Below are 57671 nucleotides of genomic sequence, written 5' to 3' on the forward strand. Positions count from 1 at the left end.
GGGCTGGGTTGGCCGCCGATCGCACCCACGCAACCCATTCACCTGGGCTGGGTTGGCCGCCGATCGCACCCACGCAACCCATTCACCTGGGCTGGGTTGGCCGCCGATCGCACCCACGCAACCCATTCACCTGGGCTGGGGTTGGCCACCGATCGCACCAGTCCAACCCACTCACCTGCAAACTCACCCGGGCTGGGTTGGCCACCGATCGCACCGCGGGGTCCGGGGGCTCGGCCCCCGGGCAACACATCGCCCCTTCCGAGGGAGCACGAAGTGCGAACAGGAAGGCCAGAAGGGGCGACCCGCTCAACCAGCCTGGGGGTCACTGGGAGCGGGTCGCCGACTCCAAGCTTAGGTAATAACTCGGGAGTTCGCTCCCCGGGGTGTTCAACTGACCTCGATTACTTCTTCACCGGGTGAGCCCGCAACCGGTGAAGAAGCACGTTCAGATTCGTGAAACCCCTCGTCAAGCCGAGTGCGTCCGCTCGGTGGGTGCCGTTGAGCGGGATGGCGGACGTGACGAAGGTCGCTCTCGTCGATCGGGTTCGTTCGGCCGTTCGGCCCCAACTCTTGCTGGCGTCCGGCCAAGAGGGCGGGCTGCGCGACGGGCCCGGAAACACGAAGGGCCTCCGCGTGGTCGCGGAGGCCCCTCGGTTCGCCGGGTGGTTCAGGAGGTCACGCCAGTGCGGTCGCGAGCGGCGTGTGCGGCAGGCCGTGCGCCACGGCGACCGGCTCGTTGGTCAGGGCGCCGTTGTGGGTGTTGAGGCCCTTGGCGAGCGACGCGTCGGCGTTGAGGGCCGCGTGCCAGCCGCGCTCGGCGAGCTGGACGGCGTAGGGCAGCGTCACGTTGGTGAGGCCGTACGTCGAGGTCCGGGGTACCGCGCCGGGCATGTTCGCGACGCAGTAGAAGACCGATTCGTGCACGCGGTAGGTCGGGTCGTCGTGCGTGGTCGGGCGTGAGTCGGCGAAGCAGCCGCCCTGGTCGATGGCGATGTCGACGAGCACGGAGCCCGGCTTCATGCGCGAGACGAGGTCGTTGGAGACGAGCTTGGGGGCTTTCGCGCCGGGCACCAGCACCGCGCCGATCACGAGGTCGGCCTGCAGCACCGACTCCTCGACCGACAGGCGGTTGGAGGTGACCGTGCGGATGCGGCCGCCGAAGTCGTTGTCGATCTGGCGCAGGCGGTCGACGTTGGTGTCCAGGATCTCGACGTCCGAGCCGAGGCCCAGGGCCACGCGGGCCGCGTTGAGGCCCGCGACGCCGCCGCCGATCACCACGACCCGCGCCGGGTGCACGCCGGGGATGCCGCCGGGCAGCACGCCGCGGCCGCCGCTGGGCTTCATCAGCGAGTACGCGCCCACCTGCGGCGCCAGCCGGCCCGCCACCTCGGACATCGGCGCCAGCAGGGGCAGCGCGCCGGTGGCGGTCTGCACCGTCTCGTACGCGATCGCCGTGGTGCCCGCCGCCAGCAGGGCGTCGGTCAGCGGCCGGTCGGCCGCGATGTGCAGGTAGGTGAACAGCACCAGGTCCTTGCGCAGGCGCGGGTACTCCGCGGCGATGGGCTCCTTCACCTTGAGCACGAGCTCGCCCTCAGCCCACGTCTCGTCGGCGGTGGCGAGGATCTTCGCGCCGGCGGCCACGTACTCCTCGTCGGCGATCGACGAGCCGACACCGGCACCGGTCTCGACGAACACGTCGTGACCGCGCCCCACCAGCTCGTGCACACCGGCCGGGGTCAGCGCGACCCGGTACTCGTGCTTCTTGATCTCCCGGGGAACGGCGATACGCACGGCGGCCTCCTGGCGGCGGTTCGGTTCGAGGTGCTGCCACTCACGGTGATGCACCCGGACAGCGGTGTCATCATGCTCCCAGCACATTCTTTCGACCTTTTCATGGTGCCACGGGAACAAACCGGTTGACCTCGACCGCGCTCGAGGTTGTTGGCTGTCGCCTTCGGTCGTCGAGGAAGGGTGCTCATGCGCGCGGTGTGGTTGAGGGAGTTCGGCGGACCCGAGGTGCTCGTGGCGGGGGAGGCGCCCGATCCGGTGCCGGGACCGGGACAAGTGCTGGTCGAGGTGGCGTTCGTGAACGTGACGTTCGTGGAGACGCAGTTCCGCGCGTCCGGGACCGGTCCGTTCGCGGGCGCGCTGCCGATGATCCCGGGCAACGGTGTCGGTGGCGTGATCAGCAAGGTCGGGGAGGGGGTGGACCTGGCGCTCGTGGGCCGGCGCGTCGTGACGTCCACGGGCGGCAGCGGCGGTTACGCCCAGCGAGCGGTGGTCGACGCGTCGCTCGTCTTCGGCGTGCCCGACGCGTTGAGCCTCGACGCGGCGGTCGCCCTGCTCGCCGACGGCCGGACGGCGACCGGGCTCGTCCGCGCGGTCGCGGTGGCGCTGGGGGAGCGCGTGCTCGTCGAGGCGGCGGCCGGGGGTGTCGGCAGCTTGCTGGTGCAGCTCGCGAAGGCCGCGGGCGCGGAGGTCGTCGCGGCGGCCGGCAGCGCGGAGAAGCTCGAGCGCGCTCGAGAGCTGGGGGCGGCGGTGGCGGTCGACTACACCACGCCCGGCTGGGCCGACCGGGTCGGTCCCGTGGACGTGGTCTTCGACGGCGTCGGCGGTGCGATCGGCACCACGGCCTTCTCGTTGCTCCGCCCCGGCGGCCGCATGGCCGTCTACGGGCTGTCGAGCGGCACGTGGGCCGAAGTGTCCGAAGAGGACGCTCGCGAGCGCGGCGTGACGCTCGTCCGCTCGATCGGCGACGCGGCCGCGCTGCGGGAGTACACGGAGTCGGCGCTCACCGCGGCGTCGATCGGCAAGCTGACGCCCGTGATCGGCCAGCGCTTCCCGCTCGAAGCCGCCGCCGACGCGCACGCGGCGATCGAGGCGCGCGGCACCTTCGGCAAGACGTTGCTCGTCGCGTGAGCGGCTTCGACGTCGACGAGTTCCTCGCGCAGCCGTTGACCGCGCGGGTCGCCACGAGCGGTCCCACCGTGCGCCCCACCTGGTACCTGTGGGAGGAGCGCGCGTTCTGGATCCTCAGCGGACCGTGGTCGCGCCTGCCCGATCACGTCCGGTCGTCGCCGGGCCTCGCGCTCACCGTCGACGTGTGCGACGTGGCCACGGGCCTCGTGCGCGCGGTGACCGCGACCGGCCGTGGTGACGTGCTGCCGTTCGACGTGCCGCGCGGGCGGCGCAAGCTGACGCGGTACCTCGGTCCGGACGAGGAGCGGTGGGACCCGCGGTTCCGCGCTTACCTCCACGATCCGGTCCGCGGCACCGTCTGGATCCGCCTGAAGCCCGGGAAGCTGCGCACCCAGGACCTCTCCTACGAGGTCAGCTCCACCGAAGCGCCACCAGCTGGGTGAGCAGGGCCAGCCGGACGTCGGGGTCGTCGAGGTCGAGCGGGACGAGCTCCAGGAGCCGTTTCATGCGGTACCGCAGGGTGTTCGGGTGGATGCGCAGCTCGCTCGCGGCGGCGCGCGGGTCGCCGGGGTGGCGCAGCCACTCGTAGAGCGTGTCGACGTAGCCGGCCTTCGTGGTGTCGTCGTGCGCGCGCAGGACTCCGAGCGGACCGAGTTCCGCGACGCGCGCGGCGACGGCGCCGGTGGCCGCGCGGTGGAGCACGAGCGAAGTCCACGCGTCCTCGTACGCGACGACGCGGCCGGGCACCAGTCCGGCGCGCAGCAAGCCGAGCGCTTCGTCGGCCTGGGCCCGCGACGTGGCGAGCGCGGCGATCGGCACGGGCGCCCCCGCGGCGGCGCGGGGCGCCCCACCGCGGCGGGACGCGGGCTGGGCCGCGAGCGCGTCCCGGAGTTCGGCCCAGGAGGGACCGTCGGGGACGACCGCGTAGAGCACCCCGCCGAGTTCGGTGGCGACCGGGCGACGGCCGATGCCCTGCGAGATGCGTTCGAGCAGCGCGAGCCGCAGCCCCTCGGCGTCGCGGCCGTCGCCACCGGTCACCTCGATCACGACGACGCGGTGGGGTTCGTCGGACAGGTCCAGCTCGGCCACCACGCGCCGCGGGCCGGCGTGGCCTTCGAGCACGGCGCGCAGCAGTTCCGCGGATGCGCGCCGCTGCGCGTCCGTGTGGGCGCGGCGGCGCATCAGGTGCAACGCGACCACGGGGGCGGCGTCGGCGAACGCGGCGGCGCGCTCCTCCGAGACCGGTCCCGCCACCACCGCCCACATCGAGCCCAGCAGCTCGCCGCCCATCCGGATCGGCACGATCAGGCGCGGCAGCGTGCCGTCGCGCTGGGCCGGCACGAAGATCGTCTGCCGGCCGCGGGACAGCTCGCGGAACACGCCGCGGGAGCGGAAGCGCGCGAGCACGTCGTCGGGGATCCGGCGGCCCATGATCGTGGCGACGCGCGCGGGGTCGGTGAGGTCCTGGCGCGCGGAGTACGCGAGCACGCGCGAGTTCGTGTCCTCGATCGTCACCGGCGCGTCCACGACGGACGCCACCGCGTCGGCGAGCCGGAACAGGTCACCCGAACCCGGGTCGCCACCGTCGTCGGGGGAGTCCGACTCGTCGTCGAGCGCGTCGAGCACCGTCCGCAGGAGCCACACGAGCTGCGCCCACGACGTGGCCGAGTGCACCTGGATCAACGCGATCCCGGCCGTTTTCGCGGCGCGTTTCACCGCCGGTTTGGCCGCCAGCGGCGGTTTCAGCAGTACGGCGGCCGCGCCCTGGTCCGCGCTCACGCGCACGAGCTCGGCCGCGCCGGTCGCGTCCGCGGTGGCCACACCCAGTACGAGGTCGCCGGCCGCGACGCCCGCCGGCACCCCGGGTTCGGCGATCACCACGTCGCCCGCGGCCGGGCAGTCGTCGGGCAGCTGGAGCGCGTGGAGCAACGTCGGCCCCACTCGGTCGACCACACTGCGCACCGAGACCACGGGTACATCCTCGCCGAGGCGCGACGGGACCGCTCGGTGCGGGTGGTTTCCCGCGACCCCGCGGCGGCCCGACGCCCTGGTGAAGATCTCCCGGGCGCCCGCGGCCGGGAGATCTTCACCGACTCCGCGGCCAGCCGGTTCCCGCCGCGGCGCGCCGGCACCCGAGCCGCAGTGTCCGCAGTGGACGGTCACCGGAACGGTGGTACCGGCCACCTTTTCGAGTGATCGGGTTTCACGGTACGTTGGTCGGGAACTCCCAGCCCTTGGGAACCCTTGGGTGGTCCGTTCAGGGGAGCTAGCTTCGTCCGCGGAGCCGATCCCTTTGAGCCGCAAGGAGAACCTGATGCCGGAAGACATCTCGGGCTGGTCCTTCGAGACCAAGCAGATCCACGCCGGTGCGGCACCGGACCCCGCGACGGGTGCCCGCGCGACGCCGATCTACCAGACCACGTCGTACGTCTTCCGCGACACGCAGCATGGTGCAGACCTCTTCAGCCTCGCCGAGCCCGGCAACATCTACACGCGCATCATGAACCCGACGCAGGACGTGCTGGAGCAGCGCCTGGCCGCGCTCGAAGGCGGCGTCGCGGCGCTCGCGTTCGCCTCCGGCTCGGCTGCCACCACCGCGGCGATCCTCACGATCGCCGGCGCGGGTGACCACTTCGTCTCCAGCCCGTCGCTCTACGGTGGTACGTACAACCTGTTCCACTACACGCTGCCGAAGCTGGGCATCGAGGTCACGTTCGTCGACGACCAGGACGACCCGGAGCAGTGGCGCGCCGCCGTGCGGCCCGACACCAAGCTGTTCTTCGCCGAGACGCTGGCCAACCCGGGCAGCAACGTCCTCGACATCCGCACGGTCGCGAACGTCGCGCACGAAGCCGGCGTGCCGCTGATCGTCGACAACACCGTGCCCACGCCGTACCTGGTCCGCCCGATCGAGCACGGCGCCGACGTCGTCGTGCACTCGGCGACGAAGTACCTCGGCGGCCACGGCACGACCGTCGCCGGGGTGCTCGTGGACGGCGGCACGTTCGACTTCGGCAAGGACCCGGAGCGGTTCCCCGGCTTTTCCGAGCCGGACCCGAGCTACCACGGCCTGAAGTACTGGGAAGCCCTCGGCCCGGGCGCGTACGCGGCGAAGGCGCGCGTGCAGATCCTGCGCGACACCGGTGCGGCGATCTCGCCGCTCAACAGCTTCCTGATCCTGCAGGGCATCGAGACGCTGTCGCTGCGCCTCGAGCGCCACGTCGCCAACGCGCAGGCGCTCGCGGAGTGGCTCGAGCAGCGCGACGAGGTCGAGAAGGTCTACTACGCCGGCCTGCCGTCGAGCCCGTTCCACGCCAACGCGCAGAAGTACCTGCCGCGCGGCGCGGGCGCGGTGCTCTCGTTCGACCTGCGCGGCGGTGTCGAGGCCGGCCGCAAGTTCGTGGACGGCACCGAATTGCACAGCCAGCTGGTGAACATCGGCGACGTGCGCAGCCTGATCGTGCACCCGGCGTCGACCACCCACAGCCAGCTCTCACCGGAGGAGCAGCGCGCCAGCGGCGTCACGCCGGGCCTCGTGCGGCTCGCCGTGGGGCTCGAGGGCATCGAAGACCTCAAGGCCGACCTGGAGGCGGGTTTCCGCGCCGCCAAGGCGGACCTGTGACGGGTTCCGGTGCGCATCTCCCGCCCGCCACCGGCGCGTGGCGGGCGGGAGACCCACCCGGCGGACGGCGGTGGTTCACCGGCCCCGGCGCGCTCGCGCTGGAGGCCGGTGGCTCGCTGCCGTCCTACACCCTCGCGTACGAGACGTGGGGGCAGCTGAACTCCGACGGCTCCAACGCGGTCCTCGTCGAACACGCGCTGACCGGCGACAGCCACGTCGCGGGCGAAGCCGGGCCCGGTCACCCCAGCGCGGGCTGGTGGGACGGGCTCGTCGGGCCCGGCAAGGCGTTCGACACGGACTCGATGTTCGTCGTGGTCCCCAACGTCCTCGGCGGGTGCCAGGGCTCCACGGGCCCGTCGTCACCTGACCCCGGCGGACGGCCGTGGGGCAGCCGGTTCCCGGTCGTGACCGTGCGGGACCAGGTGACGACCGAGGCCGCGCTCGCCGACGCCCTGGGCATCGACCGCTGGGCCGCCGTGGCCGGCGGTTCCATGGGCGGCATGCGGGCCCTCGAATGGGCGGTCTCGCTGCCCGACCGGGTGGCTTCCGTCCTCGTGCTGGCCTCGACCGCCCGTGCGTCGGCCGAGCAGATCGCCTGGGCCGCGCCGCAGTTGCACGCCATCCGGGCTGACCCGGGCTGGCACGGCGGTGACTACCACTCCCTCGGGCCCGGGGAAGGTCCGCACCGCGGACTGGGGGTGGCGCGGCGGATCGCGCACGTGACTTACCGCAGTGAACCCGAGCTGTCCCAACGGTTCGGGCGGTCGTACCAGGGCGCCGAGGACCCGTTGCGCGGCGGGCGCTTCGCCGTGGAGTCCTATTTGGACCACCACGCGGACAAGCTGGTGCACCGCTTCGACGCGGGGTCGTACGTGGTGCTCACGGAGTCGATGAACACCCACGACGTCGGCCGCGACCGAGGTGGCGTCGCCGCGGCTCTCGGGCGGGTTCGCGCGCGCACGGTGGTCGCCGGCGTCGACAGCGACCGGCTGTACCCGGTGTACCAGTCGCGGGAGATCGCCGCCGGCGTCGGCGGCGAAACGGCGGTCGTCTCGTCGCCGTACGGCCACGATTCGTTCTTGATCGAGACGGAACAGATCGCCGCCTTGGTGAAATCGCTCCTCGGTTAGCCCGTGACGAACGAAAAGGGCGCCGCGGACAAACCGGGACGCCCCTTCCGGGTCAGGAAATTCAGCCGATCGCGGCAGTCAGCGGCGTGTAGTAGCCGCCCCGCTGACCGGCGGCCGTCGGGTGGTAGGACTCGTCCACCGGCCACGTGAGGCTGTGCAGGTAGTCGCTCGCGGACGAGCAGATGTTGTGGCCCACGAAGGCCGAGCGGACGTCCACGAAGGTCGCGCCGGCGGCCGACGCGCGCGAAGCGATCACGGAAGCCAGCGTGTCCGCGCCCGAGTTGATCGCCGAACGCTTCGTGTCGCTGAGGCCGACGTTGCACGAACCCGGCACCGTGTAGAAGCGCGGGTACGACAGCACGACGAGGTGCGCGTTCGGGGCCTTCGTCTTCACCGCGCGGTACACGTTGTCGAGCAGGCTCGGCAGGGTGTTCTGCACGTACGACTTCGCCGTGTTCACCCGGTCCACGCACGTCTGGTCGCTGTTGAGCGTGCAGGTCGTGATCACGTCGGTGAAGCCGGCGTCGTTGCCGCCCACGGTGAGCGTCACCAGCGTGGCGCTCGACGGCATCGAGTTGATCTGGGTCAGCACGTCACCGGTCTTCGCGCCGGAGCACGCGAGGAAGGTGAACGAGGTGCCGGAGTGGGCGTTGGCCCAGAGCTGACCGTAGGCGTTGGCGCTGCGTTTGCAGGCGCCCGAACTGCCGTAGCTCCCGGCGCCCACCCCGGAGGAGTAGGAATCGCCGAGTGCGGTGTAGCTGGTGGCAGCGCTGGCGGTGCCCGCCAGGCCGAGTGAAGCGAGTAGAGCGACCCCCAGGGCCGCGCACATCCGGAGGATCGATCGAGAGGGTTGACGGCTCATAAAGTCACTCCTGTCGTGACGGCTCGACGAGAAGAACAAATACCAGGTGGAATCCCCACGGGACACCCCAGAAATCGCAGGTGACCCCACTTGGCTCAGGCAGGAAGTAGGACGGAAGTTAGCGCTCGCTAACCGGCGGCCCTACTATGAGCGGATGCCGGCGAACCCCACCCCACTCGTGAACGGCGAGAAGGCGAACAGGCGTGAACAGATCATGGCTGCTGCCGCCGAGCTGTTCGCCCACCACGGCTTCCACGGTGTCGGCATCGACGACATCGGCGCGGCGGTCGGCATCTCCGGCCCAGCGCTCTACCGCCACTTCCGCAGCAAGGACGCCATCCTCGGCGAGATGCTGAACTCGATCAGCCACTACCTGCTCGAAGGCGGCACCGCACGCGCCGAGACCGGCGGTACCCCGCCGGAGCTGCTCGAAGCGCTCGTGCGGTTCCACGTCGGCTTCGCGCTCGATCACCCGGCGCTGATCACCGTGCAGGAGCGCAACCTCGCGAACCTCACCGACAGTGACCGCAAGCAGGTGCGCGCGCTCCAGCGCCAATACGTCGAGGTGTGGGTGCGCGCGATCCGCACCGCGATCCCGGGCCTCGGGGAACGCGAGGCCCGCTCGGCGGCACACGCCGTGTTCGGCTTGATCAACTCGACGCCGTACAACCGCCATCTCGGTGACGCCGAGCTGTCCGATCTGCTCTGCCGGCTCGCTCTCGGCGCACTTTCCGCGGCGGGCTGATCCCCCGGATTCGGGGTATCCCCACGGAAGCCGGTGCTGGTGTTTGATGGGCACGTGACCCCGGACCGGAGCGAGGACGAGCAGCGGCTCGTGGAGAAGGCGCAACGCGCGCTCGTCGCCATCAGCCTCGGCGAGGACGCCGAGGCGCTCGAACAACTCACGCCCTCGTCCGAAGAGCCGCAGCAGCGCTCCGACGAGACGAAGGCGCTGATGCTCCTGCTCTTCGGCGAGTGCAGTGCGATGGTGTCCACGCTCGGTGACGGCGGCACGGCGCCCGTCAAGGTCCAGGTCTTCGACGAAGACGGCGAAGAGGTCTCCATCGACCAGGCCGACCCGCCCGTGCGCACCGCCGTGCGCACGCTGCTGGCCGAAGTCCACGGCAACACCGCAGCCGCGCAGGAACAGGTCGAGATCGCGCTGGCGAGCGCCGCGCCCGACGAGGTCGACAGCCTCGTGCTGCAGGCCCTGCGCTGGACGATCCGGCTGTCGGTCGAGTGCCTCGACCGCGATCTTCCCGTGGCGGACTGGATCTCCGACGCCGTCACCGGCTGAGGCCTGGCAGGAAAACGTCTCACGTCCCGAGCGTTCGCCGGGGTTCGCGGGGTGCGCTGAAGGCCACATCACCCCTCGTCGAACCCGGCTGGACACTCCCGTTAGTGGTCGCTAACATCCGAAGTGGAGTTAACGACCGCTAACGTCTCGACGAGGAGCCATGGACACGCCGGTACTGAGCAGCTCCGCGGATCCGCGGAGCGAAACGTTCACCCGCAGCGTCACTTCTCACCACGAGCTCGTCGAGGACCTGCGCAAGCGCCTCGGCACCGCCCGCCTCGGCGGGCCCGAGAAGTCCCGCACCCGGCACGTGGAACGCGGCAAGCTGCTGCCGCGCGACCGCGTCGACACGCTGCTCGACCCGGGGTCGCCGTTCCTCGAGCTCTCGCCGCTGGCCGCCAACGGCCTCTACGACGACGAAGCGCCGAGCGCCGGGATCATCGCCGGTGTCGGGCGCGTGTCGGGCCGCGAATGCGTGGTCGTCGCGAACGACGCCACGGTCAAGGGCGGCACGTACTACCCGATGACGGTCAAGAAGCACCTGCGCGCCCAGGAAGTGGCGCTGCACAACAACCTGCCGTGCATCTACCTCGTCGACTCCGGTGGCGCGTTCCTCCCGCACCAGGACGACGTGTTCCCCGACCGCGAGCACTTCGGGCGCATCTTCTACAACCAGGCCACGATGTCCGCGCGCGGCATCCCGCAGATCGCCGCCGTGCTCGGCTCGTGCACCGCGGGCGGCGCGTACGTGCCGGCCATGAGCGACGAAGCGGTCATCGTGCGCAACCAGGGCACGATCTTCCTCGGCGGCCCGCCGCTCGTGAAGGCCGCGACCGGTGAGGTCGTCACGGCCGAGGAGCTGGGCGGCGGCGACGTGCACGCGCGCCAGTCGGGCGTCACCGACCACCTCGCCGACGACGACGCCCACGCGCTGCGCATCGTCCGCGACATCGTTTCGACGCTCGGCCCGCGCACGCCACGCCCGTGGGACGTCGTGCCCGTCGAGGAGCCGGTCGTCGAGCCGCGGGAGCTCTACGGGGTGGTGCCGACGGATTCGCGCACGCCCTACGACGTGCGCGAGGTGATCGCCCGCGTGGTCGACGGCAGCAAGTTCGCCGAGTTCAAGAAGGAGTACGGCAGCACGCTCGTCACCGGCTTCGCGCGCATCCACGGCCACCCGGTGGGCATCATCGCCAACAACGGCGTGCTGTTCGCCGAGTCGGCCATGAAGGGCGCGCACTTCATCGAGCTGTGCGATCGCCGCTCGATCCCGCTGGTGTTCCTGCAGAACATCACCGGCTTCATGGTCGGCAAGGCGTACGAGGCCGGCGGCATCGCCAAGCACGGGGCGAAGATGGTCACGGCCGTCGCGTGCGCCCGGGTGCCGAAGTTCACCGTGATCATCGGCGGCTCGTTCGGCGCCGGGAACTACTCGATGTGCGGGCGGGCGTACTCGCCGCGGTTCCTGTGGATGTGGCCCAACGCGCGGATTTCCGTGATGGGCGGCGAGCAGGCCGCGTCGGTGCTGTCGACCGTGCGCCGCGACGCGATCGAGGCCCGCGGCGGCGAGTGGTCGGCCGAGGACGAAGAGGCGTTCAAGGATCCGATCCGCGAACAGTACGAGCACCAGGGCAGCCCGTACTACTCCACCGCGCGGCTGTGGGACGACGGCGTGATCGACCCGGCGGACACCCGCACGGTGCTCGGGCTCGCGCTGTCGGCGGCGGCCAACGCACCCCTGCCCGAGGTCAACTACGGCGTCTTCCGGATGTGATGAGCGTGTTCCTGTTCGACACGGTCCTGGTGGCCAATCGCGGCGAGATCGCGGTCCGCGTGATCCGGTCGCTGCGCGAGCTGGGCATCCGCTCGGTCGCGGTGTACAGCGACGCGGACGCCGATGCACGCCACGTGCGCGAAGCCGACACCGCGGTGCGCCTCGGTCCGGCCGAGGCGGCGAAGAGCTACCTGTCCATCCCGGCGATCCTCGCCGCCGCGCGCGAAACGGGCGCGCAGGCCGTGCACCCGGGTTACGGCTTCCTCGCGGAGAACGCGGCGTTCGCGCGGGCGTGCGAGGAGGCCGGGCTGGTGTTCATCGGCCCGCCCGTGACGGCCATCGAGAAGATGGGCGACAAGATCCGCGCCAAGGCCACGGTTTCCGAGGCCGGGGTGCCGGTGGTGCCGGGCGCGTCCGATGTGGACATTCCTGAAGGCGGGTTCGCCGAGGCGGCCGCGCGCGTGGGGTATCCGTTGCTGCTGAAGCCGTCCGCCGGTGGCGGCGGCAAGGGCATGCGGCTCGTGCACGCCGAGGACGAGCTGGCGCCGGCGATCGAATCCGCGCGGCGCGAGGCGAAGAGCTCGTTCGGCGACGACACGCTGCTGCTGGAGCGGTTCGTGACCACGCCGCGGCACATCGAGATCCAGGTGCTCGCCGACGCGCACGGTACCGTGCTGCACCTCGGCGAACGCGAGTGCAGCCTGCAGCGGCGGCACCAGAAGATCGTCGAAGAGGCGCCGTCGGTGCTGCTCGACGAGGCCACGCGGCAGAAGATGGGTTCCGCGGCGGCCGAAGCGGCGCGGTCGGTGGGCTACGTCGGCGCGGGCACCGTGGAGTTCATCATGTCCGCGCACGACCCGGACGAGTTCTTCTTCATGGAGATGAACACCCGCCTGCAGGTCGAGCACCCCGTCACGGAGATGGTGACCGGGCTGGACCTCGTGGCGTGGCAGGTGCGCATCGCCGCCGGCGAGCCGTTGTCGCTGACGCAGGAGGAGGTGCGGCTCGACGGGCACGCCATCGAGGCCCGCGTCTACGCCGAGGACCCGGCGCGCGGGTTCATCCCGACCGGCGGCACGGTGCTCGCCGTGCACGAGCCGTCGGGCGACGGCGTGCGCGTGGACTCGTGGATGACCGAGGGCGCGGTCGTCGGTTCGAACTACGACCCGATGCTGGCCAAGGTGATCGCCTACGGCCCGGACCGCGAGTCGGCGCTGCGCAAGCTCGACCGCGCGCTGGGTGACACGGCGTTGCTGGGGCTGGGCACGAACGTCGCGTTCCTGCGCAGCCTGCTCGCCGACGAGGACGTGCGCGCGGGCCGGCTCGACACGGAGCTCGTGGACCGGCGCCTGGCCGACCTCGTGTCGGCCGAGGTGCCCGCCGGGTTCTTCGTGGCCGCGGCGCTGGACCGGCTGGTTTCGCTGCAGCCGACGGGGTCCGTTGTGGATCCGTGGGACGTGCCGAGCGGCTGGCGCGTCGGCGGCGGGGGCGGGGTGACGTTCCGGCTGCGCGCCGGCGAGGTGCTGGCGAAGGTGCGGGTTTCCGGCACCCCGGCCGACGCCGCGGTGCAGGTGGACGACGCCGAGCCCGTGCGAGCGTCGGTGAGCCGCCGTGGCGACGTGCTGGAAGTGCGGCGGGCCGGCGGGCTCGAGCGGTACCGGCGGGCGGACGGTCCTGATCGGACGGTGTGGCTCGCGCGGGACGGGTACGGCTTCGCGTTCGCGGACCAGGAAGTCGTGCTCTCGCACCGTGGTGAGGTGGCGGGTGCGGGGCCGGTGAAGAGCCCGATGCCGGGCACGGTGCTCGTGGTGAAGGTCGCCGAGGGCGACGTGGTCGCGGCCGGCACGCCGTTGCTGGTCGTGGAGGCGATGAAGATGGAACACACCGTTACCGCGCCGATCGACGGCGTGGTGAGTGAGCTCGCGGTGCGGGCCGGGCAGCAGGTGGCGCTCGACGAAACGCTGGCCGTGGTGAGCCCGGAGGAGGAGGACCGATGATCGACTTCCGCTTGGACGAAGAGTACGAGGCTCTCCGCAAGACGGTTGAGGACTTCGCGCACAACGAGGTCGCGCCCGTGATCGGCCCGCTGTACGAGAAGGAGCAGTTCCCGTACGCGCTCGTGGCCAAGATGGGCGACATGGGCCTGTTCGGCCTGCCGTTCTCCGAGGAGTTCGGCGGCATGGGCGGCGACTACTTCGCGCTGTGCCTGGCGCTGGAGGAGCTGGCGCGCGTCGACTCGTCGGTCGCGATCACGCTCGAGGCCGGCGTTTCGCTCGGCGCGATGCCGATCTACCGCTTCGGCACCCAGGAGCAGAAGGAGAAGTGGCTGCCGGCCCTGTGCTCCGGCGAGGCCCTCGGCGGGTTCGGCCTCACGGAACCGGGCGGCGGCTCGGACGCGGGCGCCACTCGCACCCGCGCCAAGCTCGACGGCGACGAGTGGGTGATCAACGGCAGCAAGGCGTTCATCACCAACTCCGGCACGGACATCACCCGGCTGGTGACGGTCACGGCCGTCACCGACGTGATGGAGAACGGCCGCAAGGAGATCTCGGCGATCATCGTGCCCTCGGGCACCCCGGGCTTCGCCGTGGCGCCCAAGTACTCCAAGGTCGGCTGGAACTGCTCGGACACGCACGAACTCTCGTTCGCCGACGTCCGCGTGCCGGCGGCCAACCTGGTCGGCACGCGCGGCCGCGGCTACGCCCAGTTCCTGTCCATCTTGGACGAAGGCCGCGTCGCGATCGCCTCCCTGAGCGTCGGCCTGGCCCAGGGTTGCGTCGACGAGTGCCTCAAGTACGCCAAGGACCGCGTCGCCTTCGGCCACCGCATCGGTGAGTACCAGGCGATCCAGTTCAAGATCGCGGACATGGAGGTCCGCACCCACACCGCGCGGCTCGCCTATTACCAGGCCGCTTCGAAGATGCTGCGCGGCGAGCCGTTCAAGAAGGAAGCCTCGATCGCGAAGCTCGTCGCGTCCAACGCCGCGATGGACAACGCGCGTGACGCGACGCAGATCTTCGGCGGGTACGGGTTCATGAACGAGTTCCCGGTCAGCCGGTTCTACCGGGACGCCAAGATCCTGGAGATCGGCGAGGGGACGAGCGAGGTGCAGCGGATGCTGATCGCGCGGCACCTGGGGATCGCGAGCTAGCCACCGGCTCACCGCATGATCGCCGCAGCGAGCGACGCGGGATCCGACACCATCGCGAAGTGCTGCTGCCCCTCCAGCACCTGCACTTCGGCGCCCACCCGGGCGGCGTACCGACGGACCCCCGCCGCCATCGGGGGTGCGCTCGCGCCGCCGAGCAGAACACCGCGCGCGCCGACCGGCGACGGCAACCCCTCCTCGACGATCGCCGCGTCGTCGGGGGACCGTGTGTGCGAGGCGCAGTTCCTCCTGCCACTGCGGCGAATCGCGCGGCGCACGCGTTCAACCGCCGCTGGAAGATCGTGGCCGTCCACTGTGGATACGGCGGCGAGTCCCTTCTGGACACCTACTCGCGCGAGCCCGTGGCTCCGGTGCCGGGCTGGCTCGCGACCCACGTCGTCGACGAACCGACGGCCGCGGACCTGAACCTGGCCGAGGGCTGGCTCCTGGTGCGGCCGGACGGTTACCTCGCCGCCCGCGGCACGGGTGCGGTGCCCGTCCCGGCGGGCTACTGCGGCGGATAGAAATACCGGTATAGTTATCCGCATGGTGGAGCTGAAGACGCCGGCGGAGATCGTGGCGATGCGGGAGGCGGGCCGGGTGGTGGCCCGAGCGCTCGCGGCCGTGCGGGAAGCCGCGGGCACCGGCGTTTCCCTACTCGAGCTGGACGCCGTCGCGGCGCAGGTGATGGCGGAGGCCGGCGCGAAGCCGTCGTTCCTCGGGTACCACCCGCGCTGGGCGCCGACGCCGTACCCGGGCGTGATCTGCGCGAGCGTGAACGACGCGATCGTCCACGGCATCCCCGGCCGCTACCGGCTGCGCGACGGCGACCTGCTGAGCATCGATTGCGGTGCCGCCGTCGACGGCTGGCACGGCGACGCGGCCGTCAGTTTCGTCGTCGGCGGGGCCGACCCGGCCGACCTCGCGCTGATCGCCGCGACGGAAGAAGCGCTCGCCGCCGGCATCGCGGCCGCCCAGCCCGGCGCGAAGATGGGCGACATCTCCGCCGCGATCGGCGCGGTCGGCCGCGCTTCGGGCTACGGCGTGACCGAAGGCCACGGCGGCCACGGCATCGGCCACGCGATGCACGAAGACCCGCCGGTGCCCAACGACGGCCGCCCGGGCCGCGGCCTGCGCCTGCGGCCGGGCCTGGTCCTCGCGATCGAGCCGATGTTCACGCGCGGTGGACTCGACCACTACCGGCACGACCCCGACGGCTGGACCGTGCGCACCACCGACGGCACCCGCGCGTCGCACTCGGAGCACACCGTCGCCATCACCGAAGCCGGCCCAGTGGTGCTGACGCTGCCGTAGCGGTAGAACGTCGGCATGGCCCTCTTCGTCATCCGGCCCGGGCGCAAGGACGACGTGGCGACGCTGCTGCGCTTCTTCGACGAAGCCGTCGAGTGGCTGGTGGCGCGCGGCAGCGCCGGCCAGTGGGGTGACCAGCCGTGGAGCAGCATCCCGCACCGGGCGTCGCGCGTGGCCGACATGACGGACGAGCCCGGCTTGCGCATCGCGGAGGTCGACGGGGAACCGGCCGGGGCGCTGATCGTCAGCGAGAAGTGCCCGGACCACGTGCCGCCGGCCGGCGAGCCGGAGCTGTACATCGGGCTGCTCATCACGTCGCGGCGCTTCGCCGGCCACCGCGTGGGCGCGCAGCTGATCGAGTACACGCTGGCCGAGGCGAAACGCCGCGGGATCGGGCTCGTGCGCGTCGACTGCTGGGCCGGCGGCGACGGCGAACTCCAGCGCTACTACCAGGGGCAGGGGTTCCGCCCGACCGTGCGCTTCGACGTGGGCGGCTGGATCGGTCAGGTCTTCGAACAGCGCCCCTGATCGGGGCAGCCGACTGGCGCGAGCGGCCCGGGCGGGGCACCATATTGACACAACGCCAACAGTGTCCCGTCGACGCAGGAGGAGGCCGTCATGGCCAAGCAGCCCCGAACGCTGTCCGGCAAGGTCATCGTCATCACCGGCGGCGCGCAGGGCATCGGCGCGGCGACGGCCACGGCGCTCAAACGCCTCGGCGCGCGGGTGGTGCTCGGCGACCTCGACCACGTCCGCGCGGAGAAAACTGCTGGTGAGCTTGGCCCGGAGGCCGTCGCGCTGCCGCTCGACGTGACCGACACGCGCGCGTTCACCGAATTCCTCGACGAGGTCGAACGCCGCGTCGGGCCCATCGACGTGCTGATCAACAACGCCGGCATCATGCCGCTCGCCCCGCTCGACGAAGAGGACGACGCGGCCACGCGGCGCATGCTGGAGATCAACCTGCACGCCGTCATCCACGGCACGCGCGAGGCCGTGAAGCGGATGAAGCCGCGGGGGACCGGGCACATCGTGAACGTCGCGTCGATGGCGGGCAAGTCCGGGTTCCCGGGTGCGGCCACGTATTGCGCGACCAAGCACGCGGTCGTCGGGCTGTCGGAGGCCGTGCACCTCGAGCTGCGGGGCACGGGGGTGTCCGTGTCGTGCGTGATGCCGGCGGTGGTGCGCACGGAGCTGGCGTCGGGGCTCGGTGAAGCGAAGTTCATCAAGTCCGTGGCGCCGGAAGATGTGGCCGCGGCCATCGCGGATGCCCTGAAATACCCGAAGTTCGACGTGTTCGTGCCGAAATCGCTGGATTTCACGGGCCGGATCACGCGGCTGTTCCCGCGCGCGTTTGGCGAGTGGTTCGTTCGCTCGCTCGGCGGCGACCAGCTGCTGGCGTCGGCCGCGCACTCGCCGGCGCGGGCCGAGTACGAGTCCCGCGCAGCTCAGAGCGCACCCGCGGCCGACGCGGGGCAGTAGTCGTCCCGGTCAGCGGCACCGTCCGAAATGGACGTGCTTGCGGGGTGCTTGCAAGTGTGGCGGTGTTGAAGCCGCTTGCGCGCGCGGGCAAGATTGCCACCCTGAGGGTCTATCTCCGGGAGGCGGGACATGGTTTCACCCACGGCACGGCTGGCTGCCGCGGCGTCGAACGTCGTGGGGAAGGTGTTCCACGGCGGCGTCGCCGATCTGCGCCCGATGCCCCGCGTCCTCATCGACCAGGGGCCGAACCGCTCGCTGTACCGCATGACCCACAGCGGCGCGCCGGTGTCCGGGCCGCCGATCCTGCTGGTGCCGCCGCTGGCCGCGCCCGCGCTGTGCTTCGACCTGCGCCGCGGCTGCAGCCTCATCGAGCACCTCGTGGACGCCGGGCGCAACACCTACCTCGTGGACTACGGCAACGTCGCGTTCTCCGACCGGCGCCTCGGCATCGAGCACTGGATCGACGAGGTGCTGCCGCGCGCGATCCGGAAGGTGAGCGAGGACGCCGGCGGCGCGGGTGTGCACCTCGTGTCGTGGTCGCTGGGCGGGATCTTCTCGCTGCTGGTGAACGCCGACCAGCCCGACCTGCCGGTCGAGTCCATCACGGCCATCGGGTCGCCGGTGGACTTCACGGCGATCCCGATCGTCGCGCCGTTCCGCCCGCTCGTCGACCTCACCGGCGGCCACCTGCTCACGCCGGTCTACCGCGCGTTCGGCGGCGCACCGTCCTATTTGGTCAGCCGCGTGTTCCGCGCGACGGGCATCAGCAAGGAGATCACGAAACCCATCGCGATCCTCTCGCACCTCGACGACCGCGACTACCTCGCCCAGATCGAGGCCGTCGACCACTTCATGGACAACATGTACGCCTATCCCGGCCGCACGTTCGGGCAGCTCTACCACCGGCTCTTCCGCACCAACGACCTCGCCGAGGGTACCGTCGACCTCGGTGGCCGCAAGATCAGCCTGGCCGACGTGAAGGCGCCGGTGCTGGTCGTCGCGGGGGAGAACGACACGATCGCGCCGCAGCCATCGGTGGAACGCGTGGTGCGCCTGCTGGAAAACGCGCCGGAAGTGCGCTTCCGCACCGCGCCCGGCGGACACCTCGGCGTGCTGACCGGCCGCCGCGCCCGCGGCACGACGTGGAAGTACCTGGACGAGTTCCTCGACGAGCGAGCGTGAAAACTCTCCCATGGTAGTCGAACGGTCACTAATAGTATTCACCTGAATGCATCTTGAAAGGCTCTCGATCATCGACAGAGACTTGAAACTCTGCATATCGAGGGGTTGGCTGCATGGTTTCGCATATCGCAATGACGAGAGCGCGGTTGTATGTCCTTATCGATGCATTCGAGGCGGACATGCGTCAAATTCTGGACAGCTACATACTTGATCACTTAGAGGAAGAAGAAGCTGTCGGCAATAGTTTTGATCGAGCCAGTCAAAGGCGAGCCGATGATCCGCTAGGTGATAATACCAGCATTACCGCCTTCTTGGATCTTCAAGAATGCTATGATATTTTGAATAAGAATCGCGATAGTCTCCCCGCGGATGTCGGGAGAGAGCTGAAAGATAATACGATCGCCGTCAATTCAATGGTCCCCGTTCGAAACAGGGTAATGCATGGAAGGCCGCTCGTCGTTGGGGATCCAGAGACGGCCTTGTCTGCCTGTCGTGCGTTTGTTACCCGTTACTGGTCTCGAGTAAAGGAAGTAATTCGGCAGCTCGAGGTCGATTCAGCATGGCAACCTGTAATAAAAGAGCAGGATCGAACAGCCGATCGCGTTCTGCACAATCTCCCACTTCCTGAGTATGATGAGACCGGCCTGATTGGCCGAAGTGATCTGTCGAAAGATGTAAAGCGGCGTTTGATGCGACGGCGCGAACCCATCGTAACGCTAGTCGGCGAAGGTGGAATCGGGAAGACCGCACTGGCTCTCGACGTGGCGTATCAGTTGGTGGAGGATCCAGAATGCCCTTACGAGTGTATACTGTGGGTTTCGCTCAAAACTGAGAGGCTGACGGCTTCAGGTGTTGTGAGCATTGCTGGAGCAGTTCGTGATCTCACCGGAGCTGCGGGTCTCCTAGGGGGTGCGTTAGATTCCAGCTTCACGGGTGGTGTGAAAGAATTAGCGGAGGCAATTGAAGGAATTCCAACTCTTTTGATAGTTGACAACCTAGAGACGGTCACGGGAGATGAGGTCAGCACGCTTTACGATAGTCTGCCTGACTCAGTCAATTTTTTGTTTACTAGCAGAGTGGGGATAGGGCAGCTTGAGAGGCGAGTTACTGTTGGGCCTCTAGCTGGCAAGGATGCCAATTTCCTGTTCCGGAACTTCGCTAAGGCGCGCGGGGTTCAGCGACTAGCGCGGTCTCAAGAGCGTACAATTTCTGACACCGTAAAACGCCTTCGCAGTAGTCCGCTAGCTATCCGTTGGTACATTATGGCTGTAGAGGCAGGCCAGCAGCCGAATCTCGCACTAGCTGATCAGTCGGTTCTACTCGACTTTTGTATTCGATCAGTGTACGATAAGATGTCGCAGGAAGCGCGTCAAATTTTAGCCATGCTGTACGCTCTAGATCGGGTAGTTTTATTTGATGAGCTTGCAATATTGGCAGATACGCCAGTTGATTCGTTGAGGGGGTCTGTTCAGCAGCTGTTGCGCGGCTCTATGGTTGTTGAGGAGACAGACGGATCGGATCCGCTTATATCTAGAATTACTCTCACGGAGTCCGCCAGGAACTTTCTTCGCGCCGTGAGCCCACCTCAGTCGACATTGGTGGAATCGACCTTGCGCCGTGAGAGGGAATTTCGTCGTTCTGATGAGCGGAGGCGGGCGGATGCGAAAAGCCGCCAGCTGGCACCGAACGTCGTCCGCGTGCGAGGTTCTGCGGACGTCCCGGTGGCTCACTTGCTGAGGGAGGCGCTTTCCGCTTCAAAACGTGATAGTTTTAAAGTTGCGACGGAAATCACGGCACGTGCCCGATCTCTCAACCCAGAGTATTGGGAAGTCGATCGAGTAGAGGCGTTTATATTCTCCGCTGCTGGCTACGTTGATAAAGCTACAGCAATGTACAGAAACGCGCTACGCAACGCACGTAATGCCGGAGATGAAGAAGGTATAGCTGTAGTTTCTTACTTCTTTTCGGGTCACTTGTCGCGACGGGCGAATGAGCCCGAGCAGGCCCTTGATTACGCGAATGACGCGCACAAGCACTTCAATTCTCCGGAGACCGGTCAGGAGCTCGGTAAACTTCTATTTTGGCTGGGAAGATTTGAAGAATCGCAACATTTATTGGAGGATGCTATTGAGAAATCTGCGGGTCGTACAAGGTTGATTGCGATGACCGCGTTAGTTGATTCATGGAAGCGATGGTCAGAGGAACTCCTGTCGAATCAGCGAAGGCCGATGGAAGCCTTAGATAAGGCATACACCGGGTTTCATATCGGGATGAGGGAGATATCGCTCGGGACATATGATAAGCGTCTATGCGATGGTGTTTTAGACGCTGCAACTCAAGTATTGCGTAGCGCTGAATCGCAATTAATTGAGCCAAAATTTGCTAACTCTAGAATAGATGGAATGCTAAAGTCTATTGATGGCAAGAAAGCGATGTTCGCAACGCTCCGAGGTTATCGACCTTTTTCTCATAGTCTTCTTAACTTGTCTAAGAGGCGAAATCTGCCAGCGTATGCTCAGGTTCTCCTCGGCGTAGATTCAAAGGTGCCTGGATTGACTCAGGAAGGCGACCCTCATACGGGAATCGCGATAGGGCAAGTTCGTGGATGGCGGGGTACGTACGGGTTTATAACTCATGTGAGCTACCCTGACGATGTCTTCTTCCCAGCCTCGGCTGTGAAGAACCTCAGGGAGCGTGGTGAAGATGTCGACCTGGTCGGATATTCGGTGAGGTTCACCGCGCAAGCAGGCGACGGTCCTCGCCCGAAGGCGAACCACGTAGAGATAATGTGGTAGATAGGTCTCTAGCGGTATAGTTGTGTCGAATCAATCTGCGGCGGAAGTCGGTAGAAATTCACTACTTCAGCCGCGGCGGCGTGGGCGAGGTCGTCGACGGACGGATGTGAAGAGGGGTCGCCCAGGTGCTCCCGGGCGACCCCTCTGTTTCGTCAGGAGTCAGACCACGGGTGCCTGACCGCCGCGCTGGGCGGTGACCCACGCGCGGACGTCCTTGTGCAGCAGGCCGCGCAACGCGAGGGCGGCGAAGACCAGCGGCAGGATGCCGGTGGCGCCCTCGCTGATCAGCGTCACGATCCCGTTGATGACGATGACCGCCTCGACCACGATCGCGGTCACCCACGGCCACTGCTGGCCCGACGGCAGCTTCACCGCGCACACCGCGAGCGCGACGGCCATCACGAAGTTGATGACGCCGATCACGACCAGCAAGCCCGTTCCCTCGGCACCGTTGCTGCTCGCGGCAGCGGCGAGGACCAGGATGAGGATCGCGGCCAGCACGCTGAACGCGACCTGGATCCACATGAAGATCCGAGCCTGACCCAGGCCCCTCGGCGGGCCGTAAACCCCAGGATTCGTCATGCCGGGAAGGTTAGGGCAAAGGTGTGGAAATCGATCCTTCGGAGATCAATCCGATATTCCGCACCTTAGCCGCGAATTGCCTGGTGTGTTGGGGAAAAACTCACTTGCTTCGCGAGGGTCGTCTGGCTGAGCATCCCGGCCGAGACTGGCCTGCTTGCTCGTGTGACGCTTCCCGCGGGTGTCGAACCGACCCCCGCCCGGCCGTGGTGGAGCTCCGCGGCCGGGCGGGGGTGACGGGCAAGCTACTTCAACTGCGCGCTGGTCTTTCCCAGCACCCTTCGGGCCACGATCAGCTGCTGGATCTGTTGCGTCCCTTCAAAAATGTCCAGGATCTTGGCGTCCCGAGCCCACTTCTCCAGCAGCGATTCCTCCGTGTACCCATACGCGCCGGCCAATTCGACGCACTTCAGGGTCACCTCCACGACCGTGCGGCCGGCCTTGGCTTTCGCCATGGAGGCGGGCAGGGAGTTGGGCTTGCGGTTGTCCGCCATCCACGCGGATTCGAGCGTCAGGAGGTACGCGGATTCGTAGTCGGCTTCCAGTTGGAGGAAGGTGGCGGCCGCGGCGGGTTGGAGGTGGGCCGGGCGGTCGTAGTCGACGGTGACGCCGGCCGTGGACAGCAGGTGGCGGGTCTCGTCGAGGGCCGCGCGGGCGAGGCCGACGGCCATGGCGGCGACCAGCGGGCGCGTGTTGTCGAACGTCTGCATGACGCCCGCGAAGCCCTTGGCCGTGTCGACGTCCGGGGTGCCCAGCAGGTTTTCGCGCGGGACGCGGCAGTTCTCGAAGCGCAGCACGGCCGTGTCGGACGCGCGGATGCCCAGCTTGTGCTCCACGCGCACGACTTCGAAGCCCGGCGTGCCCTTCTCGACCACGAAGGACTTGATGGCCGCGCGGCCTTTTGACCGGTCCAAAGTGGCCCAGACGACCACGGCGTCGGCGCGTTGGCCCGAGGTCACGAAGATCTTCTCGCCGTTGAGCACGTAGTCGTCGCCGTCGAGGATGGCCGTGGTGGTGATGGCGGCGGAGTCCGAGCCGCAGTCGGGCTCGGTGATGGCCATGGCGGCCCACAAGCCGGCGAACCGCTCGAGCTGCTCGTCGGTCGCGACCGAGCTGATGGCGGCGTTGCCCAATCCCTGACGCGGCATGGAAAGCAGCAGGCCGACGTCGCCCCAGCACATCTCGATGGTGCCGAGCACCACGTTGAGGTTGGCACCGTTGCGGTTCCCGCCGGACCCGGAATCGCGCGAACGGCGCACCCCCGCCGCTCCCGCGCCGCCCTCACCGGAGGAGTTCAAACCGTCGAGCAGCGCGGCGAACATGTCCAATTCGGACGGATACGTGTGCTCCGCGCGGTCGTACTTGCGCGAGATCGGCCGGAACACTTCGGCCGCGGCCTGGTACGCCTGGTTGACCAGCGCGCCGGCCTTCTTCGGAACCTCGAGGTTGATCATCGGAACTCAAAGCCTTTCTAGAGGAGGACGGCGCCTTCCATCACGCCGATCGCCCGCAGGTCGCGGTACCAGCGCTCAACCGGGTGCTCCTTCACGAAGCCGTGCCCGCCCAGCAGTTGCACCCCGGCGTTGCCGATCTGCATGCCCTTGTCGACGGCCAGCCGGCGCGCAAGCGCGGCCTCCCGCGCGTACTCCTTGCCCTGCTCGGCCCGCGCGGCGGCGCGCAGCGTCACCAGGCGCAGGCCCTCCAGTTCGATCGCGATGTCGGCGACGGAGAACGCCACCGCCTGCCGGTGGCTGATCGGCTCGCCGAACGCGGTGCGCTCGTTCACGTACGGCACCACGTAGTCGAGCACGGCCTTCGCCGTCCCTGCCGCCAGCGCGGCCCAGCCCAGCCGCGACAGGCGCACGACCTCGGTGAACACGTCGGCCTTGCCGCCGCCGAGCAGCGCGCCCGCGGGCAGCGCCACCTTCTCCAGGTGCAGCTTGCCGGTCGCGGCGCCGCGCAGGCCCATCGCGGGCTCGGCCTCGACCGTGAGCCCCACCGCCGACGACTCGACGAGGAACAACGCCGGCCCGCGGCCTTCGAGGTCGGCCGAGACGATGAACAGCTCGGCCTGCGCCGCGCGCGGCACCAGCGACTTCACGCCGTCGAGCTGGTAACCCTTCGGCGTGCGCTTCGCCTTCGTGGCGGGCTTGAACGGGTCGGCGAGCGGGGTGCGTTCCAGCAGCGCCAGCGCCGCGGCCGGCACCTGCTCGCCGGCGAACGCGGGCACGTAGTCGGCCTGCTGCTGCTCGTCGCCCCACGCCACGAGCGCCGTGCTGACCGCGGACGGCGCCAGCACCGCGACGGCCAGCCCCAGATCACCGTGGGCCAGAGCTTCGGCGACGAGCGCGTTGGTGACCACCGAACGCTCCGTGCCCGCTCCGCCGAGTTCCTCCGGGATGCCGACGAGGCTGATCCCCAGCTCCGCGGCCCGCGTGAGCAGGCCTTCGGGTGCGGCGAGCTTGGCGTCGGCGTCCGCGGCGGCCGGGCGCAGCTGCTCGGCGGCGAACTCGGTCACCGTCTCCGTGATGAGCTGCTGGTCCTCGCTGGGCGTGACGTCGAACAGACCGGTGTCGCCGGCCGGCGCCAGCCGTGCGGGCTTGCCGAGCCGCGGCGCGGATTTGAACGACCGCGTGGCCGCCCCCACCGCGCGGAAACCGCTGCGGGTGCCCGCCTTGACCAGGTTCTGCACGGGCCCGCGCAGCCCGGCCTTGTCGATCGCGCTGCTCCCGGCCAACCGGGTGAGCGCGGCCAGGCCGAAGCCCATCGCGTCTCGTTTCCTTGGCGCAGCCATGTGGCCTCTCCCTCGCGTTACCTACTGACGAGTAGGTTAGCGCGGTGCGGCAGAGATCGCCAGTCGTCCCGGACGGTGCACCGCCGGCGACGCGCTCGTCACCGCGACGCCAGGTGCACCTGCCGTCGTGCCCAAGGGAGCCGTTCGAACGTGATCAGCCCGAGTACCGCGACCGCGGCCACGACCACGGACACGGCGGCCGGCGCGTGCTCCAGCAGTGGCGTCACGGCCAGCAGCACGGCGGCGAGCACCAGCCGCTGCGTGTTCCAGCTGCCGAGGTTGCGCCGTCGCAACGAACTCAGCGCCACGAGGTACAGCGCGAGACCGCCGGTGAGTGTCCACATCGGTACGCCGTGCAGCGCTTCGCCCGGCAGGTGGTGAGCCGTGTCGGACAGGTACAGGAACGCCTTCTTCAGCCCCAGCGCGACCAGCACGATGCCGGCGATGAGCGGCAGGTGCAGGAACGTGTACGAGTCCGTCGCGAGCTTCGTGCGCTCCAGCCCCTTCGCGTTCGCCAGCCGGTGCTCCGCGACGTGCGCGACGACGTCGAAGTACGTCCACCACATCCCGGCCGCCAGTGCGATGCCGCAGATCGCGCAGCCGGCGATGAGCCACGTCATGGCCACCGGCCCGATGCCGATCCCGATCGCCACGATCGATTCGCCCAGCGCGATGATCACGATCAGCCCGAACCGCTCCGCGAAGTGCCCCGGCGAGTTGAGCCGCCAGCCGGCGGGGCCGGAGAAGTACACGTTCACGTAGTCGACCGCCAGTGCCACCACCCACAGCACCAGCTGCCACGGCTGCGGCACGAACGCCGCGACGACCAGCAGCGCGATGCTCGGCACCAGCCCGCGCAACATCCGCAACAGCACGCGCCGCAGCTCCGGGTCGTGCCGCGCCGCGCCCAGGTACGCGACCTCGTGCAACACTCGCACGACGCTGTAACACGCGACGAGCAGCAGCGGCCCGTACAGCCCGCCCGGCCGGTCCGTGAACGCTTCCGGGACCGTGAGCGACAGCAGGAACATCACGGCCATCGCTGCGAACATCGCCAGCCGCGCGATGCCGTGGTCCACGTGGATCGTCGTACCGAGCCACGCGTAGCAACACCAGCACCACCACAGCACCGCCAGCACCAGCAACCCCTCGACGACGCCGAGCGGGCTCAGGTGGTCGGCCATCAGCTGGGTCGTCTGCGTGATCGCGTAGACGAACACGAGGTCGAAGAACAACTCGAGCGTGGAGACCCGGTGGTCCTCGTCCGTCGTGACCAGGTGCAGTCTTCGTCCGGTGGGCACCCGGAATGCTTGCACGCCCAGACGTTGATCGGGAGCGATTTCGCGGAGGACGGATTTTCAGGGGAGCTGCAGGATCCGCCGCGTCCCAGGCGGCGGTACGAGCCCTCGGCCCTCCGGTGTAGGCGGGTGCCTGCGCGGCTCCCGGTCGGTCGGAGCCGTGGACGTTGGGTTTCAGTCAGTCGCCATCAGCACGGTTCCCTTGCCAGTTCGGGAAATACCGCCTCAGCAGCCCTCGACGGGACACTCCAGCACCGTCCGCAGCAATGCCGTCAGCTCCGCCTCCAGATTCGGCCGCCCGTTGACGCGGCGCGTGCGGGTCAGGTCGTTCGCGATCGTCAGGGCGGCGTGGACGCGGATCTTCGCCTCGCGTGCGGGCAGCGACGGGAAGATCGCGGCCAGCAGGGTCACCCACTGGGCCACGTAATCGCGCTGGACGCGGAGCAAGCCGGCCTTTTCGCGGTCCGGCATGGTGACCCGGTCGGCCGTGAAGGAGACCAGTAGTTTCGGCGTGTGGAGCAACGTGTGCACGTACGAAGCCGACAGCCGGCGCAGGGCGGTCAGCTCGTCGGGTGCCCGCAGGGCCTGCTCGGCGGCCAGCGCGAGGCGGTCGGCGGCGCGGTGGCCGATGGCGGCCATCAGGGCCGCCTTGCTGGGGAAGTGGCGGTAGACGCTGGGGCCGGCGATGCCCGCCGCCGCGCCGATGTCTTCCATGCTGACCGCGTGGAAGCCGCGTTCGCCGAACAGGGTGGTGGCGGCGGAGAGGATCTGTTCGCGGCGGGAAGGGGTGCCGAGGCCGTTCGGGATGTCGGGCGCGGCCGAGACCGGGCCCGGCAGTGTGGTGTTCAGCACAGCGGAGGCCAGTTCGACGAGCAGCGGCACGAACCGGCGGCGCGCGACCGTCGTGTGGTGCACCGCCACGCTGCCGAACACCGACAGCGCGCCCCAGCACAGGAACTCGGCGTCGTCGGCCGCCAGGTCGGTGCGGGCGGCCAGCAGGGCCTTCGTCCACGCGTCCAGCACCGCGCTCGAGCGGCGGCGGATCTCGCGCCGCTCTTCGCGCGGCAGGTGGGGGCCTTCCCAGCGCCACAGTGCCGCGATCTCGCGCCGCTCGACGGCCTGCGTCGCGAGGCCCGTGAGCAGGGTGTCCAGCTGGTCGGGAGCGCCGGACAGCGCCGCGGAGGTCGCGGCCTCCATGTCGTCGATGCCGGCGAGCACGACGTAGGCCAGGATCGCCTGCTTGTCCGCGAAGTGGCGGTACAGGGCGGGCCCCGTGACGCCCGCCGCGGCGGCGATGTCGTTGATGCCGACTCCGTGGAAGCCGCGGGCGCGGAACAGCTCCGCGGCGACCGCGGCGAGCTGGGCCTTGCGGTCGCGCAGTCGCGACGGGCGATCCGGAGTCTTCATGGTGAACCGACGATAGCGCCTTTCGGAACACGGGCAACCCATTGACACCATCGGGTTCCGGAGGCTTATGTTAATGGGCATTAGCGTCAGCCGGACAGTACGATCGACGGCGAGATACACCGAAGTGTCCAACCACGCCGCTGCGCGGAGGAGTGTTCAGTGAGTAGCGAGGCCTACATCTACGAGGCGATGCGCACGCCTCGGGGCAAGAACAAGGGCGGTGCCCTCCACGGCACCAAGCCGCTCGACCTGGTGGTCGGGCTGATCGAAGAGCTCAAGGTCCGCCACCCGAACCTCGACCCGCAGGCGATCGACGACATCGTGCTCGGCGTCGTCTCCCCGGTGGGTGAGCAGGGCGCCGACATCGCGCGCACGGCCGCCCTCGTGGCCGGCCTGCCCGAGACGGTCGCGGGTGTGCAGCTCAACCGCTTCTGCGCGTCGGGCCTCGAGGCCACCAACGTCGCGGCGCAGAAGGTGCGCTCGGGCTGGGACCAGCTGATCATCGCGGGCGGCGTGGAATCCATGTCGCGCGTGCCGATGGGGTCCGACGGCGGCGCGCTGTTCATGGACCCGACCACGGCGTACGACGAGTACATCGTGCCGCAGGGCATCGGCGCCGACCTGATCGCGACGATGGAGGGCTTCAGCCGCGAGGACGTCGACCGGTTCGCGGTCCGCTCGCAGGAGAAGGCCGAGGCGGCCTGGGCCGGCGGCTACTTCGCGAAGTCCGTGGTGCCGGTGAAGGACATCAACGGCGTCACGATCCTCGACCACGACGAGCACCGCCGCCCCGGCTCCACCGTCGAGGGCCTGGCCAAGCTCAAGCCGGCGTTCACCGCCATCGGCGAGATGGGCGGCTTCGACGCCGTCGCGCTGCAGAAGTACCACCAGGTCGAGAAGATCGACCACGTCCACACGGGCGGCAACTCCTCGGGCATCGTCGACGGCGCGGCCATCGTGCTCGTCGGCAGCGAAGAGGTCGGCAAGCGCTTCGGCCTCACGCCGCGAGCGCGCATCGTCGCCACCGCCTCCATCGGCTCCGAGCCGACGATCATGCTCACCGGCCCCACGCCGGCCACCAAGAAGGTGCTCAAAACCGCGGGCCTGACCCCGGACGACATCGACCTGTGGGAGCTCAACGAGGCGTTCGCGTCCGTCGTGCTCAAGTGGCAGAAGGACCTGCACCTGCCGGACGAGAAGGTGAACGTCAACGGCGGCGCGATCGCCATGGGCCACCCGCTCGGCGCCACCGGCGCGATGATCCTCGGGACCATGGTCGACGAGCTCGAACGCCGCCAGGCGCGCCGCGCCCTGGTGACCCTGTGCATCGGCGGCGGCATGGGCGTCGCGACCATCATCGAGCGGGTGTGAGGACAAATGGCTGAGAGCAAGACCATCCGCTGGGAGAAGGACGCGGACGGCATCGTCACGCTGACCCTCGACGACCCGAACCAGTCGGCCAACACGATGAACGCCGACTTCCGCGAGTCGCTCGCCGCGACAGTCGAGCGGCTGGAGGCGGAGAAGGACGACCTCACCGGTGTGGTGATCACGTCGGCCAAGAAGACGTTCTTCGCCGGCGGCGACCTGCGTGACCTGATCAAGGCGAAGCCGGAGCACGCCGAGGCCTTCGCCGCGTCGAGCACGCAGATGAAGGACCACATGCGGCGCATCGAGCTGCTCGGCAAGCCGGTGGTCGCGGCCATCAACGGCGCCGCGCTCGGCGGCGGTCTCGAGATCGCGCTCGCGACGCACCGACGCATCGCGGCCGACGCGAAAGGCAGCCAGATCGGCCTGCCCGAGGTCACGCTGGGCCTGCTGCCCGGCGGTGGCGGCGTCGTGCGCACCGTGCGGCTGCTGGGCATCCAGAACGCGCTGCTCAACGTGCTGCTGCAGGGCACGCGCCACAAGCCGCGCAAGGCGCTGGAGCTGGGCCTGGTGCACGAGGTCGTCGACACCGTCGAGGAGCTGGTGCCCGCCGCCAAGGCGTGGATCAAGGCCAACCCCGAGGGCGGCGTGCAGCCGTGGGACGTCAAGGGCTACAAGATCCCGGGCGGCACCCCGTCGAACCCGAGCTTCGCGGCGAACCTGCCCGCGTTCCCGGCGAACCTGCGCAAGCAGCTGAAGGGTGCGCCGATGCCGGCGCCGCGCGCGATCCTGGCCGCGGCCATCGAGGGCGCGCAGGTCGACTTCGACACCGCGATCAAGGTCGAGTCGCGCTACTTCGTGAGCCTCGCCATCGGGCAGGTCTCGAAGAACATGACGAAGGCGTTCTTCTTCGACCTGCAGACGATCAACTCGGGCGGCTCGCGTCCGGACGGCTTCGAGAAGTACACCGCCCGCAAGGTGGGTGTGCTCGGCGCCGGGATGATGGGCGCCGCGATCGCGTACGTGTCGGCGAAGGCCGGCATCGACGTGGTGCTCAAGGACGTCTCGCAGGAAGCCGCCGACAAGGGCAAGGGCTACGCGGTCAAGCTCGAGGAGAAGGCTCTCTCCCGGGGCAAGACCACGAAGGAGAAGTCCGACGAGCTGCTGGCCCGCATCAAGCCGACCGCCGACGCGGCCGACTTCGCGGGGGTCGACTTCGTGATCGAGGCCGTGTTCGAGAGCGTCGAGCTGAAGCACAAGGTGTTCGGCGAGATCGAGGGCGTCGTGAACTCCGACGCGGTGCTGGGTTCCAACACCTCGACCCTGCCGATCACCACGCTCGCCGAGGGCGTGCAGCGGACCGAGGACTTCATCGGGATCCACTTCTTCTCGCCGGTGGACAAGATGCCGCTGGTCGAGATCATCTGCGGTGAGAAGACGGCGCCCGCGACGCTGGCGAAGGTCTTCGACTACACCCTGCAGATCAAGAAGACCCCGATCGTCGTCAACGACAGCCGCGGCTTCTTCACCTCGCGCGTGATCGGCACGTTCATCAACGAGGCCGTCGCCGCGCTGGGCGAGGGCGTCGAGCCGGCGTCGATCGAGCAGGCGGGTTCGCAGGCCGGCTACCCGGCGCCGCCGCTGCAGCTGATGGACGAGCTGACGCTCACGCTGCCGCGCAAGATCCGCCTCGAGACCAAGGCGGCCGTCGAGGCGGCCGGCGGCACCTGGACGCCGCACGCGTCCGAGGCCGTCATCGACCGCATGGTGGACGAGTACGACCGCAAGGGCCGCAGCACCGGCGCGGGCTTCTACGAGTACGACGAGAACGGCAAGCGCACCGGCCTGTGGCCCGGCCTGCGCGACGCCTTCAAGTCCGGCACCGGCGACGTGCCCTTCGAGGACCTCAAGGAGCGCATGCTCTTCGCCGAGGCGCTCGAGACCGTGAAGTGCTTCGACGAGGGCGTGCTGACGTCCGTCGCCGACGCCAACATCGGCTCGATCTTCGGCATCGGGTTCCCGGCGTGGACCGGTGGTGTCATCCAGTACATCAACCAGTACAAGGGCGGCCTGCAGGGCTTCGTCGACCGCTCCCGCGAACTCGCGGCCCGCTACGGCGACCACTTCCTGCCGCCGGAATCGCTGGTGGCGAAGGCCGCCAAGGGCGAGATCTACGAATAGGCAGCGCAGTCCGGGCCGCCCCCGTGGGAGCTTTCCCGCGGGGGCGGCCCGCGTTCGTCTCGGCGCCGAGGGCACGCTCGTCGTCATGCCTCCCGCCTCCGCCGCGCTCGCCCGGGCAACTCGCCTCGCCGGCCCGTCCGCTACCTTGGCCGACGTCCGGCCCCTCGCTGGCGGCTCCCACGCCACGACGTACGCGGTGCGAACCGCCAACCCGCGGCGCGACCTGATCCTGCGCGAGTTCCCCGCCGGCGACCCTGCGGCCCTCGACGAGGAACGCGTCCTCACCGCGCTCGACTCCTTGGGCGGTCTCGCCCCGATTTTCCTCGCCCGCGGCGAATCCTGGGTCCTCATCAGCCGGCTCCCCGGCTCGGCCGACATCCACCCGGCCGACCCGCACACCTGCGCGACGCAGCTCGGGCAGACGCTGGCCCGCGTTCACACGGCCGCCGCGCCCGCGCACTTCGCCCCCGTGTTCGACCGCCGCGGCTACCGGTCCCGGCTGTCCGGTCCCGCCGCACCGTTCGTCGACGCCGCCTGGGAAAACCCCATCCTGACCACCCCGCATGTCCTGACCCACGGCGACTACCAGTCCGGCAACGTCCTCTGGCTCGACGGCACCCTCACCGGCGTCGTCGACTGGGAGGGCGCCGCCCGCGGGCCCGCCGGCTACGACGTCGGCTGGTGCCGCCTCGACCTCTACCTCCTCCACGGCGAAGCCCTGGCCGACGTTTTCCTCGCGGCGTATGAGAACGCCATCGGCTTTCGCCTCGCCGACCCGCGGCTCTGGGACCTGTGGACGCTCGCCCGTTCGCACCGCTCCGTCGAAACCTGGGTCCCGAACTACCGCGACCTCGGCCGCGCCGACCTCACGGCAACCGAGCTACGCCGCCGGCACACGACCTGGACTGAGGAACTGCTGCGTCGCCACGGCTGAACTCAGGACCGACGGCGGAGGTGCTCAAAGGCCCGGACGCGGCGACGACGATTTGAGCTGCGGCCCCTTTCCTCCGAGCGGGCGCAGAGCCATCACGGCGCCGTCGCCGTCGATGGTCGCGATCCCGTCCCAGTCGGCTTGAATCGCCGGGAGGCGCCTCTTCCAATCGGCGACGGCACCCGCGACCTGGTCGGCGTAGTTCCGTGTTCCGCCATCCCGCGTGAGCAACTCGTATAGGTCCTTCGGTATCCCCGAGAAGACTTCCACACGCTGGCCCTCGAATCTGAAAACGTGATCGGTCCCGACGAGTTCGACCCCGCCGAGTGTCACACTGACGTCGCACTCGGCGTTCACCGCATACGGCGCGTGGTCCTTGCCTAGCCGCAATTGTTGTCGCTCCGTCAGGTATTGGGCTGCGCTCTGGCGATCGCCGACGAAGGTCAGCAGGGACGCGGCACGTGCACGTACGAGCACCCGAGAAAACCACTCGAACCTGTCCGGGGTGAGGTGGAACCCGGGCCGGCTCACCGTTCGGCCCTGTTCGGTCCATTGGATGTCCGGGAAGTTGTTCACTTGGGCGACCGCGCCGTGAACATCAGCGCTCGGTCCACCGGGGCTGGCGAGCACACCGTCACCTGCGGGGTCCAGCATACGCATCTCGATGCCTGCTTCTGCGGCGAATGCTGTCGTCATCAGCAGGCTCGGTACCGGCTTCGGCTGACCATGCCGGTCGCCGAGAGCTATCACTTCGACTCGTTCGGCAGACGTCCTCAGCTGTTGGTGCTGGTAGTTGCGGTCGCCGTGTGAGCCCCGTCCGTCCACGAGGACGATCCGGAGCGGCTCGCCGGGCTTCCTCCCGACCAGGAACTGCCCAGGCCGGTAGCCGCGCGCAGGTCGAATTCCCTGGGTACCGGCGCCGCGCAATGCCCAGCCGGCGTCGAGTGCCAGGTCGACATCGACCGCCTCGAAGCGATAGCCGGGATGTCTGCACTCGAGGATTTTCCGTGCCGCGGTCAGGGCGAAAGCTATTCCGAGCTCTTGAGCCTGCACGCCTTTGTTGTAGTACCTGGGGTTCTGCCGCGCTTCGGTCGAGAGCGTCATGCGACCGCCTCGAGCTTCGAGTGTTGTCAAGTACCGCAGGCAGTTCCAATGCTGGGACAGACCGCGCGAGGGGCTGTGCCCGGACAAAGTGGTTGCGCGGCCGAACGTTTGAAGTATCTCCCAGGGAGTGATCCTGAATCCATGCTGGTGTTCCGCGCTGCGTACCGGTTTCAGATCATGTTTCCGCGGCAAATCGGGTTGTCCGATTTCGCGCCGCTTCTTGTCCTCTTTCGCAGCTTGTTGAGCCACCGCGCCGGCGAGCTCCGCGGTTGAGTGAATCGCTACGTGAGAACTGGTCGAGAGCTGATCCAGCGCGTCTTTCAACGCCACAGTCGTCCGCCTCCCCTTCGTCGGTCATTCCTGACCGCTCTCCAACACACCGCATTTCTCAAGCGTTGTCTGCCGCCCAGGGGAGGGTGATTTGCATTCATGCGGTGACTCTTCGTATTGGTTGGCGATTGACCAGCGAAGATCGTCGGCTGGTGGTCCCAACGCCACTCGTTCGGCTCAGTGAGCGCCGAGCGAGAGCAGATCTTGTCCGGCGTTGGCTGGTTCGCGCGCGAGTTCCAGGCGCACGGTGTAGCCGAGAAGCCGTGCGTACATCAGGAAATCGCACAGCGCCGAATCGTGCACCGACGGGCTGTGCTCGAGCCGCCAGATGTGGATCACGCTCGTTTCGAGCGCTGTGGCAAGGTCGGCGCGGGACTTGCCGGCGGCTATTCGGGCTTGGCGCAGTTCGGTTTGCAGCCGCCACGGTTCGGCCATCGCGCCGGCGTCGGGGTCGGCCATGAGCGGGTGGTCGGAGTGCGGCATCCGTTCGCGCCACGGCAAGAGGCGCTGCGCGGGGTCGTCTTCGACGAGCAGTAGGCGGATGGTGCAGCCCAGCTCGTGGGCGTAGCGGCCCAGCGCGTGCAAACCGTGCGAATTCGGCGCGCGGTACCACCAGCGCGCCGCCGTGACGCGGCTGGGCATGCCGGTCATCTCCTGGATGTTGGCCAACGTCCAGCGACGGGCTTCGCGGACTTCCTCCAGGCGGGTTCTGGCCATCGCCACTTGAGCCGACAGCGCTTCGTGCGCGTCCATTGTTACCACCAACTTGTCAGGATGAGTTGATGGCCTACGGTTCCACAGGTGGTCCAACTGGTCAAGACAAGCTGATGAGTGCAAGAATGCTCGCATGGTGAACCGCCGAAGTGGCATTCCTGCGTTCCGGCAGGTTGCCGGCGACTTGCGCGAGAAGATCGCGGCCGGCCACTACGCGCCGGGTGAGCAGTTGCCGAGCGAACGCGAACTGGTCGAGACCTACGGCGTTTCACGTCCGACCGTTCGGGAAGCCGTGAACATGTTGCGGTCCGAGGGATTGGTGACTTCGGAACACGGTCGCGGGGTCTTCGTCCGGCCGCCGGCGATCGTGCAGGAGCGGGTGGCGGCTACCCGGTTGTCCCGTGCTGCACGGCAGAGCGACCGCGGTGCGTTTCGCGCCGATGCCGAGGCCCGGGGTTTCGTCCCTTCGGCGTCGGTCGAGGTGCGGTTCGAAGCCGCGGATTCCCGGGTGGCGAACCGGCTCGCGATCGCGGACGCAACCGAGGTAACCGTTCGGGATCGAGTGATGCGGGCCGACGACCAGGTGGTTCAGCTTGCGGTGTCGAGGCTTCCTCGCGTGTTCACACGAGGCACGGCCATCGAGCAACCCGACACCGGACCCGGTGGCACCTACGCGCGGCTTGAAGAAGCAGGGCACACGCTCGGCTCGTTCACCGAGCAAGTCGGGGCCAGAATGCCGTCGCCGGAGGAAACGGCGTTGTTGCAGCTCGCCGACGGTGTCCCGGTCATCACCGTCACCCGGGTGGCCTACGGGACCGACGGTACGCCGCTCGAGATGAACGACATGGTCCTCGCCGGCGATCGGTACGAGTTGTCGTACGAGTGGCCCGCCGACTGAGCATCCGCAGGTGGGACGGCAGAAATGCCGGGCCCCCTCCCGCCGCTGGCATGTGAAACTGGTTCATGGACCAGACCACGACACCGACCGAGGAGCACCAGCGCGACTCCCTCGCCTTCACGGGGTCCGACAAGCTGGTGAAGCTCATCGGCGCGCTCTACCAGCGGCCGCGGATGGGGGATCTGCCCCGGTCTCTGCACCAGGCGAACGTCGAGTGGGAGCCGGGGTACCAGCAGGAACGCGCCGGGCGCAAGGGGTTGCCCATGGTGTGCCTGGTCCGGTCGGATGCGTGCGAGGGGGTGCTCGGGGAGCTCGCGAAGCGGTTGCGCAGCGCCCGCCCCAGCGGTGGGGTCCGCTACGCCCACCTCCCGCTCGGCGACCGGGCCGCGACCGACACCGACGGGCTAGCGACCGAGCAGAGTGTCGAGGCGATCCGGGACATCCTGTGGGACGCGCGCAAGGAATTGCTGCGCAGCCCGCGATCCCGCGGCAGCGGCCTGCGGTTCGGGCTGTTCACGCTCGTCGTGCAGCTGATGGGCGAGAAACTGTCCGACAGTGATCCGACGCCCCCGGAGCGGATGTTGCTGCGGCGGTTGCGGCAGAACGGCGTGACGGCGCGGTTCGACGCGGCGATCGAGGACGTCGGCACGAAGCTGGTGCCGGACAACTTCACGTGGAAGTTCTCGTTGCTGGTGTTGCGGTTGCTGACGATCGCGACGTTCCGGCTCGCCGTCACCGGGCGAGTGCCGCTGCTGTCGGGCCGGTACCGGTGGTTCCTGAAGCAGCCGCACCTCGCGCCGGAGATGTCGGGCAGCTTCGTGCGGTTCGCGCTGCGGCTCACCGAGACCGAGCGGACCAAGGAGTCTCCCGAGTTCGTCGGCCGGCTGCTGGTCAACGCGTTTCTCGAAGATCTCCGCCGCGGCTACCGGATGCGGTTCTTCCGCCGTCGGCGCATGACTTACCCCGTGCTGCTGCTCGATCACGTCACCAAGACCAACGGCGGCTACCGGCTGCTGAAGCTGATCAACGACGTCCGCAACCAGACCGGCTTGTTCGACCCGCTGCTGGTGGTCAGCGCGAGCGACGCCCCGCCACCCGACGCGGAGCCGAGCAAGGACCGTCCCAAGTGGACGGCGGTCAAGGCGGGCAGCGCCTACCGGGCCTGGCAGCACGCGCTGCTCAACGACCGCCGCGCGCGCAAGGACTCGGCCTGGTACCTGCCGATCGGGCTCGACCACGTCGGCTCGCCCGAACAGCAGACCGAAGCGCGCAAGGACCTCCAGGCGCTCGGTGGCACGTACGTGCTGCGGCGCCGGCAGTCACGGCCGCCGTGGTGGGCGACGCGGTGGATGCGCATCGGGGTGCCGGCCGCGGTGGTGCTGCTCGTGGCGGGGTTCGTCGCGGTGCGGTACGACGACTTCCGCACGAGCCACTGCGGCACGTCGAGCGAGTGGCTCACGTGGACGGGTACGGAGTGCGTCGGCGTGTCCGACGGCGCGGTCACGGTCTTCCAGCCCGTCGACGACACGATCCGCCAGGTCGCGGCGGTGATCGCGGACCAGAACCGGCGCGCGGCCGAACTGCACGCCGCGCACCCGGAGCGGCCGTACATCACGCTCGTCGACCTCGAGGCGCTCACGTCGTCCAACGGCACGGCCGACGGCCTGACCGCGGAGCGCGAGTCACTGGAGGGCGTCGCGGTGGCGCAGCTGCGGCAGCTCACCGCGACGGCCACGGCCGAGCCGATCGTGCGCGTGCTCGTCGCGAACGCCGGGCTCGGCATGCTCCACGGTGTGGAGGTCGCGCGTCAGCTGAGCCGGATGGCCGAGCAGGACCGCAGCATCGTCGGCGTGGTCGGACTGGACATGAGCAGCCGGCCGACCATGGACACGATCCGCGCGCTCGGCGACGCCGGGCTGCCTGTGGTGGCGTCGACGCTGTCGGCCGACGGGCTCGCCGACCAGAACCCCGTGTACTTCCAGGTGGCGCCGCAGAACCGGCGCGAGGCGGCCGTCGCCGCGGCGTTCGTGGCGCAGCAGCCGGGCCCGCGCACGCTGCGTGTGTACTACTCCGACGACGACTCCGACACCTACAGCACCAACCTGCGCGACGACCTCCTGAAGTCCTTCCGGGGCAAGGGGATCACGGTCGAGGCGCGGGCGTTCGAGCCGGACGGCACGACGCCCGGCTCCGCGTCGCACGACCGCTACGGCGAACGCGTCGTGGGCAACGCCGCGGCGGCGGGCCGGGACACGTGCTCGTACCCGGGGTTCGTCGTGTTCGCCGGTCGCGGCGTGCCCGACTTCGGCGACTTCGTGGCCGGCGCCGCCCAGTGCGGCAGCACCGCGACGATCATCGGCGACGACGACGTGTCCCGCTACGTCGCCGATCAGGTGGCGCGCGAGCAGAACCGTGCTCTGCCGTACTACTACTTGTCCTTCGCGAGTGAGCCGGCCACCACCCCGGAGGGCCTCGCGCGGGACTTCTACACCACGCTCAACCACACGCTGTTCCCGTTCGAACAGACCGAACGCGGCCGCTCCTACGACGGTCACGCCGCCCTGTCCTACGACGCGGCGCTGGTGATGATCACGGCCACCGCCTACCTGCGCGAGACGTCCGCGAACATCCCGGTCACCCCGGGCGCGGTGTGGCGCGAGATCACGGCCATCCACACCTCACGTCCGGACGAGAGCCAGACCAACAAGTACATCGAAGGCGTCACCGGCACCATCGACTACGGCGGCGACATCGCCCGCCACGTCCCGGAAGCGAAGCCGGTCTCGGTGCTGCGCGTCGAAGGCGGCGAGGTGGACCGCGCGCTGCACGGCTTCTGCGGGATGGCGGCGGGGCGGACGTCCGATCCGTGGTGCCCGGTGGATTCCTGAGCCGGCGATCGGGACGACCTGCCGTACGAGTGGCCCGCCGACTGAGCCTCCGCCGAAGCGAGGGCACGGACGGCGGGCCGCGCTCAACGGTGGTGCGTGGGCGTGGTGTGGTGGCTGGTCGAGTGGGTGGTCGACACCGAATGCGACGAGCTGGTGCTGTGGCCGCGGATCGCGACGAAGTAGACGATCGCGGCGATGACGATGAGGGCGAGGATGGCCGCGATGGCGATCTTGACCTTGCTGTAGGGCCGTTCACCCTGCACTTCGCCGGTGCGGCCGTTGACGAGGATCCGCCAGTTCTTGCCGCCGTAGACGTAGGTGGCGACCCAGACCGGGAGGAGCATCAGTTTGAAGGTGACGTCGCGGTGCTGGGTGTTCATCGACTGCACGCGCTGCTCGTCGCCGCCGATGTCGTGGCGGCAGTCGTCCTCGATGACCGTTGCCATTCGGCGCTTGGCTTCCTCGAAGCCGGTTTCGGCCTCGATGTCGTAGCGCAGGGCGAAATGCCCGGCGAGGAACTGCGGCTGGTACGGCTCGGCCTGCTCCAGCGGCCACGGGGCGAGCCGGTCGAGCTCCTTCGGTGGCAGCTGAGTGCTGCCCGGCACCAGCACGTCGTCGAAGAAGCGGTCCACCCGGCCGCCCGCCGGGTACCAGCGCGTGCGCCGCACCTGGCGGGTCTTGCGCTGCCCGTTGTCGTAGTAGGTCTCGGTGACCCAGTAGTGCTCACCGCGCTGTCCGGAGTAGACGGTGTCCGTCTGCGAATCGTAGGTCCAGTGCGGGATGTAGGTGCTCTTGGTGGACTCGGCGGTGCCGACCTTCTTCAGCGCGTTCGGAGCGAACCACCGCGAATTGGTCCACTTCTTCAGGTGCGTGCTCACCGCGCCCTTGTCGAACTGGAACGGCAGCACGCCTTCGGGCACGAGCTGCCCGGACGCGTTCGCGTCGATCACCAAGGGGGCGCCGCAGAATTGGCACAGACTGGCCGTTTCGTTCGTCTCGGTGGTGGCGCCGCAGCGCTGGCACTTGAAGACGTACTGGCCGATCGTGGCGATCGGCTTGCGGGCCAGGTTGGTCAGGTCGGCGAACGCGATCTCGTGGATCTGCCGGTCGCCCGCCGTGATCTCCTGGCGGTACCCGCAATACGGGCACTGCATCGCGGTCGACCCCGGCGCGAACTCCAGGCGGGCGCCGCAGCCGCCGCACGGGTAGGTGGTCGCGGCCGTGTTGTCCGGTGCGAAAGCGGGCGGCGGCCCGGACTGCGCCGGGCCACCAGGCATGGGTCCGCCCGGCATGGGGCCACCAGGCATCGGCGCGCCCGGCATCGGGCCACCCGGCATCGGGCCGCCGGGCATGGGGCCACCCGCCATCGGGCCGCCGGGCAACGTGCCACCGGGCACGGGCGCGCCCGGCATCGGGCCACCAGGCACGGGTCCGGGTCCGGTCGGCATCGGGCCGTTGTGCGGATAGTTCGGGTTGGTCATGGCGGCTCCCCCCGCTGGATGAGTCTGGACGGCTCAGGACTGCGGCGGCAGCGGCGGCGGGGTCGCGCCGAACATCGGCGAGACCTCCGGCACCTGCGAGGCCGGCGTCCATTGCGGCATCCCGGACTTCCACACGAGGGTCTCCCGGGTCAGCGTGCCGGAGGAGATCTGCTGCCCCAGCTGGTTGCGGTCGAACGGGCCGAGCTGCTGGCCGTTCGCCCCGAGGAACCACTGCTCGGACTGCGGCAGCGGCGGCGGCATCTGCGGCGTCGGCGCGGACGGCGGCTGCTGCTGGTACTGCTGCTGTGGCTGCTGCTGGTACTGGGGCTGCTGCTGGTACTGCTGCTGCGGCGCGCCCTGCGGCCCGGCGGCCCGCTGGCCGAGCGCCATGCCGAGGCCGATGCCCAGGCCTTCACCCGCGCCGCCCTGGTTGTTCGCGGCCGCCTCGATCGCATTGGCGGACTGGAACTTCGTGTACTGGTCGAGATCGCCGACCACGCCCATCTGGGTCCGCTTGTCCATCGCGGCCTCGACCTCGGGCGGGACCGAGATGTTCTCGATGATGAACTTCGAGATCTCGATGCCGTTGGTGCGCAGTTCGACGTTGAGCGCGTTGGCGATCGCGCCGCCGATCCGGTCCTGCTGGGTGACCAGGTCGAGCATCGGCACCTTCGCCGCGGCGATAGCCGGGCCGAGCTTGCCGATGATCATCTGCCGGAGGTACTCGGAGACCTCCTCGGTGCGGAACTGCGGGTCGGTGCCCGCGAGCTCCTTGAGCAGTGCGACCGGCTCGACGACGCGCACCGCGTACCCGCCGAACGCGCGGAGCCGGACCATGCCGAACTCCGGGTCGCGCAGGATGATCGGGTTCTGCGTCCCCCACTTGAGGTCGGTGAACTGCCGCGTGTTGACGAAGTAGACCTCGGCCTTGAACGGCGAGTTGAACCCGTACTTCCAGCCCTTGAGGGTGGACATGATCGGCATGTTCTGCGTCTGCAGCGTGTACATGCCCGGCGGGTAGGCGTCGGCGACCTGGCCCTCGTTGACGAAGACCGCGGCCTGCGATTCGCGGACGGTGAGCTTGGCGCCCATCTTGATCTCGTTCTCGTAGCGCGGGAAGCGCCACACGATCGTGTCCCGGCTGTCGTCGGTCCACTCGATGATGTCGATGAACTCGCCGCGGATCTTGTCGAAAATCCCCACGCCCTGGCCCCCGTAGCCTTCGTCGGTTCCGGGCCGTCTCCGGCCCGCCGACACAGTACCGTGCGCTCCGTCGAGGCGCGGGTTGTTGGCTCGGGTCACGAGGCGGGCCGCACCGCCCACTGCCGGAATCGGTCATCATGAGCTTGGCGGCCATGAACGGCGTGGCCGCAGGGCCGCGGCGGTCGAGCGGCCGGAACCGGAGGTGCGGTGGCGCGCTGGACGACCGGGGAGTCGGTGCTCACCCGGGGTGCGCGGGTGCTGGAGGCGTTCGACGCCGAGCACCGGGTGCTCACGGTCGCCGAGATCGCGCGGAAGGCGGGCCTGCCGGTGCCGACCGTGCACCGGCTCGTGGCGCAGCTGCTCGACGTCGGGTTCCTGGAACGTGAAGAAGGGCACCGCGTCCGGATCGGTCTGCACCTGTGGGAGCTGGCGGCGCTGGGCGCGCGGGCGCTGGACCTGCGGGAAGCCGCGATGCCGTACCTGGAGGACGTGCACGTCGCGACGCGCCAGCACACACAGCTGAGCGTGCTGGAGGGCAAGGACGTGCTCGTCGTCGAGTGGCTGAAGGCGCGCAAGGCCCTCAAGCAGCTGATCCTGCACGCCGGGCGCCGCGTGCCGGCGCACGTGGTCGCGGGCGGCGCGGTGCTGCTGGCGCACGCGGGCAAGGACCTGCAGGACGAGGTCCTCGCGGGACCCCTCGCGCGGTTCAACGACAAAACTCCTACGGATCCGGAGGAATTGCGGCGATTGTGGGCGTATGCGAAGAAGTACGGCTACGTCGTCTGCGACGGGTTCGTGAGCCCCCACGCGGTGAGCGTTGCGGTACCCGTCACGGGGCGCGAGGGCGAGGTCGTGGCCGCGATCGGGGTTGTGGTGCCGGCCGAGGACGCGCAGCCGATGACGTTCGTCCCCGTCCTGCTGGCGGCGGCGCACGGGATCGGGCGCGCGCTGCGGTCGCCGGTGGCCGAACAGCCCACGCGGATGTGGCCGTACCGTCCGCCCGCGTGAGCCCGGATTCCATTGATTGGAGTCTCCGTTGAGGGCTCCGACGCCCGGCCGCTTCAGTGAGTGGTGATCGGCCACCACGAACGAGGAGCAACCATGGACGTCGGCACCGCGTACGGACGCAAGCCCGGCCAGTCGCTGCTGGAGCTGACCCAAGTCGGGCCGGGCACGCCGTACGGCGAGGTCCTGCGCCGCTACTGGCAGCCCGTCGCGCTGTCTGCCGACGCCACCACGACCCCGAAGCGGCTGCGGATCCTCGGTGAGGACCTGATCCTGTTCCGCACCCGCCGCGGCGCGACCGGCCTGCTCGCGCCCGACTGCGCGCACCGCGGCGCGTCGCTGTTCTACGGCGGCGTGGAGGACGACGGCATCCGGTGCTGTTACCACGGCTGGGTTTTCGACACCGAAGGCCGCTGCCTCGAGCAGCCGTGCGAGCCGGAGCTCGGCCGGCACCGCGACCGCGTGCGCCAGCCGTGGTACCCGGTTCGCGAGTACCACGGCCTGGTCTTCGCCTACCTCGGCCCGCCGGAGCGCAAGCCGGCGTTCCCCGTCTACGACGTGCTGGAGGACCTCGGCGAGGGCGAAGCCGTGTACGCGGACGACAAGAGCTTCGGCGCCGGCGGCCCCGCCGAGGTGGACTTCAACTGGTTGCAGCACTGGGAAAACGTGATGGACCAGTTCCACATCCCGATCCTGCACGCGCGGTTCTCCGGCAACCAGTTCATCCCGGAGATGGCCGTGCTGCCCGAGTGCACGTTCTCCTACACCGAGCAGGGCGTGCGCGTGACGGCGATGCGCGATTTCTCCGGCGGCCGAGTGCTCACGCGCCTGACCGACGTCGTGTTCCCCAACATCCGCCTGATCCCCGGCCCGCGCCTGACCGTGATGGGGCCGACGCCGATCGTCGGCTGGGCGGTGCCGTTCGACGACACGCACTTCAAGGTGTTCACGCTGTTCCGCGCCACCAGCCCCGACTACCTCGAGACCGAGAGCCTCAAGCTCGGCGACGGCAAGAACTGGCACGAGCTCACCGAGGAGGAGCACCAGCGCTACCCGAGCGACTACGAGGCGCAGAAGTCGCAGGGGCCGACCGCGGTGCACTCGCGCGAGTTCCTGACCACGACCGACCAGGGCGTCGCGATGCTGCGGCGCATGATGGCCAAGCAGATCAAGGCCGTCGCCGACGGCGGTGACCCGGTGGGCGTCGTGCGCGAGGGCGACACCACGACGTACCACGTGCTGGCGGGCAGCTACTTCGACGGCGTGCCGGCGGCTTCGCGGTGACCGACCTCCGGGTGGTGAGCCTGACGTGGGAGGCGGACGGCGTGCTGTCGGTCGTCCTCGCCGACCCGTCGGGCGGCCCTGTGCCGTCGTGGACGCCCGGGGCGCACGTGGACGTCGAACTCGGCGGCCTGCGGCGCAGCTACTCGCTGTGCGGAGATCCTTCGGACGACCGGGTGCTGAAGATCGCGGTGCTGCGCGAGCCGGCCGGGCGGGGTGGTTCGGAGTTCGTCCACACGCGACTGCGCCCGGGTGACGTGGTGCCGGTTTCCGTGCCGTTGAACAACTTCGAACTCGTCGACGCGCCGTCGTACGTGTTCATCGCCGGCGGGATCGGCATCACGCCGGTGCTGCCGATGCTCACGGTTGCCGCTGCGCGGGGCGCTTCGTGGCGCCTCGTGTACGGCGGCCGGCGACGGACGTCGATGGCCTTCCTGGACGTGCTCGCGGACTTCGGCGCCGCGGTGGCGGTGCGCCCGGAGGACGAGTTCGGCCGGCTGGACCTCGACGAGGCGCTGAAAGAGACCACTTCGGACACTGTCGTCTACTGCTGCGGGCCCGAATCCTTGCTGACGGCTGTGGAACAGCGGTGCCTTGACCACGGGCGGCAGCTGCGCGTGGAGCGGTTCGCCGCCAAACCGGTCGAGTCTTCGTTGCCGGCCAACGCGTTCGAGGTGGTCTGCGCCCGCTCGGGGGTGACCGCGACCGTCGGCCCGGACCAGAGCGTGCTGTCCGTGCTGGAGGACGCCGGGCTGCCGGTCCTGTACTCCTGCCAGGACGGCATCTGCGGCACCTGCGAAACCACCGTGCTCGAGGGCGACCTCGACCACCGCGACTCCGTGCTCACCGCCGCCGAGCGCCAGTCCGGCGACACGATGTTCATCTGCGTGTCGCGGTGCACCTCGTCGCGGCTGGTTCTCGACCTTTAGGAGGTCTCTTCGTGCGCCCCATCGCAGTTCTCGAGGTCGACGGCGTCCTCGCCCTCGACGACCCGCGCGTCCCCGTCGTCGAGACGGTGGTCCACACCTACGGCCACCGCTGGGCCCGCCCCATCAACATCCCCATCGGCGCCGCCGACGTGCTTCGCCGCCTCGTCGCCGAGTTCGACGTGGTGTGGGCGAGCTCGTGGTCCCACAACGCGCATCCCGCTCTGCAGGAGGCCCTCGACCTGCCCGCCGAACCGTGGCCGTTCCTGCCCGTGCAGTTCCGCAAGCTGCCCGCCATCCGCACCCACGCCGCCGGCCGCCCGTGGGTCTGGATCGACGACGCCATCCACGACCTCGGCCCCATCCCCGCCCCCAAAGACGGCCTCCTCGTCCCGGTCGACCCCCGGGTCGGCATCATGGCCATCGATCCGGTCGCCCTGCGCGAGGAAGTGTTCGAACGGGTCACCGTCCGAGCATCCAGCGGATGATGTCGAAGAACTCCTTGGCGTAGACGTGGGGTTCGTCCGCGGCGTCGGCGACCTGGTCCGCCCAGCGGTGGACCTCCGCGTAGCGCGGGACGCGGTCGGCTTCGTAAGCCTGCAACGCACCCGGGACGTCGGGGTGCGCGGTGAGCAGGTCCGCGAGGACGGCCGCGTCCTCGATGCCCAGGGAGGCGCCCGAGGTGATGTGCGGGGACCCGGCGTGGGCGGAGTCGCCGGCGAGGGCGACGTGGCGAGAGACCCAGCGGTGTTGCCGGGGCACGTACAGCACGCGGTTGCGCACGACGCGGTCCTCCGGCGTCGCCTCGATGGCTTCGCGCGGGGCGAACGGCCAGCCGCCGTTGTAGAGGTGGGGGACGCGGGCCAGGGCTTCTCCCTTGCCGGATCCGTTGACGGGCGGGGCTTTCAGCTGCGCGATGACCCAGAACACCGTGCCGCCGCCGCTGCGGACGACGCCGCCGCGGGTGCGTTCGCGGCCGATGACGTAGCGCTCGACGGTGATCTCCGGGATCGCGCTCTCCGCGACGATCCCACGCCACGCCAGGTGGCCCGGGTGCTCCCGCGCCGTCTCGCCCGGTGACAGCTGCTCGCGCACTCGCGAATACACCCCGTCGGCGCCGACGAGGAGGACGGCGTCGATCGCGGTGCCGTCCGCGAGTTCCACGACGACGCCCTCGTCGTGGTCGCGGTAGCCGGTGACCTGCGCGCCCGTGCGCAGGTGGTCCGGACCGAGAGCTTCGGCGAGGAGTTCGTTGAGGCGCTGGCGGGTCAGCACCACGTAGTCGACGTCGGCGAGATCGCCGTAGTACTCGTCCACGACCTGACCGGCCGGGTCCTGGTACCGGATCCCGCTCGGCACACCCGCCGCACGGATCGTCTCGCCGGCGCCCAGCCGGTCGAACACCGCGAGCGCGTTCGCCCACAACCCGAGCGCGGCGCCGACGCCGCGGATCTCCGGATCCTGTTCGCACACCAGCGTTTCGAACCCCGCCCGCCCCACCGCCAGCCCGGTCGTCAACCCGACCACACCGCCCCCGGCGACCACGGCCCGTTTCGCACCCTGGACATCTTCCTCGGCCGGAGCCTCGTGTGACAACCCGGAACCCTCGCCGCGAGAAGACGTTACCCGGCAACGAATTTCGTACCGTACTTGCGCAGTACTTCACGGCTGTAACGATCCCCGCCTGTTCTTCGACAACGCGGCGCACGTTCATCTTTCCGAGGAGGGGTTCGAGTTGTTGCGGAAACTGGGAATCGCACTGGCCGCCTGCGCGCTGGTCGCCGGCTGCGGCGTCGGGACGGCACCTACGGGAACCGGCGGCGTGGTCGCCCCCGCCACCACTTTCTCAACGCCGATCCCCACCCCGACAACGGAAACCGCCCCGCCCACCGCGATCACGACCACGACCGATGCACCACCGGTCACCTCATCGAAGGCCGCCACCCCGAAGATCACGGCCCCGAAAACGACCACGGCGAAGCCCAAAACCACCACCGCCACCCCACACCCCACCTCGACGACCTGCGGCACGGACTACTACCGCAACTCCTCGGGCGTCTGCGTCCACCGCCCGTCCACCAACCCCTCCGGCGCCACGGCGATCTGCAAAGACGGCTCCTACAGCTACAGCCAACACCGCTCCGGCACCTGCTCCGGCCACGGCGGCGTCAAGACCTGGCTCTGACAACACCACCAGGGGCACGCACCGCCATACGCACCGCAACAAATCCACTCAACGAGGATGCGCCCAGCCCCTGCCCGCCACCTCAACCGGCGACGACCACGCATACGACACCGCCGCCAAACTATGCAGCAAGTCCTGCACCCAGCCCTGCCGCGCATCCCGATCGGCGACGCACCACGCATACGAATCCGCCGCCGAACTATGCAACTGAGGATGCGCCCAGCCCCTGCCCGGCACCCCGAACGGCGTCGCACCACGCGCATACGCAACCGCCGCCCAACCACCCCACTGAGGATGCGCCCAGCCCCTGCCCGGCACCTCGATCCGAAGCTTCCACACGGCCGCCGACCCCGTGTCAAGGCACGCTTTCCCGCCTTGACACGGGGTCAGCGGCCGTAGTCACACTCAAGCTTCGGGGTGCCTACGCACCGCAACACGCCCCCGCGCAGGACCGCATCAGCACCACAACCCAACCGCAGCCGCCCCCGCGCAGGACCGCATCCCCACCACAACCCCATCCCACATCCCCATTGTCCAAAATGACTGCTCCATTCAGCCCAGTCCCCAAAGTCTGATCAATCACGAATCTCCCCTCTTGATCCCTCCACCCGGTACCGTCCCTTCCGGTATCATGTACGAGTAACCGGGAGCCGGAGTGACTCACAGAGGTGGGCGGGCCATCGTCGTGGTCCTCGCTTCCTGCGGTTTGGTCGCGTCGTTCATGCAGACGCTGGTCGTGCCACTCATCCCGGCGTTCCCGCAGCTCCTCAACGCCACCGCCACCGACGCGTCCTGGGTCGTCACCGTTACGCTCCTCGCCGGCGCCGTCATCACCCCGGTCGCGGGGCGGCTGGGCGACCTCTACGGCAAGCGCCGCATCCTCCTCGCGAGCCTCGGCGTCCTCGTCATCGGTTCAGTCATTTCCGCGCTGACGAGTTCGCTCGCCCTGATGGTCGTCGGGCGGGGGCTGCAGGGGTGCGCGATGGGCGTGATCCCGCTGGGCATCAGCATCATGCGCGACGAGCTTCCCCCGGAACGCGTGAGCGGCGCCGTGTCGCTCATGAGCGCGACGCTCGGTGTCGGCGGCGCCATCGGGCTGCCGCTCGCCGCCGTGGTCGCCGAAAACGCCGACTGGCACGTGCTCTTCTGGGGTTCCGCGGCCCTCGGCGTCGCGTGCGCGGCCTTGATCTTCCGCTACGTCGGCGAATCCCCGCTCCGCACGCCCGCGCCCTTCGACTACGCCGGCGCGTTCGGCCTCGTCGCCGGGCTCACGGGCCTGCTGCTCCCCATCGTCAAGGGCGGCGAGTGGGGCTGGGGCAGCCCGGCCACACTCGGTTGCGCCGCCGCGGCCGTGGTCGTGCTGCTGGCGTGGGGCTGGTACCAGCGGCGTCGCCGCGATCCGCTCGTGGACCTGCGCGTGTCGGCGCGCCGGCCGGTGCTGTTCACGAACCTGGCGTCGATCCTCGTCGGCTTTTCCATGTACGCCATGGCTTTGTCGTTCCCGCAGCTGCTGCAGGCGCCGTCGGCGACCGGCTACGGGCTCGGCCAGACCATGGTCGAAGCGGGCCTCAGCCTCGCCCCCAACGGCCTGGTCATGATGGCCCTGTCACCCGTCTCCGCGCGGATCACGAACCGCTACGGCGCGCGCACCACGCTGATGACCGGCTCCATCGTGATCGCCGTCGGGTACGTGTTCGCGATCCTGCTGATGGACAACGTCGCCGAGCTGATCGCCGCGTCCGTGATCATCGGCGCGGGTGTCGGCATCGCGTACGCGGCCATGCCGGCGCTGATCATGGGCTCGGTGCCCCTGACGGAAACGGCTTCAGCCAACGGGCTCAACTCGCTCATGCGCTCCGTCGGCACCTCGACGTCCAGCGCGGTGATGGCCACGCTGCTCGCCCAGCTGACCATCACCGTGGGCGCGCTCACCGTCCCGTCGCTCACCGGCTTCCGCACGACGTTCGCCGTCGCGGCCGTCGCCGCGCTCATCGGGCTGGGGCTCACGGCCCTGGTGCCCCGAGTCCGCGCGAAGACGGCCGCTCCGGAACCGGCAGCGGTGTAAAAGGTCTAGAGCAGCGGCGGCACCGCCGCGTCGATCAGGTGCGGGCCCGGCTCCGCCAGCGCCCGGCTGAACTGCTCGGCCAGCTCCTCGGCCGTGGTCGCGCGGGTGGCGGGCACGCCCATGCCTTCGGCGATCTTCACGAAGTCGAGGTCCGGCCGGCTGAGGTCGAGCAGGTCCTTCGCCTTCGGCCCGTCCGGGGACGCCCCCACGCGCTGCAGCTCCATCCGCAAGATCGCGTACGCGTGGTTGTTGAGGATGACCGTGGTGACGTTCAGGTTCTCCCGCGCCTGCGTCCACAGCGCGGAGATCGTGTACATCGCGCTGCCGTCGGACTGCAGGTTGAGCACCGGCCGCGACGGCGCGGCGATCGCGGCGCCCGTGGCCACCGGCATGCCGTAGCCGATCGCGCCGCCGGTGAGCGTGAGGACGTCGTGGCGCGGGGCGCCCGCCGTCGCGGCGGGCAGCAGCAGGCCGGACGTGTTGGCCTCGTCGGCGATGATCGCCTGCTCGGGCAGCAGCGCGCCGATCACCTCGACCCAGTTCTGCGCCGTGAGCGGACCGCTCGGCAGCGCCGGCCGCGACGCCTCCTGCAGCACCGGCGCGACGTCGCCGGCCACCAGGTTCGCGACGTCGCTCAGCGCGGTCACCACGTCCTGGCCGGCTTCGGCGAGCGTGTGCACCTTCGCGCCTTCCGGCACGAGCACGCTCGCCTTGCCCGGGTAGGCGAAGAACGACACCGGCGCCCTGGTGCCGGCCACGATCACGTGCTTCACGCCGTCGAGCTGGTACATCGCCTGCTCCGACAGGTACCCGAGCCGCTCGATGTTCGGCAGGCCCGCGCCGCGTTCGAGCCGCGACGGGAACGTCTCCACGAGCGCCTTCGCGCCCGTCGCCGCGGCGATCCGGCTGGTGGCGAGCAGTCCGGCCTCGCGGCACGCGGCGCCACCGATCAGCAGCGCGACCGGCTCGCCGCTGCGCAGCACCTCGGCGATCGTCTTCACGGTCGTCGCGTCGACGCCCTGCGGCGCGCGCGGCGGGATCGGCGCGCACGTCTCGCCCCCGTCACCCCACGACACGTCGGCGGGCAGGATCAGCGTGGCCACCCGGCCCGGCGCGTCGAGCGAGGCCGCGACGGCCGCGGCCGCGTCGGCGCCGACGTCCTTCGTGTGCCCGGACCGGCGTACCCAGCCTTCGAGCGAACCCGCGACAGCCTCGATGTCGGACTCCAGCGGGGCGTCGTACTGCTTGTGGTACGTCGCGTGGTCGCCGATCACGTTCACGATCGGCGTGTGCGCGCGCCGCGCGTTGTGCAGGTTCGCGAGACCGTTGCCCAGCCCCGGGCCGAGGTGCAGCAGCGTCGCGGCGGGCTTGCCGGCGATGCGCGCGTAACCGTCGGCCGCGCCGGTCACCACGCCCTCGAACAGCCCGAGCACGCCCCGCATCTCCGGCACGGAGTCGAGCGCCGCGACGAAGTGCATTTCCGACGTGCCGGGGTTCGAGAAGCACACCTCGACCCCGGAGTCGACGAGGGTGCGGATCAGGGACTGGGCGCCGTTCATGTGGCTCACTTTCTGGTCGAGGCCCGAGGATTCAGTCGAAGAGGACACCGGGGTTGAGGATGCCGGCGGGGTCGAAGCCCTGCTTGATCCGGCGCAGCAGCTCGAGCTTCGCCGGGTCTTCGAGTTCCTTGTGGTACTTGGTCTTCGTGCGGCCGAGGCCGTGCTCGCCGGAGATCGCGCCGCCGAGGTCCATGGCGTGCGCGAAGATGTCGGTGAGCAGCTTCGAGCGCGTTTCGGGGTCCTTGCAGAAGATCGCGAGGTGCACGTTGCCGTCGCCGGCGTGGCCGCAGCCGATCGCGCCGCCGCCCGCGGTCTGCGCCAGCTCCCGCGCCTTGGTGAGGAACTCCGCCATCGCCGAGCGGGGCACGACGACGTCGATCACGTCGTCCGCGCCGGCCGATTTCGCGGACCAGAAGGCCTTTTCCCGCGCTTCGATGAGTTTGCGCGCGGAGCCGCCTTCGAGCACGTACACGTCGACCGCGCCGAGTTCGTCCAGCAGTTCACCGAGCGTCTCGACGTCTTCGTGGAGCCGGTCGTCGCGGCGGTTCTCCAGCGCCACCACCAGGTACGCCTGCACCTTGTCGCGGATCGCGTCGGGGACGCCGAGCTCCAGCTTCTCGTTGTAGACGATGGCGGCCATCGTGAGGTTGTCGATGTACTCGACGATGTGGGGTGTGAGCCCGCTCGCGACGATCTTCGGGACGGCTGCCAGCACCTGGTCGAAGTCGTCGAACGGAGCGAGCACGGTGGCGCCGTGCGGCAGTCGCGGGTGCAGTTTCACGATCACCTCGGTGGCGAGCGCGAGCGTGCCTTCGGAGCCGATGATCAGCTGCGTGAGGTCGTAGCCGGTGGACACTTTGGACGTGCGCCCGCCCGTGCGGATGATCTCGCCGGTGGGCAGCACGGCCTGCAGGCCGACGACGTTGCTGCGCGTCACGCCGTACTTGATCGCCCGCATTCCGCCGGCGTTGGTGGCGACGTTGCCGCCGATGCTCGAGCTCAGCTCGCCGGGGTAGACGGGGTAGGTGAGGTCCACCTCGGCCGTGCGCTGGTCCAGTTCGGCCAGCGTCACGCCCGGCTGCACGACCGCGACGTGGTTGACGGTGTCGATCTCGAGCACTGCGTTCATCCGCTCGAACGACACGAGCAGGCCGCCTTCGAGGGGCCGCGCCGCCGCCGACAGGCCGGTGCCGGACCCGCGCGCCGTCACGGGGACCCCGGCTTCCGCCGCGGCCTTCAGCAGCGCCGAAACTTCCTCGGCGTTCTGCGGCTTCGCGACGTACGCGGGCTTCTGCTGCTGCACGCTCAGCGCTTCGTCGTGGGCGTAGTCGTCGGAGATCGCTTCGCCGACCAGCAGGTTTTCCGCCCCGACGATGTCCGCGAGCCGTGCGCCGACGTCACTCATCTGCTGCCACTCCTCCTGCGCCCTTGCCTGGTTACCGAAGCGTAGTACGACAGGCGGGAAGGCCGCTATGAAACATCTTCATGTTTCAGGGAGAGGTGTTGCGAAGGGATCGTTCGCTCGGCAGGCGCCGACCGGAGTGGTGGCGGGGTGATTGGCGGCGCGCTGCCGCCGTACGCAGAAAGAAAAGGCATTTTCGGCGACGCCCCGCGTGCCGCCGAAAACAGCCGGAAAATAGAGGGTGGGCCAGCCGGACAATGCGCGTGGCCCGGATATTCGTGATTATCGCCCGAGGGGGCCGGCCCGCGCCAACAGACCGGCCCCGTCGTTCGAATCCCGCCGTCGGATCAGACGAGCCAGCCGAGCACGTGCGCCAGGTGGGCGAGCAGACCAGTGATCAGGTCGTGGCCGTGGTGCGCGTGCTGGATGAACGTGTGCATCGAGGGGCTCCTTGTTCTGATTTCGTGTTCAGTTGTGCTCTCGCGAGGAGCGGTCGAAGATTTTCACCGACCCGGCGCGCTGTCAAAAAACGAATCGCCGCGCCAAGCGAGCGTCACGAATCTTCCAGCCTAAACGCGTAAGGCTTTCGTGTTCGGGGCTGGGGTGCCATTGTGGACGGACGGCGACAGTCGGTAGCGGAGAGCGAAGTTGATCACGCTGGGTAGCAGAACGTCGTTGCGGCAACCGGGCGGCGTCGTTACCCGAACCGGTGATCGGCCTGCCACTAATGGTGAGTCCCGCAGGTTCACACGCCCGGGTGACGAAGAGGTCGTGTCAAAGCCGGCGACGCACCCGTCAGGACTTCGTCAACGGCCGGAGTTCCTTGCGCCAGAGCGCTTTAGCGTCGCCGGCGAAGGAGGTGGACCGTGCCCGCACCGCTGCACGTGACCGGCTATCGGAAGGCCGTCGAGATCATCGACGTGCTCACCGAGGGTGAGGCTGAGTTCACCGAGCTGCGCAGGCGCACCCGACTGTCGCGTCGCTGGCTCGCGCGCGTACTCCGGGTGCTCGCTGCCGAAGGGCTCGTCACGCGCGTCGGCACGTGGGACGAGCGCCCCGCGCCGGACACGCGGTTCGCGCTCACCCGCGAAGGCCGCTGCCTCGCCGACGAGCTCGCGGACCTGGACGTCTGGACGGCGCTCTACGAGAACTACGTCAACGGCGCCAGCTGACCCGGGGGGTGGGGCACAGCCGGGCGGCGCCGGCCGGACAGGGGCGGGCGCCGACCGGGCTGGGGACGGCGAAGGCCTCCGCGCCGTGCGGACACCGGACGCGGAGGCCTTCGCTTGGGACAGGGAAAATTCACTCCGCTCGCGCGTACGTGAGCGTCTCGCCTTCGACCCCGCGCAGCCACAGGTCCTGAGCGGCCGCGGCCATCTCCGCGAGCCCCTCTTCGATCGTGGCGAACACGTTGCCCGGCACCCAGCCGGCGTCGCCGTTGATGAGGAGGTTGTTGCGGCCGTAGAAGATCGCGAGGTCCGTGGCGCCCTGATCGGCGTGGGCTTCGCTGCCTTCGTCGTAGCCGTACGCGGGGTTGCCGATCTCCCACGGCTCGAACCCGAAGTACACGACGTCGCCCGGGATCGGCGTGATCGTCGGGTTCTCACGGCCCACCTTGGGCTTCGCGAACGGCGGCACGAGGGTGTAGATCTCGTTGCGCGCGTACTTGGCGTGGTAGGCCGAGCCGCTCTGCGGCAGCGCGTCCCACAAGGCCTGGCAGGTGCGCGGCGCCTCGGCGTCGAGCAGCCGCGCGCGGCAGGTGACGCCGCGCTTGTCGAGCGTGATCGTGATGTAGCGCGCCATGGTTCAGCTCCCCGCCGTCACGGAAGCGACGACGTCGCCCCAGATCTTCAACGCGTCGTCGACCTGCTCGGCGTTCACGACGAGCGGCGGCACCATGCGCACCACGTTCGAGTAGGCGCCGCAGGTGAGCAGCAGCAGGCCGTTCTTCGCCGCCGTCTGCTGGGCCGCGGCGGCCGTCGCACCGTCCGGCTCACCGTCGGCGGTGGTGAACTCCGTGCCCACGAGCAGGCCGAGCCCGCGCACCTCGCCGATCGCCGGCGTCTTGTCCGCGATCAGCCGCGCGCCTTCGAGCAGCTGGCGGCCGCGTTCGGCGGCGTTCTCGACCAGGTTCTCGTCGCGGATCACGTCGAGCGTCGCGAGCGCAGCGGCGCACGACACCGCGTTGCCGCCGTACGTGCCGCCCTGCGAACCCGGGTACGCCTTCGCCATCAGCTCCTGCGAAGCGGCGATACCCGACAGGGGGAACCCGCTCGCGAGGCCCTTGGCGATGAGCACGACGTCGGGTGTGATGCCGAAGTGGTCGTGGCCCCAGAACTTGCCCGTGCGGCCGAAGCCGGCCTGGATCTCGTCGACCACCAGCACGATCCCGTGGCGGTCGGCGCGCTCGCGCAGCCCGGCCATGAACTCGCTGTTGGCCGGCACGTAACCGCCCTCGCCGAGCACCGGCTCGACGAAGAACGCGGCGGTCTCGTTCGGCGCGGACACCGTCTGGAAGAGGTAGTCGAGCTCGCGCAGCGCGAACTTCGTCGCCGTGTCCTGGTCCCAGCCGTAGTGGTACGCGTACGGGAACGGCGCCACGTGCACGCCGCCCATGAGCGGCGAGATACCGGCGCTGAACCGCGTGCCCGACGTGGTCATCGTGGCGGCGGCGACGGTGCGGCCGTGGAAGCCGCCCTGGAACACGATCACGTTGGGGCGCTTGGTCGCCTGGCGCGCGAGCCGCAGCGCGGCCTCGACCGCCTCGCTGCCGGAGTTCGAGTAGAACAGCGAGTCGAGACCCGTCGGCAGCACCTCGCCGAGGCGCTTCGTGAGCTCCAGCAGTGGCTTGTGCATCACGGTCGTGTACTGGCCGTGGATGAGCTTGCCGATCTGTTCGCGGGCGGCCTCGACGACGCGTGGGTGGCAGTGGCCGGTACTCGTCACGCCGATCCCCGCGGTGAAGTCGAGGTGACGTTTCCCGTCGACGTCGTAGAGGTAGACCCCTTCACCGTGGTCGACCACGACGGGAGTTGCCTGCTTGAGCAGCGGGGACAGCTGGGCCATGCGGCGCTCCTGGTTCTGGTGTGAGGTTGCGCTTGAGTGCGCTGTGAGTGGTTGTCGATTGTTGACAATATCCATAGCATGGCCTCGGGACAACACGGAGGAGCGAGCTGGATGAGCGCGATCACTGAAGCCGGCGTCGTCGGCGCGGTCGACAAGGAACTCTTCATCGGCGGCAAGTGGGTGCCCGCCAAGAGTGGCAAGACGTTCGAGGTGCAGGATCCGTCGACCGGCGCCGCACTGTGCGAGGTGGCGGACGCCGGCCCCGAAGACGGGATGGCGGCGCTGGACGCGGCCGTCGCGGCGCAGGCGGGCTGGGCCGTCGTCGCGCCCCGCGAACGAGGCGAGATCCTCCGCCGGGCCTACGACAAGCTGATCGAGCGCCGCGACGAGCTGGCGCTGCTGATGACGCTCGAAATGGGCAAGCCGCTGGCCGAGGCGGCGGGCGAGATCACCTACGCGGCGGAGTTCTTCCGCTGGTTCGCCGAGGAGGCCGTGCGCATCGACGGCGGGTACGCCACCGCGCCCAACGGCGTCGGGCGCTTCTTGATCACGAAGCAGCCGGTGGGCCCGACGCTGCTGATCACGCCATGGAACTTCCCGATGGCCATGGGCACGCGCAAGATCGGCCCGGCCGTCGCCGCGGGCTGCACCATGGTGATCAAACCGGCCGCGCAGACGCCGCTGTCGATGCTGGCGCTGGCGTCGATCCTCGCGGAGGCGGGGCTGCCCGAGGGCGTGCTGAACGTCGTCACGACCACCGACGCGGGTGGCGTGGTGGAGCCGCTGATCCGCGACGGCCGCGCGCGCAAGCTGTCGTTCACCGGGTCGACCGCGGTGGGGCGCAAGCTGCTGGAGCAGTGCGCGGAGAAGGTGCTGCGCACGTCGATGGAGCTGGGCGGCAACGCGCCGTTCGTCGTGTTCGACGACGCGGACCTCGACGCGGCCGTCGAGGGCGCGATGCAGGCGAAGATGCGCAACATCGGCGAGGCGTGCACGGCGGCGAACCGCTTCTACGTGCAGCGCGGCGTGGCCGACGAGTTCTCGCGGCGGCTCACCGAGCGCATGCAGGCGCTGGCCATGGGCCGCGGCACCGAGGACGGCGTGGTCGTGGGCCCGCTGATCGACGAGGCCGCCGTGCGCAAGGTGACCGAGCTGGTCAAGGACGCCACCGACCGCGGCGCGCGCGTGCTCACCGGCGGCGCGACCGTCGACGGGCCGGGCCACTTCTACCAGGCCACGGTGCTCACCGACGTGCCCACGGACGCGCGCATGGCGGCGGAGGAGATCTTCGGGCCGGTCGCGCCGATCACGCCGTTCGACACCGAGGACGAGGTCGTCGAGAAGGCCAACAACACCGAGTACGGCCTGGTGTCCTACCTCTACACCAGCGACGTGAAGCGCGCGCTGCGCGTGTCCGAACGCCTCGAGGCGGGCATGATCGGGCTCAACCAGGGCATCGTCTCCAACCCGGCGGCGCCGTTCGGCGGCATCAAGCAGTCGGGCCTCGGGCGCGAGGGCGGCACGGTCGGCATCGACGAGTTCCTCGAGACCAAGTACATCGCGGTGAGCCTGTGAGTGAGTACCGGATCGCGAGCATCCCCGGCGACGGCATCGGAGTCGACGTCACGGTGGAGGCCCGCAAGGTCCTCGACGCCGCGGCGGCCAAGCACGGCTTTTCCTTGCAGTGGACGGAGTTCGACTGGAGCTGCGAGCGCTACACCAAGACCGGCTCGATGATGCCGGACGACGGGGTGGCGCAATTGGCGGCGTTCGACGGCATCCTGCTGGGTGCCGTCGGGTTCCCCGGCGTGCCGGACCACGTTTCCCTGTGGGGCCTGCTGATCCCGCTGCGGCGGGCGTTCCAGCAGTACGTGAACCTGCGGCCGGTGCGGCTGCTGCCGGGCACCACGTCGGTGCTCGCGGGGCGCACGGCCGAGGAGCTGGAGATGGTGATCGTCCGCGAGAACTCCGAAGGGGAGTACTCGGCGATCGGCGGACGGCACAACTCCGGGCGGCCCGACGAGTTCGTGCTGCAGGAGTCGGTCTTCACGCGCGTGGGCGTGGAGCGGATCATCCGCTACGCGTTCGAGCTGGCGCGCACGCGTTCTTCGCGCGTGACTTCCGCGACGAAGTCCAACGGGCTCATCCACTCGATGCCGTTCTGGGACGAGATCTTCGCCGAGGTCGCGGCGAAGTACCCGGACGTCGAAAGTGGACAGATGCACGTCGACGCGCTGGCCGCGCGCATGGTCCAGGCGCCCGAGAAGCTCGACGTGGTGGTGGGGTCGAACCTCTTCGGCGACATCCTGAGCGACCTGGCGGCCGCCGTCACGGGCGGACTGGGCATGGCGCCGTCCGGAAACATCAACCCATCGGGTGAGTTTCCGTCGATGTTCGAAGCGGTCCACGGGAGCGCTCCGGACATCGCCGGCCAGGGCATCGCCAACCCGGTGGCGCAGATCCTGGCGGGCGCGATGCTGCTCGAACACCTGGGCGAAACCGTTGCCGCGCAAGCGATCCGCACGTCCGTCGACGAGGTGCTCACGGCCGGCGCCGAGCTCACCCCGGACCTCGGCGGTTCCTCTACCACAACTCGGCTCGGCACGGCGGTGGCCGAAGCGCTCCGCTGATTTTTCGTCAGTGCTCCCCGCTTCACTCTTCCTCGACCGACCGGGACCCGCCGGCCGGGGAAACGCTTCGCGAGCCGGAGCAGGGGGAGCAGGGCACCGATGTGCGAGCAGTGTGAGTACCCGGGCAGATCCGGGCAGGAGTACGTGGCGGAGATCCTCGCGCGGATCGAGGAGTACGGCTGGTGCGTCCAGGGCGTGCTGGGAACGGATTCCCGGCCGCCCTGGGCGTACACGGTCGGCCTGACGGCCCACGGGCTGCCGGAGCTCCTGGTCGCCGGCCTGCCGCCGCAACCGGCGGAGGCGTTGCTGACCGCGGTGGCCGAACGCGCGATCGGTGCGGGGCCGCCGCGGCCCGGCGAGGTGTTCTCGCTGCGGGGGCTGCCGGCCGTGGAGATCGTGGCGCTCGCCGAACCCTCGGCGCACCTGCTGGTGGCGGTTTCCTTGTACGGCAAGGAGATCCGCGCGCTGCAGCTCGTGCACGCCGACGAGGCGGGGCGCTTCCCGTGGGCACCGTCCTACCGGGACGGCCGCGGCGGGCAGCCGGTGCTGGGGACGCGGTCCGATGCGTGAACGCTTGCGCGGCGCGCTGACGGCCGCGGCCGCGTGGTCACGAAACCTGCGCCGCGCCTTCCCCCAGGCTCGAACCCGGCAGCAGGCGGCCGATCGCGTCGTCCATGTGGGCGTCGAGCAGGTGCAGCGCCGTGTCCGCGTCGCCGGTGCGCAGCGCTTCGATGATGCGCGTGTGCTCTTCCACGCGGTCTTCCACGCCCTGGTACTTGCCTTGCAGCAGCGTCAGGCACATGCGTGTCTCGATGAGCAGCGTGCGGGCCATGCGCACGAGCCGCTTGCTGCCG

General features: G+C 69.4%; 50 protein-coding genes (1 of these 50 cut by a window edge). 30 read left to right on the forward strand and 20 right to left on the reverse strand.

The genetic code is table 11. The annotated features are described in order from the left end of the window. Window positions 1-675: 675 nt before the first annotated feature. Complete coding sequence (gene ald / locus ACIA77_RS16565) at window positions 676-1791, reverse strand: alanine dehydrogenase (protein WP_395886736.1); 1116 nt, start codon at window positions 1789-1791, stop codon at window positions 676-678. A gap of 186 nt (window positions 1792-1977) precedes the next feature. Between ald and ACIA77_RS16570 the strand changes: the two genes are divergently transcribed. Further along, window positions 1978-2919: a zinc-binding dehydrogenase gene (locus tag ACIA77_RS16570; protein ID WP_395886737.1), complete on the forward strand. Its 942-nt coding sequence runs from the start codon at window positions 1978-1980 to the stop codon at window positions 2917-2919. Next, window positions 2916-3362: a pyridoxamine 5'-phosphate oxidase family protein gene (locus tag ACIA77_RS16575; protein ID WP_395886738.1), complete on the forward strand. Its 447-nt coding sequence runs from the start codon at window positions 2916-2918 to the stop codon at window positions 3360-3362. The genes ACIA77_RS16570 and ACIA77_RS16575 overlap by 4 nt, the downstream gene beginning before the upstream one ends. Here the strand turns inward: ACIA77_RS16575 and ACIA77_RS16580 are convergent. Further along, window positions 3331-4890 carry a PucR family transcriptional regulator gene (locus ACIA77_RS16580; RefSeq protein ID WP_395886739.1) on the reverse strand — a complete coding sequence of 520 codons (1560 nt, stop codon included), beginning with the start codon at window positions 4888-4890 and terminating at the stop codon, window positions 3331-3333. The two genes, ACIA77_RS16575 and ACIA77_RS16580, sit on opposite strands and share 32 nt — an antisense overlap. 343 nt (window positions 4891-5233) lie before the next feature. Here ACIA77_RS16580 and ACIA77_RS16585 point away from each other — a divergent pair, with 343 nt between their 5' ends. Continuing rightward, window positions 5234-6541: a bifunctional o-acetylhomoserine/o-acetylserine sulfhydrylase gene (locus ACIA77_RS16585; protein WP_395886740.1), complete on the forward strand. Its 1308-nt coding sequence runs from the start codon at window positions 5234-5236 to the stop codon at window positions 6539-6541. Next, window positions 6538-7671: a homoserine O-acetyltransferase gene (locus ACIA77_RS16590; RefSeq protein ID WP_395886741.1), complete on the forward strand. Its 1134-nt coding sequence runs from the start codon at window positions 6538-6540 to the stop codon at window positions 7669-7671. Before ACIA77_RS16585 ends, ACIA77_RS16590 begins: the two co-directional genes overlap by 4 nt. A gap of 61 nt (window positions 7672-7732) precedes the next feature. On the opposite strand, the gene ACIA77_RS16595 is transcribed toward ACIA77_RS16590, so the two are convergent. After that, a complete protein-coding gene (locus tag ACIA77_RS16595) occupies window positions 7733-8500 on the reverse strand; it encodes an SGNH/GDSL hydrolase family protein (protein WP_395886742.1) in 768 nt (255 codons plus the stop codon). 187 nt (window positions 8501-8687) lie between these two features. On the opposite strand from ACIA77_RS16595, the gene ACIA77_RS16600 reads away from it, so the two are divergent. From ACIA77_RS16600 to ACIA77_RS16620, 5 genes are all read left to right on the forward strand, one after another. Continuing rightward, window positions 8688-9278: a TetR/AcrR family transcriptional regulator gene (locus ACIA77_RS16600; protein ID WP_395886743.1), complete on the forward strand. Its 591-nt coding sequence runs from the start codon at window positions 8688-8690 to the stop codon at window positions 9276-9278. 54 nt (window positions 9279-9332) lie between these two features. After that, window positions 9333-9830, forward strand: coding sequence for a hypothetical protein (locus ACIA77_RS16605; RefSeq protein ID WP_395886744.1), 498 nt, complete (start codon window positions 9333-9335; stop codon window positions 9828-9830). Between the two features lie 160 nt (window positions 9831-9990). Further along, a complete protein-coding gene (locus tag ACIA77_RS16610; RefSeq protein WP_395886745.1) occupies window positions 9991-11604 on the forward strand; it encodes a carboxyl transferase domain-containing protein in 1614 nt (537 codons plus the stop codon). Between the two features lie 11 nt (window positions 11605-11615). Next, window positions 11616-13601, forward strand: coding sequence for an acetyl-CoA carboxylase biotin carboxylase subunit (locus ACIA77_RS16615; RefSeq protein ID WP_395887033.1), 1986 nt, complete (start codon window positions 11616-11618; stop codon window positions 13599-13601). Further along, window positions 13598-14755, forward strand: a complete 1158-nt coding sequence (locus ACIA77_RS16620) for an acyl-CoA dehydrogenase family protein (RefSeq protein WP_395886746.1) — start codon at window positions 13598-13600, stop codon at window positions 14753-14755. The genes ACIA77_RS16615 and ACIA77_RS16620 overlap by 4 nt, the downstream gene beginning before the upstream one ends. A gap of 8 nt (window positions 14756-14763) precedes the next feature. Here the strand turns inward: ACIA77_RS16620 and ACIA77_RS16625 are convergent, their stop codons facing one another. After that, window positions 14764-14943 carry a hypothetical protein gene (locus ACIA77_RS16625; RefSeq protein WP_395886747.1) on the reverse strand — a complete coding sequence of 60 codons (180 nt, stop codon included), beginning with the start codon at window positions 14941-14943 and terminating at the stop codon, window positions 14764-14766. Between the two features lie 39 nt (window positions 14944-14982). Between ACIA77_RS16625 and ACIA77_RS16630 the strand changes: the two genes are divergently transcribed. From ACIA77_RS16630 to ACIA77_RS16655, 6 genes are all read left to right on the forward strand, one after another. After that, entirely contained in the window at window positions 14983-15276 is a 294-nt protein-coding gene (locus ACIA77_RS16630) for a hypothetical protein (RefSeq protein WP_395886748.1), read from the forward strand. 22 nt (window positions 15277-15298) lie between these two features. Next, the gene (gene map / locus ACIA77_RS16635) at window positions 15299-16066 is read left to right on the forward strand and encodes a type I methionyl aminopeptidase (RefSeq protein ID WP_395886749.1); all 768 of its coding nucleotides are present in this window, start codon (window positions 15299-15301) and stop codon (window positions 16064-16066) included. Between the two features lie 15 nt (window positions 16067-16081). Next, window positions 16082-16591: a GNAT family N-acetyltransferase gene (locus ACIA77_RS16640; RefSeq protein ID WP_395886750.1), complete on the forward strand. Its 510-nt coding sequence runs from the start codon at window positions 16082-16084 to the stop codon at window positions 16589-16591. A gap of 90 nt (window positions 16592-16681) precedes the next feature. Further along, window positions 16682-17545: an SDR family oxidoreductase gene (locus ACIA77_RS16645; protein ID WP_395886751.1), complete on the forward strand. Its 864-nt coding sequence runs from the start codon at window positions 16682-16684 to the stop codon at window positions 17543-17545. 129 nt (window positions 17546-17674) lie between these two features. Continuing rightward, window positions 17675-18727 carry an alpha/beta fold hydrolase gene (locus ACIA77_RS16650; protein ID WP_395886752.1) on the forward strand — a complete coding sequence of 351 codons (1053 nt, stop codon included), beginning with the start codon at window positions 17675-17677 and terminating at the stop codon, window positions 18725-18727. Window positions 18728-18840: 113 nt separating this feature from the next. Further along, on the forward strand, window positions 18841-21522 hold the full coding sequence (locus tag ACIA77_RS16655; protein ID WP_395886753.1) for an NB-ARC domain-containing protein: 2682 nt from the start codon (window positions 18841-18843) through the stop codon (window positions 21520-21522). A 159-nt stretch (window positions 21523-21681) separates the two neighbouring features. Here the strand turns inward: ACIA77_RS16655 and ACIA77_RS16660 are convergent, their stop codons facing one another. The 5 genes from ACIA77_RS16660 to ACIA77_RS16680 all read right to left on the reverse strand — a co-directional run bounded on the left by ACIA77_RS16660 (window position 21682) and on the right by ACIA77_RS16680 (window position 27600). Next, entirely contained in the window at window positions 21682-22104 is a 423-nt protein-coding gene (locus ACIA77_RS16660) for a hypothetical protein (protein WP_395886754.1), read from the reverse strand. Between the two features lie 242 nt (window positions 22105-22346). After that, window positions 22347-23555 (reverse strand): acyl-CoA dehydrogenase family protein, encoded by a 1209-nt coding sequence (locus tag ACIA77_RS16665; protein WP_395886755.1) that lies wholly within the window; start codon window positions 23553-23555, stop codon window positions 22347-22349. Between the two features lie 17 nt (window positions 23556-23572). Then, window positions 23573-24868, reverse strand: a complete 1296-nt coding sequence (locus tag ACIA77_RS16670; protein ID WP_395887034.1) for an acyl-CoA dehydrogenase family protein — start codon at window positions 24866-24868, stop codon at window positions 23573-23575. A 125-nt stretch (window positions 24869-24993) separates the two neighbouring features. Beyond that, window positions 24994-26196, reverse strand: coding sequence for a low temperature requirement protein A (locus ACIA77_RS16675; RefSeq protein ID WP_395887035.1), 1203 nt, complete (start codon window positions 26194-26196; stop codon window positions 24994-24996). 222 nt (window positions 26197-26418) lie between these two features. Next, the gene (locus ACIA77_RS16680; protein WP_395886756.1) at window positions 26419-27600 is read right to left on the reverse strand and encodes a TetR/AcrR family transcriptional regulator; all 1182 of its coding nucleotides are present in this window, start codon (window positions 27598-27600) and stop codon (window positions 26419-26421) included. A gap of 159 nt (window positions 27601-27759) precedes the next feature. Here ACIA77_RS16680 and ACIA77_RS16685 point away from each other — a divergent pair, with 159 nt between their 5' ends. From ACIA77_RS16685 to ACIA77_RS16695, 3 genes are all read left to right on the forward strand, one after another. Further along, on the forward strand, window positions 27760-28971 hold the full coding sequence (locus tag ACIA77_RS16685) for an acetyl-CoA C-acetyltransferase (protein WP_395886757.1): 1212 nt from the start codon (window positions 27760-27762) through the stop codon (window positions 28969-28971). A gap of 6 nt (window positions 28972-28977) precedes the next feature. After that, window positions 28978-31149, forward strand: coding sequence for a 3-hydroxyacyl-CoA dehydrogenase NAD-binding domain-containing protein (locus tag ACIA77_RS16690; RefSeq protein WP_395886758.1), 2172 nt, complete (start codon window positions 28978-28980; stop codon window positions 31147-31149). A gap of 85 nt (window positions 31150-31234) precedes the next feature. After that, window positions 31235-32083, forward strand: coding sequence for a phosphotransferase family protein (locus ACIA77_RS16695; protein ID WP_395886759.1), 849 nt, complete (start codon window positions 31235-31237; stop codon window positions 32081-32083). A 24-nt stretch (window positions 32084-32107) separates the two neighbouring features. On the opposite strand, the gene ACIA77_RS16700 is transcribed toward ACIA77_RS16695, so the two are convergent. Together ACIA77_RS16700 and ACIA77_RS16705 are read right to left on the reverse strand one after the other, a co-directional pair. Continuing rightward, a complete protein-coding gene (locus ACIA77_RS16700) occupies window positions 32108-33514 on the reverse strand; it encodes a hypothetical protein (protein ID WP_395886760.1) in 1407 nt (468 codons plus the stop codon). Between the two features lie 177 nt (window positions 33515-33691). After that, a complete protein-coding gene (locus ACIA77_RS16705) occupies window positions 33692-34267 on the reverse strand; it encodes a hypothetical protein (protein ID WP_395886761.1) in 576 nt (191 codons plus the stop codon). 94 nt (window positions 34268-34361) lie between these two features. Here ACIA77_RS16705 and ACIA77_RS16710 point away from each other — a divergent pair, with 94 nt between their 5' ends. Then, complete coding sequence (locus tag ACIA77_RS16710; protein ID WP_395886762.1) at window positions 34362-35126, forward strand: GntR family transcriptional regulator; 765 nt, start codon at window positions 34362-34364, stop codon at window positions 35124-35126. 65 nt (window positions 35127-35191) lie between these two features. Beyond that, complete coding sequence (locus ACIA77_RS16715) at window positions 35192-38014, forward strand: hypothetical protein (protein WP_395886763.1); 2823 nt, start codon at window positions 35192-35194, stop codon at window positions 38012-38014. Between the two features lie 83 nt (window positions 38015-38097). On the opposite strand, the gene ACIA77_RS16720 is transcribed toward ACIA77_RS16715, so the two are convergent. Together ACIA77_RS16720 and ACIA77_RS16725 are read right to left on the reverse strand one after the other, a co-directional pair. Further along, window positions 38098-39495, reverse strand: coding sequence for a hypothetical protein (locus ACIA77_RS16720; RefSeq protein WP_395886764.1), 1398 nt, complete (start codon window positions 39493-39495; stop codon window positions 38098-38100). Window positions 39496-39528: 33 nt separating this feature from the next. Continuing rightward, entirely contained in the window at window positions 39529-40698 is a 1170-nt protein-coding gene (locus ACIA77_RS16725) for an SPFH domain-containing protein (RefSeq protein ID WP_395886765.1), read from the reverse strand. A 207-nt stretch (window positions 40699-40905) separates the two neighbouring features. Here ACIA77_RS16725 and ACIA77_RS16730 point away from each other — a divergent pair, with 207 nt between their 5' ends. The 4 genes from ACIA77_RS16730 to ACIA77_RS16745 all read left to right on the forward strand — a co-directional run bounded on the left by ACIA77_RS16730 (window position 40906) and on the right by ACIA77_RS16745 (window position 44398). Beyond that, window positions 40906-41706, forward strand: coding sequence for an IclR family transcriptional regulator (locus ACIA77_RS16730; protein WP_395886766.1), 801 nt, complete (start codon window positions 40906-40908; stop codon window positions 41704-41706). Between the two features lie 93 nt (window positions 41707-41799). Then, on the forward strand, window positions 41800-42987 hold the full coding sequence (locus ACIA77_RS16735; RefSeq protein ID WP_395886767.1) for a Rieske 2Fe-2S domain-containing protein: 1188 nt from the start codon (window positions 41800-41802) through the stop codon (window positions 42985-42987). Beyond that, window positions 42984-43913, forward strand: coding sequence for a PDR/VanB family oxidoreductase (locus ACIA77_RS16740; RefSeq protein WP_395886768.1), 930 nt, complete (start codon window positions 42984-42986; stop codon window positions 43911-43913). Before ACIA77_RS16735 ends, ACIA77_RS16740 begins: the two co-directional genes overlap by 4 nt. An 11-nt stretch (window positions 43914-43924) precedes the next feature. Beyond that, window positions 43925-44398, forward strand: coding sequence for a hypothetical protein (locus ACIA77_RS16745; protein WP_395886769.1), 474 nt, complete (start codon window positions 43925-43927; stop codon window positions 44396-44398). Here the strand turns inward: ACIA77_RS16745 and ACIA77_RS16750 are convergent. Continuing rightward, a complete protein-coding gene (locus tag ACIA77_RS16750; protein ID WP_395886770.1) occupies window positions 44373-45506 on the reverse strand; it encodes an FAD-dependent oxidoreductase in 1134 nt (377 codons plus the stop codon). The genes ACIA77_RS16745 and ACIA77_RS16750 overlap by 26 nt on opposite strands. 114 nt (window positions 45507-45620) lie before the next feature. Beyond that, on the reverse strand, window positions 45621-45941 hold the full coding sequence (locus tag ACIA77_RS16755) for a hypothetical protein (RefSeq protein WP_395887046.1): 321 nt from the start codon (window positions 45939-45941) through the stop codon (window positions 45621-45623). On the opposite strand from ACIA77_RS16755, the gene ACIA77_RS16760 reads away from it, so the two are divergent. Beyond that, on the forward strand, window positions 45862-46095 hold the full coding sequence (locus tag ACIA77_RS16760; RefSeq protein ID WP_395887036.1) for a DUF3761 domain-containing protein: 234 nt from the start codon (window positions 45862-45864) through the stop codon (window positions 46093-46095). The genes ACIA77_RS16755 and ACIA77_RS16760 overlap by 80 nt on opposite strands. A 655-nt stretch (window positions 46096-46750) precedes the next feature. After that, window positions 46751-48160 (forward strand): MFS transporter, encoded by a 1410-nt coding sequence (locus tag ACIA77_RS16765; protein ID WP_395886771.1) that lies wholly within the window; start codon window positions 46751-46753, stop codon window positions 48158-48160. A 5-nt stretch (window positions 48161-48165) separates the two neighbouring features. Here ACIA77_RS16765 and ACIA77_RS16770 read toward each other — a convergent pair whose 3' ends face one another. Then, window positions 48166-49719 (reverse strand): acetolactate synthase large subunit, encoded by a 1554-nt coding sequence (locus ACIA77_RS16770; RefSeq protein WP_395886772.1) that lies wholly within the window; start codon window positions 49717-49719, stop codon window positions 48166-48168. Window positions 49720-49750: 31 nt separating this feature from the next. Continuing rightward, entirely contained in the window at window positions 49751-51124 is a 1374-nt protein-coding gene (locus ACIA77_RS16775) for an FAD-binding oxidoreductase (protein ID WP_395886773.1), read from the reverse strand. Between the two features lie 863 nt (window positions 51125-51987). Here ACIA77_RS16775 and ACIA77_RS16780 point away from each other — a divergent pair. Further along, a complete protein-coding gene (locus tag ACIA77_RS16780; protein ID WP_395886774.1) occupies window positions 51988-52293 on the forward strand; it encodes a winged helix-turn-helix transcriptional regulator in 306 nt (101 codons plus the stop codon). Between the two features lie 130 nt (window positions 52294-52423). Here the strand turns inward: ACIA77_RS16780 and ACIA77_RS16785 are convergent, their stop codons facing one another. Next, a complete protein-coding gene (locus ACIA77_RS16785) occupies window positions 52424-52924 on the reverse strand; it encodes a DUF3830 family protein (RefSeq protein ID WP_395886775.1) in 501 nt (166 codons plus the stop codon). 3 nt (window positions 52925-52927) lie between these two features. After that, window positions 52928-54187 (reverse strand): aspartate aminotransferase family protein, encoded by a 1260-nt coding sequence (locus ACIA77_RS16790; protein WP_395886776.1) that lies wholly within the window; start codon window positions 54185-54187, stop codon window positions 52928-52930. A gap of 111 nt (window positions 54188-54298) precedes the next feature. Between ACIA77_RS16790 and ACIA77_RS16795 the strand changes: the two genes are divergently transcribed. From ACIA77_RS16795 to ACIA77_RS16805, 3 genes are all read left to right on the forward strand, one after another. After that, window positions 54299-55762: an NAD-dependent succinate-semialdehyde dehydrogenase gene (locus ACIA77_RS16795; RefSeq protein WP_395886777.1), complete on the forward strand. Its 1464-nt coding sequence runs from the start codon at window positions 54299-54301 to the stop codon at window positions 55760-55762. After that, a complete protein-coding gene (locus ACIA77_RS16800) occupies window positions 55759-56817 on the forward strand; it encodes a tartrate dehydrogenase (RefSeq protein ID WP_395886778.1) in 1059 nt (352 codons plus the stop codon). The genes ACIA77_RS16795 and ACIA77_RS16800 overlap by 4 nt, the downstream gene beginning before the upstream one ends. A gap of 99 nt (window positions 56818-56916) precedes the next feature. Beyond that, the gene (locus tag ACIA77_RS16805) at window positions 56917-57387 is read left to right on the forward strand and encodes a DUF4262 domain-containing protein (RefSeq protein ID WP_395886779.1); all 471 of its coding nucleotides are present in this window, start codon (window positions 56917-56919) and stop codon (window positions 57385-57387) included. A gap of 37 nt (window positions 57388-57424) precedes the next feature. Here the strand turns inward: ACIA77_RS16805 and ACIA77_RS16810 are convergent, their stop codons facing one another. After that, window positions 57425-57671 carry the final stretch of a GntR family transcriptional regulator gene (locus tag ACIA77_RS16810; protein ID WP_395886780.1) on the reverse strand. Its footprint extends 446 nt past the window's final position, so only the last 247 of its 693 coding nucleotides appear in the window; its start codon lies beyond the right edge, outside the window; its stop codon occupies window positions 57425-57427.

Source organism: Amycolatopsis sp. NPDC051903, assembly GCF_044452505.1.
Lineage (GTDB): Bacteria > Actinomycetota > Actinomycetes > Mycobacteriales > Pseudonocardiaceae > Amycolatopsis.

What these genes read in the sequence shown, in the direction of transcription:
- ACIA77_RS16570 (WP_395886737.1), top strand. Translation starts at nt 1,978, where the DNA reads ATGCGCGCGGTGTGGTTGAGGGAGTTCGGCGGACCCGAGGTGCTCGTG.
- ACIA77_RS16585 (WP_395886740.1), top strand. Translation starts at nt 5,234, where the DNA reads ATGCCGGAAGACATCTCGGGCTGGTCCTTCGAGACCAAGCAGATCCAC.
- ACIA77_RS16595 (WP_395886742.1), bottom strand. Translation starts at nt 8,500, where the DNA reads ATGTGCGCGGCCCTGGGGGTCGCTCTACTCGCTTCACTCGGCCTGGCG.
- ACIA77_RS16600 (WP_395886743.1), top strand. Translation starts at nt 8,688, where the DNA reads ATGCCGGCGAACCCCACCCCACTCGTGAACGGCGAGAAGGCGAACAGG.
- ACIA77_RS16610 (WP_395886745.1), top strand. Translation starts at nt 9,991, where the DNA reads ATGGACACGCCGGTACTGAGCAGCTCCGCGGATCCGCGGAGCGAAACG.
- ACIA77_RS16620 (WP_395886746.1), top strand. Translation starts at nt 13,598, where the DNA reads ATGATCGACTTCCGCTTGGACGAAGAGTACGAGGCTCTCCGCAAGACG.
- map (WP_395886749.1), top strand. Translation starts at nt 15,299, where the DNA reads ATGGTGGAGCTGAAGACGCCGGCGGAGATCGTGGCGATGCGGGAGGCG.
- ACIA77_RS16640 (WP_395886750.1), top strand. Translation starts at nt 16,082, where the DNA reads ATGGCCCTCTTCGTCATCCGGCCCGGGCGCAAGGACGACGTGGCGACG.
- ACIA77_RS16645 (WP_395886751.1), top strand. Translation starts at nt 16,682, where the DNA reads ATGGCCAAGCAGCCCCGAACGCTGTCCGGCAAGGTCATCGTCATCACC.
- ACIA77_RS16650 (WP_395886752.1), top strand. Translation starts at nt 17,675, where the DNA reads ATGGTTTCACCCACGGCACGGCTGGCTGCCGCGGCGTCGAACGTCGTG.
- ACIA77_RS16655 (WP_395886753.1), top strand. Translation starts at nt 18,841, where the DNA reads ATGGTTTCGCATATCGCAATGACGAGAGCGCGGTTGTATGTCCTTATC.
- ACIA77_RS16660 (WP_395886754.1), bottom strand. Translation starts at nt 22,104, where the DNA reads ATGACGAATCCTGGGGTTTACGGCCCGCCGAGGGGCCTGGGTCAGGCT.
- ACIA77_RS16665 (WP_395886755.1), bottom strand. Translation starts at nt 23,555, where the DNA reads ATGATCAACCTCGAGGTTCCGAAGAAGGCCGGCGCGCTGGTCAACCAG.
- ACIA77_RS16670 (WP_395887034.1), bottom strand. Translation starts at nt 24,868, where the DNA reads ATGGGCTTCGGCCTGGCCGCGCTCACCCGGTTGGCCGGGAGCAGCGCG.
- ACIA77_RS16680 (WP_395886756.1), bottom strand. Translation starts at nt 27,600, where the DNA reads ATGAAGACTCCGGATCGCCCGTCGCGACTGCGCGACCGCAAGGCCCAG.
- ACIA77_RS16690 (WP_395886758.1), top strand. Translation starts at nt 28,978, where the DNA reads ATGGCTGAGAGCAAGACCATCCGCTGGGAGAAGGACGCGGACGGCATC.
- ACIA77_RS16695 (WP_395886759.1), top strand. Translation starts at nt 31,235, where the DNA reads ATGCCTCCCGCCTCCGCCGCGCTCGCCCGGGCAACTCGCCTCGCCGGC.
- ACIA77_RS16705 (WP_395886761.1), bottom strand. Translation starts at nt 34,267, where the DNA reads ATGGACGCGCACGAAGCGCTGTCGGCTCAAGTGGCGATGGCCAGAACC.
- ACIA77_RS16710 (WP_395886762.1), top strand. Translation starts at nt 34,362, where the DNA reads ATGGTGAACCGCCGAAGTGGCATTCCTGCGTTCCGGCAGGTTGCCGGC.
- ACIA77_RS16715 (WP_395886763.1), top strand. Translation starts at nt 35,192, where the DNA reads ATGGACCAGACCACGACACCGACCGAGGAGCACCAGCGCGACTCCCTC.
- ACIA77_RS16720 (WP_395886764.1), bottom strand. Translation starts at nt 39,495, where the DNA reads ATGACCAACCCGAACTATCCGCACAACGGCCCGATGCCGACCGGACCC.
- ACIA77_RS16735 (WP_395886767.1), top strand. Translation starts at nt 41,800, where the DNA reads ATGGACGTCGGCACCGCGTACGGACGCAAGCCCGGCCAGTCGCTGCTG.
- ACIA77_RS16770 (WP_395886772.1), bottom strand. Translation starts at nt 49,719, where the DNA reads ATGAACGGCGCCCAGTCCCTGATCCGCACCCTCGTCGACTCCGGGGTC.
- ACIA77_RS16775 (WP_395886773.1), bottom strand. Translation starts at nt 51,124, where the DNA reads ATGAGTGACGTCGGCGCACGGCTCGCGGACATCGTCGGGGCGGAAAAC.
- ACIA77_RS16785 (WP_395886775.1), bottom strand. Translation starts at nt 52,924, where the DNA reads ATGGCGCGCTACATCACGATCACGCTCGACAAGCGCGGCGTCACCTGC.
- ACIA77_RS16790 (WP_395886776.1), bottom strand. Translation starts at nt 54,187, where the DNA reads ATGGCCCAGCTGTCCCCGCTGCTCAAGCAGGCAACTCCCGTCGTGGTC.
- ACIA77_RS16795 (WP_395886777.1), top strand. Translation starts at nt 54,299, where the DNA reads ATGAGCGCGATCACTGAAGCCGGCGTCGTCGGCGCGGTCGACAAGGAA.
- ACIA77_RS16805 (WP_395886779.1), top strand. Translation starts at nt 56,917, where the DNA reads ATGTGCGAGCAGTGTGAGTACCCGGGCAGATCCGGGCAGGAGTACGTG.